This window comes from Lyngbya aestuarii BL J (genome assembly GCF_000478195.2).
Taxonomy (GTDB): Bacteria; Cyanobacteriota; Cyanobacteriia; order Cyanobacteriales; family Microcoleaceae; genus Capilliphycus; species Capilliphycus aestuarii.
Genome location: NZ_AUZM01000005.1, coordinates 115,344 through 158,492, shown reverse-complemented (window position 1 = coordinate 158,492; position 43,149 = coordinate 115,344). Strand labels below are relative to the sequence as shown.

The 43,149-nt window shown below is 42.7% G+C and carries 45 protein-coding genes, 3 pseudogenes and 1 riboswitch (1 of these 49 cut by a window edge); of the genes and pseudogenes, 29 read left to right on the top strand and 19 right to left on the bottom strand.

Annotated features, from left to right (window positions below):
- The first annotated feature begins 811 nt into the window (after positions 1-811).
- Entirely contained in the window at positions 812-1,987 is a 1,176-nt protein-coding gene (locus tag M595_RS04055) for a pentapeptide repeat-containing protein (protein WP_023064726.1), read from the top strand.
- A gap of 74 nt (positions 1,988-2,061) precedes the next feature.
- Positions 2,062-2,805 carry a pentapeptide repeat-containing protein gene (locus M595_RS04050; RefSeq protein ID WP_023064653.1) on the top strand — a complete coding sequence of 248 codons (744 nt, stop codon included), beginning with the start codon at positions 2,062-2,064 and terminating at the stop codon, positions 2,803-2,805.
- Between the two features lie 33 nt (positions 2,806-2,838).
- On the opposite strand, the gene M595_RS04045 is transcribed toward M595_RS04050, so the two are convergent.
- The 3 genes from M595_RS04045 to M595_RS04035 form a co-directional block, all read right to left on the bottom strand.
- Positions 2,839-3,405 (bottom strand): Uma2 family endonuclease, encoded by a 567-nt coding sequence (locus tag M595_RS04045; RefSeq protein ID WP_023064674.1) that lies wholly within the window; start codon positions 3,403-3,405, stop codon positions 2,839-2,841.
- A gap of 279 nt (positions 3,406-3,684) precedes the next feature.
- Positions 3,685-8,646, bottom strand: a complete 4,962-nt coding sequence (locus tag M595_RS04040; protein WP_023064636.1) for a calcium-binding protein — start codon at positions 8,644-8,646, stop codon at positions 3,685-3,687.
- A 104-nt stretch (positions 8,647-8,750) separates the two neighbouring features.
- Positions 8,751-9,026 carry a hypothetical protein gene (locus tag M595_RS04035; RefSeq protein WP_023064619.1) on the bottom strand — a complete coding sequence of 92 codons (276 nt, stop codon included), beginning with the start codon at positions 9,024-9,026 and terminating at the stop codon, positions 8,751-8,753.
- A gap of 456 nt (positions 9,027-9,482) precedes the next feature.
- On the opposite strand from M595_RS04035, the gene M595_RS04030 reads away from it, so the two are divergent.
- From M595_RS04030 to M595_RS04000, 7 genes are all read left to right on the top strand, one after another.
- On the top strand, positions 9,483-10,541 hold the full coding sequence (locus M595_RS04030) for a hypothetical protein (protein WP_023064720.1): 1,059 nt from the start codon (positions 9,483-9,485) through the stop codon (positions 10,539-10,541).
- Between the two features lie 246 nt (positions 10,542-10,787).
- Positions 10,788-12,230, top strand: a complete 1,443-nt coding sequence (gene ffh, locus M595_RS04025) for a signal recognition particle protein (RefSeq protein ID WP_023064652.1) — start codon at positions 10,788-10,790, stop codon at positions 12,228-12,230.
- A 218-nt stretch (positions 12,231-12,448) separates the two neighbouring features.
- Positions 12,449-12,748 (top strand): 30S ribosomal protein S16, encoded by a 300-nt coding sequence (gene rpsP / locus M595_RS04020; RefSeq protein ID WP_023064621.1) that lies wholly within the window; start codon positions 12,449-12,451, stop codon positions 12,746-12,748.
- 19 nt (positions 12,749-12,767) lie between these two features.
- A complete protein-coding gene (locus tag M595_RS04015) occupies positions 12,768-13,112 on the top strand; it encodes a KH domain-containing protein (protein WP_009785365.1) in 345 nt (114 codons plus the stop codon).
- Positions 13,113-13,491: 379 nt separating this feature from the next.
- Positions 13,492-14,445, top strand: coding sequence for a PhoH family protein (locus M595_RS04010; RefSeq protein WP_023064683.1), 954 nt, complete (start codon positions 13,492-13,494; stop codon positions 14,443-14,445).
- 40 nt (positions 14,446-14,485) lie between these two features.
- Positions 14,486-14,893, top strand: coding sequence for a ChuX/HutX family heme-like substrate-binding protein (locus tag M595_RS04005; RefSeq protein ID WP_023064748.1), 408 nt, complete (start codon positions 14,486-14,488; stop codon positions 14,891-14,893).
- A 7-nt stretch (positions 14,894-14,900) separates the two neighbouring features.
- Positions 14,901-15,731: a DUF6816 family protein gene (locus M595_RS04000; protein WP_023064638.1), complete on the top strand. Its 831-nt coding sequence runs from the start codon at positions 14,901-14,903 to the stop codon at positions 15,729-15,731.
- A 32-nt stretch (positions 15,732-15,763) separates the two neighbouring features.
- Here M595_RS04000 and M595_RS03995 read toward each other — a convergent pair whose 3' ends face one another.
- Together M595_RS03995 and M595_RS31710 are read right to left on the bottom strand one after the other, a co-directional pair.
- Positions 15,764-17,125, bottom strand: a complete 1,362-nt coding sequence (locus M595_RS03995) for a serine/threonine-protein kinase (protein ID WP_023064615.1) — start codon at positions 17,123-17,125, stop codon at positions 15,764-15,766.
- 397 nt (positions 17,126-17,522) lie between these two features.
- A pseudogene (locus M595_RS31710) lies at positions 17,523-17,657 on the bottom strand (Uma2 family endonuclease); the annotation flags it as partial.
- A gap of 180 nt (positions 17,658-17,837) precedes the next feature.
- Here M595_RS31710 and M595_RS03990 point away from each other — a divergent pair.
- The 6 genes from M595_RS03990 to M595_RS03965 all read left to right on the top strand — a co-directional run bounded on the left by M595_RS03990 (position 17,838) and on the right by M595_RS03965 (position 22,415).
- The gene (locus M595_RS03990; protein ID WP_023064678.1) at positions 17,838-18,728 is read left to right on the top strand and encodes a (2Fe-2S) ferredoxin domain-containing protein; all 891 of its coding nucleotides are present in this window, start codon (positions 17,838-17,840) and stop codon (positions 18,726-18,728) included.
- Positions 18,729-18,898: 170 nt separating this feature from the next.
- A complete protein-coding gene (locus tag M595_RS03985; protein ID WP_023064684.1) occupies positions 18,899-19,480 on the top strand; it encodes a hypothetical protein in 582 nt (193 codons plus the stop codon).
- 57 nt (positions 19,481-19,537) lie between these two features.
- A riboswitch (cobalamin riboswitch) is annotated at positions 19,538-19,702 on the top strand.
- 21 nt (positions 19,703-19,723) lie between these two features.
- The gene (locus M595_RS03980; protein ID WP_023064632.1) at positions 19,724-20,476 is read left to right on the top strand and encodes an energy-coupling factor ABC transporter permease; all 753 of its coding nucleotides are present in this window, start codon (positions 19,724-19,726) and stop codon (positions 20,474-20,476) included.
- Between the two features lie 9 nt (positions 20,477-20,485).
- Positions 20,486-20,770: an energy-coupling factor ABC transporter substrate-binding protein gene (locus M595_RS30010; RefSeq protein WP_023064627.1), complete on the top strand. Its 285-nt coding sequence runs from the start codon at positions 20,486-20,488 to the stop codon at positions 20,768-20,770.
- Between the two features lie 9 nt (positions 20,771-20,779).
- Positions 20,780-21,583: a cobalt ECF transporter T component CbiQ gene (cbiQ, locus tag M595_RS03970; protein ID WP_023064647.1), complete on the top strand. Its 804-nt coding sequence runs from the start codon at positions 20,780-20,782 to the stop codon at positions 21,581-21,583.
- Positions 21,567-22,415 carry an energy-coupling factor ABC transporter ATP-binding protein gene (locus M595_RS03965; RefSeq protein ID WP_023064725.1) on the top strand — a complete coding sequence of 283 codons (849 nt, stop codon included), beginning with the start codon at positions 21,567-21,569 and terminating at the stop codon, positions 22,413-22,415. Before cbiQ ends, M595_RS03965 begins: the two co-directional genes overlap by 17 nt.
- On the opposite strand, the gene M595_RS03960 is transcribed toward M595_RS03965, so the two are convergent.
- Positions 22,412-23,551 (bottom strand): hypothetical protein, encoded by a 1,140-nt coding sequence (locus M595_RS03960; RefSeq protein ID WP_023064651.1) that lies wholly within the window; start codon positions 23,549-23,551, stop codon positions 22,412-22,414. The genes M595_RS03965 and M595_RS03960 overlap by 4 nt on opposite strands.
- Before the next feature lie 246 nt (positions 23,552-23,797).
- Between M595_RS03960 and M595_RS03955 the strand changes: the two genes are divergently transcribed.
- Entirely contained in the window at positions 23,798-24,055 is a 258-nt protein-coding gene (locus M595_RS03955) for a type II toxin-antitoxin system Phd/YefM family antitoxin (RefSeq protein ID WP_023064639.1), read from the top strand.
- Positions 24,048-24,317: pseudogene (locus tag M595_RS03950) on the top strand (Txe/YoeB family addiction module toxin). Before M595_RS03955 ends, M595_RS03950 begins: the two are co-directional and overlap by 8 nt.
- Here M595_RS03950 and M595_RS31515 read toward each other — a convergent pair.
- From M595_RS31515 to M595_RS30980, 4 genes are all read right to left on the bottom strand, one after another.
- A complete protein-coding gene (locus M595_RS31515) occupies positions 24,225-24,455 on the bottom strand; it encodes a hypothetical protein (protein ID WP_023064680.1) in 231 nt (76 codons plus the stop codon). The pseudogene M595_RS03950 and the gene M595_RS31515 sit on opposite strands and share 93 nt — an antisense overlap.
- A gap of 193 nt (positions 24,456-24,648) precedes the next feature.
- On the bottom strand, positions 24,649-25,263 hold the full coding sequence (locus M595_RS03945) for a Uma2 family endonuclease (protein WP_023064703.1): 615 nt from the start codon (positions 25,261-25,263) through the stop codon (positions 24,649-24,651).
- A gap of 194 nt (positions 25,264-25,457) precedes the next feature.
- Positions 25,458-25,664, bottom strand: a complete 207-nt coding sequence (locus M595_RS03940; RefSeq protein ID WP_023064625.1) for a hypothetical protein — start codon at positions 25,662-25,664, stop codon at positions 25,458-25,460.
- Positions 25,661-25,816 carry a hypothetical protein gene (locus tag M595_RS30980; RefSeq protein ID WP_023064699.1) on the bottom strand — a complete coding sequence of 52 codons (156 nt, stop codon included), beginning with the start codon at positions 25,814-25,816 and terminating at the stop codon, positions 25,661-25,663. Before M595_RS30980 ends, M595_RS03940 begins: the two co-directional genes overlap by 4 nt.
- A 98-nt stretch (positions 25,817-25,914) precedes the next feature.
- Here M595_RS30980 and M595_RS03935 point away from each other — a divergent pair, with 98 nt between their 5' ends.
- The 3 genes from M595_RS03935 to M595_RS03925 all read left to right on the top strand — a co-directional run bounded on the left by M595_RS03935 (position 25,915) and on the right by M595_RS03925 (position 27,655).
- Positions 25,915-26,103, top strand: coding sequence for a hypothetical protein (locus tag M595_RS03935; RefSeq protein WP_040483534.1), 189 nt, complete (start codon positions 25,915-25,917; stop codon positions 26,101-26,103).
- A gap of 187 nt (positions 26,104-26,290) precedes the next feature.
- Complete coding sequence (locus M595_RS31510; RefSeq protein WP_023064706.1) at positions 26,291-27,223, top strand: hypothetical protein; 933 nt, start codon at positions 26,291-26,293, stop codon at positions 27,221-27,223.
- 81 nt (positions 27,224-27,304) lie between these two features.
- Positions 27,305-27,655, top strand: a complete 351-nt coding sequence (locus M595_RS03925) for a hypothetical protein (protein WP_023064718.1) — start codon at positions 27,305-27,307, stop codon at positions 27,653-27,655.
- A gap of 120 nt (positions 27,656-27,775) precedes the next feature.
- Here the strand turns inward: M595_RS03925 and ggt are convergent, their stop codons facing one another.
- A complete protein-coding gene (gene ggt, locus M595_RS03920; protein ID WP_023064629.1) occupies positions 27,776-29,551 on the bottom strand; it encodes a gamma-glutamyltransferase in 1,776 nt (591 codons plus the stop codon).
- 39 nt (positions 29,552-29,590) lie between these two features.
- Positions 29,591-29,818 carry a hypothetical protein gene (locus M595_RS03915; RefSeq protein ID WP_023064740.1) on the bottom strand — a complete coding sequence of 76 codons (228 nt, stop codon included), beginning with the start codon at positions 29,816-29,818 and terminating at the stop codon, positions 29,591-29,593.
- A 283-nt stretch (positions 29,819-30,101) separates the two neighbouring features.
- On the opposite strand from M595_RS03915, the gene M595_RS03910 reads away from it, so the two are divergent.
- From M595_RS03910 to M595_RS03885, 6 genes are all read left to right on the top strand, one after another.
- On the top strand, positions 30,102-30,701 hold the full coding sequence (locus M595_RS03910; protein WP_023064737.1) for a sulfite oxidase-like oxidoreductase: 600 nt from the start codon (positions 30,102-30,104) through the stop codon (positions 30,699-30,701).
- A 27-nt stretch (positions 30,702-30,728) separates the two neighbouring features.
- Entirely contained in the window at positions 30,729-31,427 is a 699-nt protein-coding gene (locus M595_RS03905) for a lysophospholipid acyltransferase family protein (protein WP_040483533.1), read from the top strand.
- Between the two features lie 181 nt (positions 31,428-31,608).
- Positions 31,609-31,821, top strand: a complete 213-nt coding sequence (locus M595_RS03900) for a hypothetical protein (protein ID WP_023064761.1) — start codon at positions 31,609-31,611, stop codon at positions 31,819-31,821.
- 125 nt (positions 31,822-31,946) lie between these two features.
- A complete protein-coding gene (locus tag M595_RS03895; RefSeq protein WP_023064694.1) occupies positions 31,947-33,146 on the top strand; it encodes an AAA family ATPase in 1,200 nt (399 codons plus the stop codon).
- 20 nt (positions 33,147-33,166) lie between these two features.
- Complete coding sequence (locus M595_RS03890) at positions 33,167-33,784, top strand: RloB family protein (RefSeq protein ID WP_023064656.1); 618 nt, start codon at positions 33,167-33,169, stop codon at positions 33,782-33,784.
- 341 nt (positions 33,785-34,125) lie between these two features.
- Positions 34,126-34,731: a hypothetical protein gene (locus M595_RS03885; RefSeq protein ID WP_040483532.1), complete on the top strand. Its 606-nt coding sequence runs from the start codon at positions 34,126-34,128 to the stop codon at positions 34,729-34,731.
- Between the two features lie 471 nt (positions 34,732-35,202).
- Here the strand turns inward: M595_RS03885 and M595_RS32100 are convergent.
- Positions 35,203-35,397: pseudogene (locus M595_RS32100) on the bottom strand (ISNCY-like element ISAtsp9 family transposase); the annotation flags it as partial.
- 127 nt (positions 35,398-35,524) lie between these two features.
- The gene (locus M595_RS03880; RefSeq protein ID WP_040483531.1) at positions 35,525-35,842 is read right to left on the bottom strand and encodes a P-II family nitrogen regulator; all 318 of its coding nucleotides are present in this window, start codon (positions 35,840-35,842) and stop codon (positions 35,525-35,527) included.
- 500 nt (positions 35,843-36,342) lie between these two features.
- On the opposite strand from M595_RS03880, the gene M595_RS03875 reads away from it, so the two are divergent.
- Entirely contained in the window at positions 36,343-37,479 is a 1,137-nt protein-coding gene (locus tag M595_RS03875) for a sodium-dependent bicarbonate transport family permease (RefSeq protein ID WP_023064733.1), read from the top strand.
- A gap of 722 nt (positions 37,480-38,201) precedes the next feature.
- Here M595_RS03875 and M595_RS03870 read toward each other — a convergent pair.
- Positions 38,202-38,822: a DedA family protein gene (locus M595_RS03870; RefSeq protein WP_023064734.1), complete on the bottom strand. Its 621-nt coding sequence runs from the start codon at positions 38,820-38,822 to the stop codon at positions 38,202-38,204.
- Positions 38,823-39,053: 231 nt separating this feature from the next.
- On the opposite strand from M595_RS03870, the gene M595_RS03865 reads away from it, so the two are divergent.
- On the top strand, positions 39,054-39,398 hold the full coding sequence (locus tag M595_RS03865) for an STAS domain-containing protein (RefSeq protein WP_023064612.1): 345 nt from the start codon (positions 39,054-39,056) through the stop codon (positions 39,396-39,398).
- Positions 39,399-39,626: 228 nt separating this feature from the next.
- Here M595_RS03865 and M595_RS03860 read toward each other — a convergent pair whose 3' ends face one another.
- From M595_RS03860 to M595_RS03845, 4 genes are all read right to left on the bottom strand, one after another.
- On the bottom strand, positions 39,627-40,190 hold the full coding sequence (locus M595_RS03860; RefSeq protein ID WP_023064644.1) for an Npun_F5560 family protein: 564 nt from the start codon (positions 40,188-40,190) through the stop codon (positions 39,627-39,629).
- A gap of 432 nt (positions 40,191-40,622) precedes the next feature.
- Entirely contained in the window at positions 40,623-40,982 is a 360-nt protein-coding gene (rpsF, locus tag M595_RS03855) for a 30S ribosomal protein S6 (protein WP_023064675.1), read from the bottom strand.
- Between the two features lie 117 nt (positions 40,983-41,099).
- A complete protein-coding gene (locus M595_RS03850) occupies positions 41,100-41,573 on the bottom strand; it encodes a Tic20 family protein (RefSeq protein WP_040483548.1) in 474 nt (157 codons plus the stop codon).
- Positions 41,574-41,683: 110 nt separating this feature from the next.
- Positions 41,684-41,881 carry a hypothetical protein gene (locus M595_RS03845; RefSeq protein WP_009787029.1) on the bottom strand — a complete coding sequence of 66 codons (198 nt, stop codon included), beginning with the start codon at positions 41,879-41,881 and terminating at the stop codon, positions 41,684-41,686.
- Positions 41,882-42,166: 285 nt separating this feature from the next.
- Here M595_RS03845 and glyA point away from each other — a divergent pair, with 285 nt between their 5' ends.
- Positions 42,167-43,149 carry the 5' portion of a serine hydroxymethyltransferase gene (gene glyA / locus M595_RS03840; RefSeq protein WP_023064758.1) on the top strand. Its footprint extends 301 nt past the window's final position, so the window shows 983 of its 1,284 coding nt (coding positions 1-983); the start codon lies at positions 42,167-42,169; its stop codon lies beyond the right edge, outside the window.

The window sequence follows — 43,149 nt, the reverse complement described above, 5'->3', positions numbered from 1 at the left end:
TAATAGATGTTGAGACATGATATTAATAGATGCACCCAGATGGTAGGGGGAGTTGCTAAAGTAACTCTCTCTCTTTATTTTTTAGAGAAATATTCATAAGCTTACCTAAAAAATCAAAACCAAAGCTTCATAATTAAACCTAATTTTTTACAGAATCTTTAAAGTAAAACCTTGACTTTATAATAGATGTTGAGACATGATATTAATAGATGCACCCAGATGGTAGGGGGAGTTGCTAAAGTAACTCTCTCTCTTTATTTTTTAGAGAAATATTCATAAGCTTACCTAAAAAATCAAAACCAAAGCTTCATAATTAAACCTAATTTTTTACAGAATCTTTAAAGTAAAACCTTGACTTTATAATAGATGTTGAGACATGATATTAATAGATGCACCCAGATGGTAGGGGGAGTTGCTAAAGTAACTCTCTCTCTTTATTTTTTAGAGAAATATTCATAAGCTTACCTAAAAAATCAAAACCAAAGCTTCATAATTAAACCTAATTTTTTACAGAATCTTTAAACTAAAACCTTGACTATATAACAGATGTTGAGACATGATATTAATAGATGCACCCAGATGGTAGGGGGAGTTGCTAAAGTAACTCTCTCTCTTTATTTTTTTAGAGCAATATCAACAAGATAAACCGAGATTAAATCCAACAAGAGTTCATCAATCTAAAAATTAGTTTTTCGCCACATTTGCCCAAACAGACAGAGAACTCATCCAGTAAATCCAAAGGTTTTGCTCAAACCCAGAACAAATTTCGGTATAACTAAAGCAGTAAAGACGCTGCTGAAACCAACCAGAGATGCAACAACAAGCTGATCAGATATTCAAGCAGGGAATTCTACAATACCAAAGCCAGCAATTTGAAGCCGCCCTGCAAACCTGGCAAAAAGCCCTCACCCTCTATCACGATCTCAATGATCGTAAACGAGAAGGAGCAACATGGGGCAATCTAGGTGTCGCCTATGAAGCATTGGGAAATCTCGATCAAGCTATCAAATCTTATCAGCAACACTTGGCGATCGCAATCGAAATACAAGATCTCAAAGGACAACTCAACGCCTTAGGAAACTTAGGAAATACTTACTACACCCAAGGAGATTATCACCAAGCCATCAGCTACCAACAACAACAGTTAGCGATCGCCCGTCAACTCCAAGATCCCCAAACGACAGCCCAAACCCTCTCCAATTTAGCGATCACCTACCATACCTCGGGCGAGATTCCCCAAGCCATAGAATACTATCAGCAACAGTTGGCGATCGCCAAACAAACAAACAACCGCCCCTCTCAAGGAAACGCCCTCAAAAATTTGAGACTCGCTTATCAAACCCTGGGGGAAGATACACACGCCCAAAACTGCTATCAACAACAGTGGGCAATGCTGCGTCAATGGTTCCTAGACGAAAAAAGCGATGAATTCGTGCGAATTGCTCAAATTGTCGGTTTAAACCTCTTTGAAGACCTCGTAGGGGCAGATATGAGCGGTTTTGACTTGTATTATGCCGACCTTCAAGGTGTTAATCTGGAAAATGCCAATCTCGCCCAAGCAAACTTAGCCCTGGCTGACTTAAGTGGTGCTAAACTCACAAAAGCTAACCTCACCCAAGCGATTCTGAGTAATGCCAACCTCCGAGATGCCGATCTCAGCCATGCAAATCTTTATCAAGCTGATTTACGAACGAAACTACCTCGTGCTAACCTAAGCTATGCAAATCTCAGAGAAGCTGATCTCAGTAGCGCTTATCTGTCGCAGGCCAACTTGAGTCATGCCGACTTGTCCTCAGCTAATCTAAAATATGCTGACTTGAGTGGGGTAGATTTGAGAAATGCCAATTTGCAGGACGCTGACTTGAGTCGGGCTGAGTTAAAAGATGCCATTGTTGAGAAGGTTTGCTTTTCAAAGGCGATCGGAATTTCTCGGCGCATTCAATCTGAATTAGTTGAACGAGGAGCTATTTTTGAGCAGAATGAGTAATGTCTGGGCAAATAAATTTAACGCTGAAAATTACACTCAAACCTAAGATTAGTAATAGATAGTTAAGAACTACAATGACTCGTGTAGAAGGATTATGGCCCCACAATATTAGTCCAAATCGCTTGGCTGTTTTAGAATGTAAGTTAGCCATTTGGTTGCGATCGCAGGGCTTGAAATCAGAAGTTAAAGTTGAAAATCTGCAAGTTCTCACCCAAAAAGCTGCCGCCGCAGGTGTTGATTTTTCTCAACTGCAAAACCAGATTAAAACGATTATAGAAGCGAAAACAGAAAACCTTTTAGAGTTGGCAGATTTTGTTGGTTTAAATCCCTTAGAAGATTTTGCAGGTGCGAGACTATTAGGCGTAAATCTAACAGGTTTAGATTTGAGTGGGGCTGAGTTGAAAGGGGCTTATCTCAGAGGTTCAGATTTAAGTGATGCTGACTTGAGTAATGCTGATTTACAAGAAGTTAATTTAAGCGGGGCTGACTTAAGTGGAGCGTTATTGAGTGATGCAAATTTAACTCAAGCAGATTTACATCGGGCGAGTTTGGCGTTAGCGAATTTAAGTGGAGCGAATTTAAGTGGAGCGAATTTAACTGAAGCCAATTTAAGTAATTGTAACTTGAGTAATTGTAATTTAAGTCATGCGATTCTTAAAAATACCAACCTTAATCAAGCGGGTTTTGCGTTAACCAACTTAACAGGTGCAGATTTTACCGGAGCGAACGTTAAACAGGCGAGAATGTGGCATGATGCGGGTTTATCGGAACAAGTTAAACAAGATTTAATTAAACGAGGAGCTATTTTTGAGGAGTAAAACTATCTTTTAAGTTTATGGGGTTTTTGGTAATTAAGGGTTTAAGATGTGTTCGGGGGTTAAGTTTAATTCTGGAAAACTCGGCGAATTAATTCGATTTTCTCCCCGGAATTCTGCGCTATCGTAAAACCCCGAAACTAACGTTAAAACAGAGACTTTGAGTTCTTGCGGATCGATAATCCAATATTCGGGAATTTCTAAAGCCGCATATTCAGAGCGTTTGTAACGGTAATCATCATCGGGGTTATTAACGCTCACAATTTCAACTGCTAATAGGGGAGGTTCTTCGAGAATTGCCGATGGTAATGTTTTGAGAACTTGACGTTGAGTTTCAGTAATTACGATTAAATCAGGAATGCGAGATTTTGTAATTCCCGTTCTCACTCCCACATTTCCAGGCATTACAACCCAATCTAATTGTATTCGTTGAATTTCAGCCGATAATGCTTGAAATAAAAACAGAAGAATCAAAGCGTGTAATCCACTAGCAGGAGGCATCGGAATTAATTCTCCGTTGAATAATTCATATTTTAAATCACTATTATCTTTCAAGTCAAGATAATCTTGAAAGCTGTAAGCTTTGGTTGCGGTTTCTAGCATAGGAGTTGCTCAACTGCAATTAGGGTGTAAGATTATTTTAGCAAACACTGACTGAATAACATCTAATCTCATCTGAGTGAAAATTAATTAAACTAAACCCTCAGTTGATTATATCAATCACTAATTTAAGTGATGCTATCGTCAAAAATACTAACTTAACTCAAGTAGGTTTTAAGAAAAGAAAACAGCCAGACTCAGAAAAATAGTCATCTGGCTGCTAGAATTTACCTCTTAAATCGGAGAAACCTCACCATTCAACTCAGCAGAATCATCAAGATTTTAGTCAGCCAGTTGTACACCTTTCAAAATGGCTAACAAGTCGTTGCTGGCTTCATCGTAGACTTTGGTATCACCTAAATCTTGTTCAAAGATCAGGGAGTCAAGGGTGAAACCGTCTGCAAGTTTAAACGAGTCTTGGGAGGGGAGGAAGTCGAGAATGAGTTGATATCCGTCTCCGAAAAACAGTTCAAACTCGTCTTCTCCCGAACCCCCCGTTAAGGTGTTGATGCCTTCTCCACCCGCCAGGATATCACTTCCATCCCCACCGATGAGGCGATCATTGTGTTCTCCCCCGTTGAGGGTATCATTGCCCTGGCCGCCGTCGAGGGTATCTTTTCCGGCATCTCCGGTTAACTCGTCGTCTCCTCCTTGGCCGTAGAGTTGGTCATTGTTTTCTCCCCCACTTAAGGTATCTTGACCCTCGCCTCCGTCTAACAGGTCGTTGTGGTTGCCGCCGGATAACTCGTCGTTGCCGTCGTCTCCCAACAAGATATCTCGGCCGTCTCCGCCGTCGAGGATGTCGTTGCCGGTTCCACCGTCGAGATAGTCTTTTCCGTCATCGCCTCGGAGGTGATCGCTGTCCTCGTGACCCCAGAGGGAATCTTTACCCTCGCCTCCGGTGAGGTCGTCTGCACCCTGGCGTCCGTAAAGGTTATCGTGACCGGTTCCGCCGTCTAGGATGTCGTTGTCCTCACCACCGTCGAGGAGGTCGTGACTGTTTCCACCGTAGAGGGTGTCTTCTCCAGTTTGACCCCAGAGTTCATCCCGGCCGTCGCCGCCGTCTAGGATGTCGCTGTCCTCGCCGCCGTCGAGGATGTCGTTGCCTTCATCGCCGTAGAGGGTGTCTTTGTCCTCGTTACCCCAGATAAAATCGTTTCCTTGACCCCCGTACAGGGTATCCTCTCCCTGGCGGCCGTAGAGGTCATCGTTGCCGTTTCCGCCGTCGAGGAAGTCGCGATCCTCCCCGCCGTCGAGGAAGTCGTTTTGATCTCCCCCAAACAGGCTATCTTCTCCGGTTCCGCCGTAGAGGATATCCTTACCCCCTTCTCCAAACAGAACATCCATACCGGCTTCGCCTTGGAGGGTGTCGCGACCGCTACCCCCGGAAAGGTAATCATCTCCCTCGCGTCCAAACAGTTCGTCGTGGCCTTGGCGACCGGAGAGGAAGTCATCGCCGGTTCCGCCATCGAGATAGTCGTGACCTTTTCCGCCATCGAGGTCGTCTCCGTCTGCTTGACCGTAGAGGGTGTCATCGCCGGCTTCCCCCAACAGTACATCTTCGCCTTTTCCGCCGTCGAGGAAGTCGTTTCCTTGTTGGCCGTCGAGGTCGTCGTTGCCGTCTTGACCCATAAGGCTGTCATCTCCCCGACCGCCAATGAGGTTATCATCTCCGGTTCCCCCGTCGAGGGTGTCGTCGCCGTCTCGTCCGTCGATGTAGTCCTTGCCGCCGAGTCCGCTGAATTTGTTGTCGTTGGCGTCTCCAATTAAGCGATCGCGAAATTCTGACCCTTCCAGGTTTTCAATGCCTTCATAGCGATCGCCCCGCGAGTCTCCACGACCACCGCCACCCCCGGTTGTCAGGTCAGCGATCACCCCGAAACTGGAGGTAAAGAAGGATGCGGTATCATCGCCCTCTCCGCCGTTGATGGAGTCGGCCCCCTCGCCGCCAACGATGAAATCATTTCCGTTATCGCCGTAAATGGTATCGTTGTCTTTGTCTCCGTAGAGGAGGTCATCGGCTTCGCCACCGGAGAGGGTGTCTTCTCCCTCGTTGCCATATAGTTCGTCTTCTCCATCATTCCCCGCCAACAGGTCGGCGCCGAAGCCCCCGTAGAGGCTATCTTTTCCGCCGTCTCCGTTGATTTGGTCGTTGCCGTCGTTGCCATAGAGTAGGTCTTGGCCAACGCCGCCGGAGATGTTGTCGTCGCCGTCGTTTCCTTCGATCTGGTCGTCTCCCTGGTTGCCTTCGATCTGGTCGTTACCAGACCCACCGGTGATCATGTCGTTGTCTTGGTTGCCTTTGAGGATGTCGTCGCCGTCGCCGCCTTCGATGTTGTCTTCTCCGAGTCCGCCTTCGATCTGGTCTTGGCCGCCGTTTCCTTCGATCTGGTCGTTTCCGTCATCGCCGGTGATTTGGTCGTCACCTTCGTTACCTGTAATTTGGTCATCATCTTCGTTTCCGGCGATCGCATCGTTGCCCTCTCCGCCGGAGATGTTATCACTGCCTTGGTTTCCTTCGATGTTGTCATCTCCGCCATCGCCGGTGATTTGGTCGTCGCCTTCGTTACCTTGGATAGTATCGTTATCATTACCACCTGAAACTGTATCATCCCCAAGCCGACCAAATAATAAGTCATTATCCTCACCGCCCAAAAGAGAATCATTTCCAGAACCACCATCAACAAAGTCCTGGCCATTTTCTCCTCTTACACTATCATTGCCATCGTCTCCACTAAGATTATCGCTGCCAATTCCACCCCGTATATCATCATCTCCACTATCACCATAGGCAATATCATTACCTGTACCGACATCGATAATATCGTTATCAGAACCACCAGAAACCCAATCATCACCATCACCACCAGCCAAAACATCGTTTCCAGCTTCACCCCTAATAAAATCTGTCCCAAAGCTGGTTTCAATGAAGTCGTTTCCTAGACCTCCTTGAATGTCGTCATTGCCATCGCCAGTTGTAACTTGTAGTGGAATCGATATTTCTACTGACTCAACGACAGTATCATCTTGACCCCCATCAATCAGAATTTGAGTGATTCCCGTATCATCGTAGGTTTGAGTTAAACCGAACGAAGTTACCTTGATAGAACCCTTTTCAACCTTGACATACTCAAAGTCGTCTTCAATGTTTACAATCTCCCGATTTTCGGCATTTTCCCCCAGGTTAATTTGTAAAGTACCACCTTGAATGGCAGTAGCCAACTTCGGAGAACGAGCCAGTGTCATATTACTCGTATCAAAGCCAGCTACCTTTACACGAGGGCTTTCCCACTCCCATCGCTTGCCGGCTCCCCAATCAGGCCAACCAACTTCAGCATAAGTTCTTACACCAGCAGTAATTTCTCCGGCAACTTGTAGAGGCCAAAGTTCTGAAAAACGTGCTTTTTGATCTCCATCTTCATCGACCACATCAAACCATAAATCTCCATAGATACCACCCTGGACTCCGCCACGGGCTACAATCGCTTCTGCTGCACCCCCAGCTTCGATGCCCACATCTAGGTTAAGGATTGGTGCATCATTCTCTGTTCCATTATCAGTGTCATCCACATAAAAACCATTTAAAACAGAAGCAAAATTCGCAGGATCAAATGGATCTTCACTTTCAATAAGCTGTTTAAAGCCGTATGTATCAAATCCCAAAGAAAGGGCACCTGCAAATCCTCCGCTACCAGCCAAAGTGATACCTAGCGGGCCTGTAAGGGGGATGTACTCATTCATGGAAAAGCTACCGCTAATACCCGGTGGAGTATATTTGATCAGGTCGAGGTCTTTTCCAAGAAAAAGATTAAAGAAATTCAGAGGATTCTTTAAAATGGGAATTTCAAATCCACCTCCGGGTAAAGTCTCAAGAGATGAAACAAAAGTACCATATCCAGAAAATGGATTCTCGGGAGGTAGGGGGTTTTCAGGATCTGGTGTTAGGTCTACAGCATCAGGTTCTCCCATTGATGTTAGTTGTTCTTGAAAGCTTTTAATCTCCTCTATCGGATTAATAGATGAAATCTGGCTAAGATCGAAGTTTGGATTGGTCAGATCGAAGTCTTGAAGTTCATAAGAACCAAGTTCGAGTTCAAAAGTCTCACCGTCTGGTACGCCTGGAAGTGCATTAATAATATTAACAAGCTGAGAGAGGTTATCAATCAAGCCCCAGTCGAGATTATCAGAGAAAGAATAAGCCAAATCAATAAGACTAAGTTTTCCATCGCCATTTGCATCAAAAATACTTCCCAACTCTGGGAAATCATTAAGAAGTATAATCTCTGCTTGTAGAGCTTCGGCAAAAGGCCCAATTGGTTGGGTTACGGACTGAACATTTCTCAAAACTGGATTGACAATATCAGAGAAAAAATGTCCGGCATCCAGGGTTATATTTTCAAATGCCACCTTCTCGGGCCGAGAGTTTACTCCGATGTATGATCCCTCACCACCTATTTGTGCTTCTGCAATATCCCAATCAACAGTAAAATCACTTGTTAAAGAGGGGAGGTCAATATCAGAATTAAGAATTTTTGTTTCCAATTCTAGGTTGATATTTAGCTTTCCTCCTAATTGTGCAGAAGTATCATCAATTGAAATTTCACCATTGCCATCGGAGTCTAAATCCATATTTAAACTGATATCAAATGAAGTACCTTCTTCATTTGTCTTATTTTTTGCATTGAGAGCCAAAAAACCTAAAGTGGCTTCAAATTCAGCAGAATCTCCAAGTTTAATTAATCCTTCTATTCCAATGTCATTTTCATTGTTAAATTTTAATTTAACACCCTCATTTTTAGACAGTTCAACATCAAAGTTTAGAGCGACGCTTAAGTTAGCTTGAACGTCATTATCTTCACCTTTTATTCGCATTCCAAGAGCTGGAAGCCCCGACTCCAGAGAGAAAGGAGAAGATACCCCAATTTGAGAGTTGATATTTACGGAAAAGGTTAAAGAATCTTCAGTTTGGTAAGTTGGATAAGTTACAGTTCCGAAGCTGCTGAGAGACGCTCTAAGGTTGTTAATAAAATCTGTTGCATTTGTAGGAGTTACTAACAAATTATTAAAAGCATTCTTGAGAGGGTTAATTAAATTATTATCTATGCTCTGCTGTAGGGCATTTTCCTCTAAAAGTGGAATGTCTGTTAAAAAAGCTGATTGACCTAAAATATCGCCCAAATTATTGGAAAAATTTGTCAATTCTGTTTTAACAAGCCCAAAGTTATCACCTTGATAAGTTGCCATTGAATTATCCTCTTTCAGTAAATAGCTTGGGTTAAGAGATGGTCTGGAAGTTTATGATTGAGATAAGTTTCTCGTTTAGCAAAATATTGTTTAGTATGATTAGATCAGTGTGAAAGTCGATTCTCGCCAGCATAAGCCGCATTCGCCCCACCCAACTCGGCATCCGATCGCACTTCAAACAGGGTTAAATCCTCAAAATTTCCCGACGCCCACTGTTGTCGCAACTCCTCCAACCGAACCGCATCAAAGCGATCGCCAAACACCTCTTGAATTTTGACCATAAAATCTTCGCTTAAAGCAAAGTCTTTCAAATAAATTTTGGCTGTCTCTAAAGCCGATTCTACTACTGTATAAAAGACCGTATAACTGGTAGTATACATCACCCGATCCTCCTAAAAAATACTTGATTAAGTCCGACAAAAAGTGTTAGACTTATGAACAATAAAAAGTATTCAACGATGTGACTCAGAGCCATCAACCGTTTTGAGTTGCGAAATATTTTAGATTCTTAATTTTGCATCAGAATCTAGCTTTTTCTGGGGGTTACTCGAACATTTCCTTAAGGGGTGGACTGAACAGATTCTTACCACCGGAAGGGTTTGCAATGGCGAGTGTTGTGAAGAATCTCGGAGATTCCTTGTTTCACTCAGAGCATCTAACGAACTATATAACTTGTTGGATAGTTCTAAATGTAAAGGATTTATTGATCCCAAGCAAACCCGTTTTAAAACGCTGGAAACCCTTGTCAGTTAAGGGAAAAACCTTATGTATCAAGAAAAACCTTGGTATTTTTGGGTTGTTCTTAAAGTTTTTTAATATTTTTTTAGATTTAAGCAATGAAAAGCGGAAGACGTTTGAGTTGGAAGTCGGGTAAGCAAAATGCCAAAATATTGGTTGCAGCCTTAAATGGTTTGGCGAATGGACAACTCGACGATACTAACCTCGATAAAGAAGTTCGGGTGGAGTGGGATGGAAATCATCTCCGGGTGAAAAAGACAACCCTCCAGGGGTTAAGCGAGTTAACCCAGGAGTGGGGTGAGGAAATTGATACCGAAAAAATTCGCAATGCGATTAAATGTTTAGACAAATTGGGATTTCTCGAAGATAAACGCAGTAAAAACAACTCAAAAACACAGACAGGTTCTAAAGAATGGCGGTTTATGCTGAAATTGGTGGATAGAGAACCCCAGAAAAACTTGGATTGGTTATTTGGAAAAGAAGGTGAATTAGGTGAATGGGATATTAAGTATGAACAAATGAAAGCCTCCGATTTATTATCTAAAAACAGTTATAACGGAAAACAATTGCCTCAAGAACAGATTATAGATGACTTAGAAGAAAAATTATTTCAGTGGAAAGTAAAGCAAGAAACTTTTTATAGTTCTCCTCCTGCGGCTTGTTTGACAGACGAACAGCCTATATTTTTTGATTCCTATGTTTTTGAAACCGAACCTTTCCGAATTTTTGTCCATATAGAAAGCGATTTAAAAACTTCAAGATTAACCCTTGATGAATATAAAATTTACAAAATTAGTAATAAAAGCAATAGTGATCAGGTTTTATCCATTGATGATTATAGAAAACCTGATTTAAGTCAATATCAAGAAACAATATTTAAGTTATTTTGCAATCAAATCTATCCTTACTTATTTAAAAAAACAGGATTTAAAATCACTGTGTTTAATAGTTTTAAAGCCAATATCGGTTTAAATTCTAGCGATGCCTTTTCTCTTTGTTTTGCTCAAGGCTTAGTTAAAAAATATTTAGATCTTGACAAGTATAAGCAAGCTTTGGGATTACAAGATGCAAGTCAACAAAAAGTTATTTTAGAATTAGCATCAGCACTCAACAATTGTTTTGATGAAAATCAAGTTGGGTATGACAAATCAGTTTGAGTTAGATCATTCTTGGGTTCACCTTGACTGACTACCCAATCAGCGGAGATCGCCCCCTTTGATCTGCGGCGTAATAATCAGTCTGGGTGCAACTGAAGCCGACGACTGCTGCTAAAATAGATCGACTTGGGGATCAGCCGAATCAAATTAGGGATTATCATAATAGATGTCGAGTCACAGATGACTCCGTTCCCAGCGGCCTCCTGTGACCCATAGCCCATTTGCTGCACGAAAAAATCACCAATTATGTTCGACGCCCTTGCTGAACGCTTAGACTCCGCCTGGAAAAAACTCCGGGGTCAAGACAAAATCACCGACTCCAATATTCAAGACGCCCTGAAAGATGTCCGTCGGGCTTTACTCGAAGCCGATGTTAATCTCCAGGTTGTCAAAGAATTCGTCGCCGAAGTCGGGGAGCAAGCACAAGGGTCGCAGGTATTGTCAGGCGTGCGACCAGGAGAACAGTTCGTCAAAATCGTGCATGATGAACTGGTAAAGGTCATGGGAGAAAGTAACGTTCCCCTGGCTGTAGCCGACTCAGCGCCAACGATTGTGTTAATGGCCGGTTTACAAGGGACGGGTAAAACCACCGCCACGGCTAAATTAGCCCTGCATCTTCGCAAAGAAAACCGCAGTGCGTTGATGGTGGCGACAGACGTCTATCGACCTGCGGCGATCGATCAGTTGAAAACCCTCGGCCAGCAGATCGAAGTTCCGGTGTTTGAACTCGGAAGTGATGCCGATCCGGTGGAAATTGCTCGTCAAGGCGTGGAATACGCCAAAACCCAGGGCGTTGATACCGTGATTATTGACACCGCAGGTCGTCTGCAAATCGATCAAGATATGATGGCGGAACTCGCCCGCATCAAAGCGGTTGTTCAACCCCATGACACGCTGTTGGTGGTCGATGCGATGACCGGACAAGAAGCCGCGACCTTGACCCAAACCTTTAACGAACAGATTGGCATTAGCGGCGCAATTCTGACAAAATTAGATGGGGATAGCCGAGGCGGTGCAGCCCTTTCAATTCGGCGAATATCCGGTGCGCCGATTAAATTTGTGGGGGTGGGTGAGAAAGTCGAAGCCCTGCAACCGTTTTACCCGGAACGGATGGCTTCTCGTATTTTAGGAATGGGTGATGTCCTGACGCTGGTTGAAAAAGCGCAGGAAGAATTCGACATCGCAGATGCCGAGAAAATGCAGCAGAAGATCATGGAAGCCAAATTTGACTTCACAGACTTCTTGAAGCAAACTCGGCTGATGAAAAATATGGGTTCTCTGGGGGGTTTGGCAAAGTTGATTCCGGGGATGAATAAAATCTCCCAAGAACAACTTGAACAAGGAGAACAACAGTTGAAGCGATCAGAAGCGATGATCAATTCAATGACGACAGAAGAACGTAAAAACCCCGAGGTATTGGCGAGTTCTCCCTCTCGGCGTCGGCGGATTGCCAAAGGGTCGGGTCACAGTGAAAAAGACGTGATGCGACTGGTGGGCGATTTCCAGAAAATGCGGGGCATGATGAAGCAAATGGGTCAAGGGAGTTTTCCCGGAATGGGAGGAATGCCCGGAATGGGAGGAATGCCCGGAATGGGAGGAATGCCCGGAATGGGAGGAATGCGCGGTGCAGGGGGTGGCAAAAAGAAAAAGAAAGCCAACAAGAAGAAAAAAGGGTTTGGACAACTGTAAAGCAGCGACAACAGAAACGTTAGACAATAGACCCATACACTATCGGCGAAGTCAATGTTTCCACGGTGATTATTTGAGAGATTACCTCAAAATAGCGATCGCGCTTTGTTGCTAGCTTGACCTCAAAGTTCATCAGTCTGACAACATCCCCAGTCCCTATCCCTATGCCCCAGTCCAAAAAAATAGCTTACAATCATAAAGGAGTGTTGTGAATTAACATGATCAAACTGCGATTGAAGAGATATGGTAAAAAGCGGGAAGCAAGCTACCGGATTGTTGCGATGAAAAGTTTATCTCGTCGCGAAGGTCGTCCCTTAGAGGAACTGGGCTTCTACAATCCCAGAACAGACGAAACTCGATTGGATGTCCCAGCGATTGTTCGCCGCCTTCAACAAGGGGCGCAACCTACTCGAACTGTGCGTAACATCCTGCAAAAAGCCAATGTATTTGAACAACTCAAGTCCAGATCAAACGCTGAACCCAATTCGTCAGAATCGGAACCCGAACCCGTCAGCTAGTCCAGACTATGCTCAGTTAGTGCGATTCTTGATCGAACCGTTTCTAGAAACTCCAGATTCCTTACGAGTCGATTGTGAGCGTTCTCTGGCTCAACAGAGAACATGGATTCGATTAGCTTTTGAAGCAGAAGATAAAGGCCGGGTTTACGGTCGTGGAGGACGCAATATTCAGGCGATTCGGACTGTGTTGTCTGCGATCGCAGAAGCTGCCGGAGAATCCGTTTATTTAGACATATACGATAACCAATCTAATGGTAGTAGTCGCCCGAGGGTTTCTCCTAGTCGTCCTTCTCCGAGACGTACAACCCGAACTCGGCATCGCCCATCGACTTCTAGCCAATTTGCCAGAAAGCCGGAGCGATAAAAGTTAGCAACTTCTCCCGTTAAACCCAGCGTATAACGGGAGTTAGCCCAAGATCAAAGTAAAAAAGTGTTGCCTCGTGAGTTTTTCAAAGTCATTTAACCCTCGAAAAACGGCGGCTCTAATTTGATTAATAGTTCAAACTCAGTTCAGACAATCAGCCAACCGTCTCATCGCCCGATGGGATTCGAGATCAACTGAGGAAGCGGTCGTTGTAAAGCCGCTTTTCCTCGTTGTTTAGTTTCCTCATTCAACGAATGTTTGTGAACAACTATGGTTCATTCAAGCTCCAGCAACAACAATAGTAGAAGTTCAACGCTTGATCGATACCAGCTATGTTAATTGAAATTGAAGCTGATGCAGTTGTCGTTAGTCAAAACGAATGACAGAGCGCTTAACCCTTGAATTCCCCAGTATTGAAAGTGCAATGGCCCTTTCAGGATACCAAGAAGATAACCTCAAAACCCTAGCCAAACAAACCGGCGCCCAGCTTGTGCTGCGGGGTCAAGAACTCCACATTAGCGGAACAGCGAGTCAAATTGAACTCTGTCAAAAATTGGTGCAGTCTCTCAAAGACTTTTGGAAGGTCGGTAAAACCGTGACAGGCGTTGATATTATCACGGCGCGTCATGCACTAAATACAAACCGACAAGAAGAACTCAGCGCTATTCATCAAGACGTTCTCGCTACCACTCGGCGAGGGATGGAAATTCGCGCGAAAACCTTTCGTCAACGCCAATATATTCAAGCCATCCGCACCCATGATTTGATCTTTTGTAGTGGGCCTGCTGGCACCGGAAAAACCTATCTCGCCGCTATTATTGCGGTTCAAGCCTTACTCTCTGACCAATACGAACGCCTAATTTTAACTCGTCCGGCAGTTGAAGCCGGAGAACGTTTAGGATTTTTACCCGGAGACTTACAACAAAAGGTTAATCCTTATCTGCGTCCGCTTTATGATGCCCTTTATGAACTGATTGACCCCGAAAAAACCGCTAACTTGATGGAACGCGGTATCATCGAAGTTGCACCTTTAGCGTATATGCGAGGACGCACGTTAAACAATGCTTTTGTCATCTTAGATGAAGCCCAAAATACGACTCCCGCCCAGATGAAAATGGTCTTAACTCGATTAGGATTTCGATCTCGGATGGTTGTCACCGGAGATACGACTCAAACGGATTTACCTTTAAATCAATCTTCGGGTTTAAGTGTGGCTTTGAAAATATTGAAGAATGTCGAAGGTATCGCTTTCTGTGAATTTTCTCAAGCGGATGTCGTGCGAAATCCTTTGGTTCAGCGAATTGTAGCCGCCTACGAACGGCATGATAAATAACCCCAAATCCTAACTGTATTCATTAATCAATCAATCAATTATGACCACCCTCAAAGACTTTTTAGAAGCTTGCGAATCCCTCGGAACATTACGTTTAATTGTCACCAGCAGTTCTGCTGTATTAGAAGCCAGAGGCAAAATTGAGAAGTTATTTTATGCCGAACTTCCCAAAGGAAAATACGCCAATATGCACAATGAAGGCTTTGAGTTTCATCTGAATATGGATAAAATTAAACAGGTTAAATTTGAAACGGGAGAAGCCAAACGGGGAAACTTTACCACCTACGCAATTCGTTTTATCGACGATCAAGAAGAAGTTGCCCTCAGTGCGTTTTTACAATGGGGAAAACCGGGAGAATATGAACCAGGACAGGTAGAAGCTTGGCAAGAACTTAAGTCAAAATATGGAGAAATTTGGCAACCTTCCCCTGTAGAAACGTTATCCTAAACAACAGATGAAATTCAGAAGATTAATCATTATCTGTCTATTTTTCGTCTTATTTCTGAGTGGAAATTCTGCGAACGCTGGACAACTAAGCGAACGAGTTTTAGAGTTTCCTGACTGGGACAGTAAACCCATTCTCAAAGAAGCAGAAGGGGATTTAATTTATCCTGAATGGATGGCGGGAGAATGGCAAGTAACCAGTACATTAGTAAAAATGGTTGCACCGAACCCAGAAGTGGTAACACCGGGTTTTGAACAGAATCGTCAATATCTTAACCAACCCCTAACCTTTAATGTTCGGTTTTATCCGCAAAAAAATCAGCTTATTAACGTTAATCTTCCGTTTCCGCAAACGTTAAATGTTCTGAATAATTCAGGGGAAAAAAATGATAAAATAGTCGGAGATCGGGCTTTTAATGGGTTAAATATTGCCCAAGCTATTTTAGGAGAAAAAGCCATTTTATCTGTGAAAGTTGATCCCCAAAATCCCAACAAACAAATTACCTTTTTTAATAATGATAATCAACTGCTTTCAACCGTAACCCGTCGAGGAAGCGAAACCCCAAGTCTTAATCAATTTGTTACAGCAGAAATCTTTCAGCAGATTTTTCAAGGAGAAACGTCTATTTATCTCAACGAAGTAGAAACCACAACCGCTTACACTGCTAAATTCAATCAACAAGATCCGGAAAAAGTTGATGAAGTTACCGCTAATCAGATCACAGCGATATATTTGTCTCCTCAAGATCCAGATTATTTTAAAGCCCAAAATCAACCCGTTTCTCTTTATCAGTATCAGTTAAAATTATTACCTATAAATTCTGAATCATCAACAGAGTGAAGGGTGTGTTTAAAATTCCCTTCACTGATTAACTACTTGGTTGCAAATCCACAATAAGCACTCGGATTAAATTCTCGGTATTTGGGTAAATTTTTCTCACAGGCTGATTTTGTTTCAAACCAATCTCCATAGACTTTATAAGACTTATATTGAGACCAATTAGAATAGTTTGGACTCCAAAATAAACCCGCATCAGAATAACCCTTTTCTTGTAAAGATTGACGTTTTTGTTCAGCATTTTCTGGGTCATTAAAAGCTGAATCTGCAATAAAATAAAAAGACATCGGCAGATTAGACAGTTGATCAACCGTTGAAGCTTGAGAAGACTTTTGTTGAAATAAAATCTTCAAAGGAATCGCAACACCCAATCCTAAAAAAGCACCCATGAGAATTCCGAATAACGTTGCTTTTTGCCAATCTTTTAACTGTTTAAACTGTTTAAAGAGTTTAAATTTAGAGTGAGAAGTTTTAGGAGACTGAAGGGGTTTTGGGAAAAATATTGTCGAAGGGGGTAAAGAAGGTTCAGTTTTGGGAATAGGACTCGGAATAGTTTTTAAAGCAGCAAACATTTCTTCAGACTTAGAAAAGCGATCACGGGGATAAAATTGAATCGCTTTATCTAAAATTTCAGCAAAACTTTGACTAATATCAGGAACATTTTCTCGCCATAAAATTTTACCTGTTTCTCGGTCAATATTCATCTCTTTAATCGTTTTTCCGGTTAATAAATAAATCGCTGTCATCCCCAAACTATACAGATCACTTGAATACAACGGATAACCCACCGCTTGTTCAGACGCCATAAAACCCGGTGTTCCAATTAAAATTGAAGCCGTCGGACTTCCCTGAGAATTTAACATCGTTCCCATTGTTTCCTTGACAGCCCCAAAATCAATCAAAACAGGTTTACCCATCGGATGACGTAAAATAATATTATCCGGCTTAATATCTCGATGAATTAAACCCTGCTTGTGAATGCGATGTAAAAGTGGTAATAATCCCAATAAAATCTCTTTAACTTCCGTCTCACTTAAGCGTCCTAAGCGTTGAATGCGGGTGGTTAAGGTTTCTCCCTCAATCCATTCTTGAACTAAATAAAACTGTTCTTCTTCTTCAAAATAGGCGTATAATCGAGGAATGCGATCACTTTTTTCACCCAGTTTTTCTAAAATTGCTGCTTCTCGGCGAAATTGTTCTTGAATTAACGGATAAAGTTCAGGACGATTAACACTCGGTTTTAATTGTTTAATCACACAACGACGACCCGACGGCATCTGAGTATCTTCTGCAAGAAACTTTTCACCAAAGCCGCCACTACCAATAGATTGTAAAATACGATAGCGATTATTGAGGAGTTTTTCAGGAGTTGGGGGAGTGTTAGTAACAATTTGCATGACGACCTCGATAAAGTTAAACCAGTAAGACTCTCTGCTTAACTTCACTGTATAAAAGCCTCAAAAAGTTATGTTCCCCTAACGTACAACTTTCTCAACCATCACATATATTTTTATCCCAATTTTTCGTTTAACTCCTAATTTCACTATCCGAACCGATATCCCCCCTAAATTCCACTGTGACAGCTTGAATGTTGTCACTCAAATGGAGTAATTTAATCTTTGCGATCATTGATCCAGGCGGTTTATCCGGCACGAAAGCGCAACTACAAGCTTAACTCAGTTCATAGTTTTCAGCCCGTTTATTCGGCACGAAAGCGCAACTACAAGCTTTTTTCAATACAAATGTAACAGAATCCGCAATATTTTTTGGGGTTGTATCTTAGGCAAATTCCGCAGCGGAAACTTGTTCGTGCGGCCCCGTCGGTTCCATCTCGATTAATTCACCATCTATCAGTTCGCAGCGATCGCGATCGCCGTATTTTATAATAAATTCATCGGCAGTCAGTAGGTTTGAGGCGAATTGAACCATTACCGTACTTCTCGATTATTTCTGCGATGACTTATATTTGATAATCTCGTGCTAAAATTATTCAAGCTAATCCCAATTCAAACCATCCAGTTTAACCAACGGCGAGAAAATCTCCTTCAGCGTTTTTTCTGAGATTGGAAAGTAACATAAGATTAAATGAAGTCTTAATTTGGCAAGGGAATGAGTGAATTTAATTGCCGGGTCACACCTCTAAACCGTCGAACCGTTGAAGCCACACCCGAAGGCGGAAAGATTGAGTATGAAGATTTTGGTTGTACGGTAGACATCACCGGGCCGTTGCTGTACACTCTGTTTCAAGAACGCTGGCAAGAGGTGCAGATTGGTCATGTCGTTGAGGGGGGAGTGTTAGAACTCGAATTTACTCAACCCCCGAAATTGTGCCTGATTTACGATGGTTATCTCACCGTAGCGACGGAAGCTTGGCATATTCATCTGTGTTTGGAAGATCATCTCGGCGGGCCGCATTGCAAGACCCCTGTGGAGTTGCGACAACGGCGACGAATTCATCGGGCTTCGCTGTATCGACGCTTGAACTCAACCGGAAGACCGACCAGTTGGGGAATTCAGTTTTGGAATGGGGAGCAAGAAAATATGATGACAATATTTTTGCCAAATCCCTGTTTAACAGACGATGAAGATTTACTTCCTTATAATAAAGCAGATTTGAGTAAATTGGCGCTTTACGAAGAACTGCGAGAAATCTATGTTTTGGGCAATCGTCCCATTCCTTTTAATTCTAATCCCCTCAAGCGGCCTTATTTATCAGTTTGTCGTTCATCCCGTTGTTATCCTTCTCGCCAATGGCAACCGATTTATCAGGCTTTGCAAACGGCCGTTAATCAAGCGGAACTGGAAGTTGATGTGATCACATCGGGTTGTTTGGAAGTGTGTAAACTGGGGCCGATTGTTTTTTATTCAGGAGATAGAACCTGGTATACTCGCGTAACTCCCGAGGTTGCCAATAAAATTGTAGCGCAACATTTGAGTCAAGGTCAACAACTCGCCGAACATTTATATCCTCCCGTTCAATCGAAGTCGATTCAAGAATGATTGCAGAAATATAGCGATGTTATTTGATTTATAAAAAATAAATCCATGTAAGCCCCCAGGGTTGGGGGTTTGGGGGCAATGCAGTTTACAAATCATTCGGCGATTGCTATATTCTCATTCATTATTTTGTTCGGAAAAGCAGTCTCAAAAACCAAGTTGAGGAACAAAAAATGAGTATAATTCACTCCTCCCAAACCCAAAATTATCTCTGGGAAAACCGTTGGATTGCCGTTGCTAAAAGTCGGTTTTGGCAAATTTTATTTCTGGCAATCGGTACGGGTAGCACAATCATTTATCCCCACGCCCCTTTAGTTGCTTTTGGTACAATAGCCGGAACAACCCTAAACCGCAAACGGGCAATTTTACTCGGATTAATCGTTTGGTTAGTAAACCAACTTTACGGCTTTCTCATTCGAGATTATCCCCGCAGTCCCGATGCGTTTGCTTGGGGATTAATTATGGGCGTTGGTGTCGTATTGGTGACGGGATTTGCGACTATTAGACCTCGGTTCAGTCGTCAACAGGGGTTCGGTCATATTTTGTGGATTATTCTGGCAGCAATCTTTGGATTTGTGTTGTATGAAAGTCTAATTTTACTCGCCTTTCCCGTGCTTACCGATGGTCACAGCATGGGATGGAATATTCTACAAAAACTGTTTGTTAAAAATATGATTTGGACGGCAGGATTGGGAATTTGTTACGGTTTAGTTTTGCGACTCACCACTCAATTTTCAGCCCAACAGTCTTCTTGATGAAGTTAGAAAAGCACAAATTTGAGAAGGGTGCTGGTAATTTTGCAGTTGTCGTGATAGAATACTTCATCTATCGGTTCTAGTGGGGGTCAGCTACTAGAGGTAACGGGGAAAGTTTGGTGAAAATCCAACGCTGTCCCGCAACTGTGATGAGATTTTAGTTGAGGTTTTATTTTCATCAAATCTCTGAGTCAGGATGCCCGCCGATGGAAATCTACAAACAACTCAATCTGCGAGGTACAGATGTCAAGAGTGAGTCGAATTTTCAGCCTTGTCGCGATGGCAGGGTTAAGCTTTTATCTCGTTGTGGGTGCGGCATCTCCAGCCCAAGCGATGCACATTATGGAAGGATTTCTTCCGGTGGGTTGGGCGATTTTTTGGTGGGTTTTGAGCTTACCTTTTTTCGTTTTGGGTGTGAAATCTTTGACCAAAATTACCCGTCAAAATCCCGAACTTAAGTTATTACTTGCCTTGGCGGGAGCGTTTAGTTTTGTGCTTTCTGCACTCAAAATTCCTTCTGTTACCGGAAGTTGTTCTCATCCAACCGGAACCGGACTGGGAGCGGTTTTATTCGGGCCTTCTGTGATGGCAGTATTGGGGAGTTTGGTATTAGTTTTTCAGGCCGTATTACTCGCCCACGGCGGCATCACAACCTTGGGAGCAAATGCTTTTTCTATGGCAATTGTCGGCCCCTGGACTGCCTATGGAATTTATCGTTTGTGTTTGAAACAAAGACAACAGAAAATCGGAATTTTTCTCGCCGCAACTCTGGGAAGTTTAGCAACCTATATTGTCACTTCGATTCAACTGGCTCTGGCTTTTCCGGCTGCAACCGGGGGCGTTTTGGCATCATTTATTAAGTTTGCCGGAATTTTTGCTTTAACTCAACTTCCCCTATCAATTAGCGAGGGTTTATTAACCGTATTGGTGTGGAACTGGTTACAATCTTACGCCTCAGAAGAACTTCAAACCTTAAAACTTTTGCGACAGAACTAGGAGAATATTATGCAGTCTGAAAAACAAGGAAATTGGTTTCTAGTTTTAGCCGTTATTGCCTTAGCAATCTTACCGTTAATATTTGTTCGGGGAGAATACGGGGGAGCCGATGGCGAAGCAGAGGAAATGATTACAGAAATTCAACCCAATTATCAACCCTGGTTTAATCCCGTAATTGAAGTACCCAGCGGAGAAGTAGAAAGCCTTTTATTTGTTTCTCAAGCGGCTATCGGAGCGGGACTTATTGGCTATGTAATTGGCTTGTACAAAGGTCGTCGGGAGGGAAGAAATTAAAAACCCCTAATGCACCATCAAATTGATTCTTTAGCCTATACGAACCGATTGCGTTATCTTCCTCCAGAACACAAACTTCTGTTTGGAATAACTCTATTTTGTTTGAGTTGGGCGGCTCCTTCGCCCCTTCAACTTTTAATAACAGTTTGGATTGCGATTTGGATTGTTATTTATGCTCGAATTCCGGCGTCGGTTTACTTGAAATTACAGGCGATTCCGTTAGGATTTTGGTTAACCAGCGTTCCGGCTTTGGTGTTGGCGGGAGTTGGGTTATCGGATATGGAGTCCGTTCAAACAGATGTTTTTTGGGGCATAAATTTCGGTCATTTTTTTCTGTATTTGAGTCAACAAGGACTTCAACAAATTACCATTTTGTTTACCCGTTCTCTGGTTCTCACGTCTTGTATGTACTTTATTTTGTTAACAGTTCCTTTTGTCGAAATTGTCAGAATTTTAAAAAAGATTGGCTGTCCGAGTTTAATCACCGAACTGCTAACTTTAATGTATCGGTTCATTTTTCTCCTCACAGAAACCGCCAGTGAATTGTTAACCGCCCAACAAGCCAGAATTGGTTATTGTAATTGGAAAACCGGAATTCGTAGTATTGGAATTGTCGTTAGTCAACTGTTACGACGCACCCTAGAAAACTACCGTCAAATTTCTCTGGGATTAACATCACGAGGGTTTACAGGAGAACTCAAAGTTTGGTATATTCGCCGCTATAAACCCGATTTTCGGTATATAATTGAAGCAATTTGCGGGTGTGTTTTATTGTTCGTTAATATTGGATGGCATTATGTCTCCAGAATTTGAACTTCTCAGTTTTAAAAATGTCGAGTATACTTATCCCTGTAGCCAACATCCTGCGGTTCAAAATTTAACGCTGAGAATTCCCAAACACCAACGCTGTGCGATTATTGGACGCAATGGTTGCGGAAAAACAACATTATTTCGACTCGCTAATGGATTGTATCGCCCCAAACGTGGTAGAATAGAATGGCAGGGAAAACCCTTAAACTACGACCGAAAATCCTTAAATCAATTGCGACAAAAAGTTGGTTTGGTTTTTCAAAATCCCGAACAGCAATTAGTCGCCACAACGGTCGAAGAAGATATTTCCTATGGACTGTGTAACTTGGGTTTACCCGAGTCGGAAATCGCCCAACGAGTTCAACAAACCTTATTAGATTTTGACTTACTTAATTTGGCAGATGCACCGATTAATTACCTCAGTTTGGGACAAAAAAAGCGGGTTTCTATTGCTGACGTGATGGTTCTTCAGCCCCAACTTTTATTACTCGATGAACCCACAGCTTATCTTGACCCCAAACAAGTTCAAAACTTTCGGACAACTTTAGAAAAAGTTCATAGCAGAGGTACAACAATTCTACTAGCAACTCACAATTTAGACTTTGTAGAAGCTTGGGCGGATTGGGTTTTTGTGATGGATAGCGGAGAAATTGTATTAGAAGGAACCCCAGAAACCGTATTTAACCAAAGTCAACAAATTCAAGAATTAGGTTTAGGAGTTCCCCTAATTGTTACGGCGTTAAATGCGATTCAAGATGAACTAACTCTCAATCAATTAACACCCTTATCTGCGGAACAATTACAAAAAATTCGCCAGCGTATTCGTCAACTTTAGGCGCCACCGCAGCCACCGCCACCACAACCACCGCCACCGCAACCGCCCCCACCGCAATCACCGCCACCGCCATTACTTCCGCCATTACTTCCGCCATCACTTCCGCCACCGCAATCACCGCCACCGCCAAACCAAAACCCACTCCCGCTACTGCTACTGTTATAGTTACTACTGCTATTGGTAGAATGGTAACGACTACTGCTGTTCTTGTTACCAGAACTTCTGTGAGAAACATTGCGACTTGATTGGCTAGACGGAAGAAAAGCAAGTGCAATCATAAGCGTAATAATGCAGAAAATTAATAGATATCCGACAGGTTTTCCCCGAGAAATACCCATGAAAATTTTAGCCACACCCAACGCTAAAACAGCAAATACAGGTAATGCGGGTAAATATTCAATGAACGAAGGTTTACGACTCCCTAACGAACTGCTTGTCGAAGGTTTTCCTAAGCTTTTTAAACCCAAACCTAAAACAATGGCAACAAGAACCAAAAGAAAGTAAAACCCTAAAAATTCCGAACCTGTAAAATTAAGAGGATTCAGAATATTTGTAAGAGAAACTTCACAGGCGGTTAAAGCTAGAGTTAGAAGAAATCCAATTCCTAAAATTGCGGGTTTAGGAAAGCGAAATTGAGGTAAATTCAGGTTACGAAACTTGGGAATAATCCAATAATCCTCTGTATTCACCCGTTGAACTTGAATATCGTGATTAAAGCGAATTTCCGCAGGGGGCCAAATCTCAACAGGGGGGAATTCTCCGAATAATTGGGTATAACTTTCTAAAGTTTTATTGTACCAATCATTGAATTTTTTCCCCTCTGAACTTCCGCCTTGAGTTGGGCTGTGATGTAACGGTTTTTGGAGAATATTCGGACAAAATTTATCCCAATAATAACGAGTATAAGCTAAGTGTAAATGCCAAACTTGATCAACTTGTTCAGAAGGCGTAACGGGATGTTCAGCAACAACCGCTAAAAAGGCAAACTTTTTATATTCTGCGATCGCTTGCTGAGTATATTCTACAGTCCAACCGTTCTCTCTGGCTAGACGTTTGCTAAAAGAATATTTGGCGTTAGGTTCATCCAGTGAAAACGTTTGTAAGCGTTGATAGAGTTCCTGTTGTTGAATGTTCATTGACTTCTCCTACAGCTTTCATGTAGATCTCTGTTATCACTTCAGGAGTTTCACTAGATTTTATGAAAACCTTGATTAATCAGGAGTTCGTATTGACTGAGATGGATGGATTAACAGATTTATGAATCTTGAACACTGTGAAATTTATTTTGTCAATCTAAATCCCGTAGAAGACAAAGAATAATCAACAAAACGACCTTTACTTAATTATATGTTATAGTTTTACAAGAAATCAGATGAGTCTAAATGATGAGAATTGTTACCTTTACCGAAGCGAAAAACAAGCTTAAAGCCATATTAGATCAAGTAATTAGTGATGCTGACTATACAATAATTACTCAGCCTGATGCTGATGATGCTGTGGTGATGTCCCTAGAATATTTTAATAGCTTGATGGAAACGGTTCATTTGTTGAAGTCTCCAGCGAATATAGCCCATTTAGAACGCTCTATTTCCCAATACAAACAGGGTCAGGTTACAGAACGGAACTTACTAGATGAGTAAGCGAAAGTTAGCGTGGACTGATGAGGCTTGGAAAGATTATCTCTATTGGCAAAGCCAAGATAAAAAGACTTTGAAAAAAATTAATAAACTCATTCAATAAACTCAGAATTCTCCTTTTAAAGGTATTGGTAAACCTGAACCATTGAAAGAAAATCTATCAGGATTTTGGTCACGTCGTATTGATGATGTCAATCGTCTTGTCTATGCAGTAGATGATGATTATTTGACAATCATTTCCTGTCGATATCATTATGAGCAGTAATGCGATCGCTTGCTGAGTATATTCTACAGTCCAACCGTTCTCTCTGGCTAGACGTTTGCTAAAAGAATATTTGGCGTTAGGTTCATCCAGTGAAAACGTTTGTAAGCGTTGATAGAGTTCCTGTTGTTGAACGTTCATTGACTTCTCCTACAGCTTTGATGTAGATCTCTGTTATCACTTCAGGGGTTTCACTAGATTTTATGAAAACCTTGATTTATTGTGACGTTCGTTGTTGCGTTTCAGCGCCATATATTTAATAGAAACGCAGACTTTCACAAAACGGTTAACTTAACAATCTGACACATTTTATCAACTCAGAAGAATATCAAATCTATATCAATTCAGCAGAAGCAAAGATTTGTTGTGCAGTGAGTTGTAAGTTCGGAAATATTGAAGAAACTAACCGATCATTCTTTTGAAATCGCTGTTTTTGATACTCGTCCTCTACCAATGTACAGATAGTCACGGTTGGCTGTTTAGGTTTACCAATATATTCTCGACCACCCATCCCCAAATAATCAACAATCCAATATTCAGGAACTCCAAATAAAGCATAATCTTCCGCTTTACGAGCATAGTCATTTTGCCAGTTTGTACTGACAACTTCAGCAATCAGTTTAACAGAGTTTCCCAATGTAATTACAGGTTCTTTTTGCCATAAAGGTTCATTAATCAGTTGAGATTTGTCTAATAGAATGACATCGGGACGAAAAGCCGTGTCCGTTCCTAAGAGTTTGATTAAGCATCGATGAGGAATAAAATAATTAAAATCCTGACGATCTATTTCTACATTTAGTTTTCGTCCAATAAAAGCTGAGACTTGCTCATGGGTTCCGGTGGGTTCTATCTCAATTAATTCACCATCTATAAGTTCATAGCGATCACAATCGCCGTACTGGATAATAAATTCATCAGCAGTCAGTAAGTTTGAAGCGAATTGAACCATTATCGTTTTTCCCGATTGTTTTTGCAATTACTTACATTTTAGATAATCATTAAATATTATACAATAAATAGAGGTTAAAAACTATTAAAATAAAGTTGTTAATTAAGCTTAAAATTAAGTTGGGTGTTGTATTGACTCGACCCAACTCTACAAACATCAACCAACATTAACAATTTGTCGAATATCCTCAAAAATTAGGGTCGATTTCTCAATTCGTTGACAATTTCTTGAGCCAAATTTTTTGACCATAACGAATCAAACGGACAGAGAATCTGGCGGTTTTCTGGAGAAAGCCAAAGGATCGCATTTTCCACATCCGAAATTTGATAGGATTCATTCAACAAAACAGAAGTTAGCAAGCGATGAACTGCATTAGCCTGTTCGTCTGTCAGTACAATCATTCTTCTAACCTCCGTTGACGAAGTTTAGTTTTAGCCGTTTCCCCTTTCGACAACATCACCAACGCCTGATCGATATCCCGAACCTTGATTTTTCGGACTGCGATCAGAATCGACTTGATCAACGCTACTTCATCATCCGAGAGTGTAACCATCGGTCAATCCTCAAAGAGTACATCTCAAAGTGGTGTATATACACCACTAATAATCCAATATACCGGAAAATAACTAAGAGTCAATACCATATCGAGACATGAACGCTAGGAAGGCAGATCAGAAGCAGTTGAAAATTACAGTGTCGGAAGATGTCTACAACTTGCTGAAACGCCTTGCAGGAGTAAAAGCCAGTTCCATGAATAAAGTTGTCGGTGAAGCAATTGACCGCTATTTAGAAGAAAGTGATATTCAAGAATTAATAGAGCGGTACAATCTGGAGGATTAGCATTGCACTCAAGAATTTTTGATACAACCCAATTTATCAAAATTCCGTACAATCACTAATTGTATGTTTGATTGGAATGATTGATAATAGTAACGACGGATAAAAAAGGGAATCTTAATCAAATTAAATTGTTTTTTTGAACAGGATTTTCGATGAATAATGGGTTAAGTTTTAGAGGTTAACAAACATGGTTATTCCAGGATGGACGGTTGTTCGAGCAATTCCCCCAGAAATTATGATGGGTATAATAACTGGAAAATACAAGCCTTATGGCGGTGTAATTCGTTGGGCTGCGGGAACAGAAAATGCAGGTCAAATTGTTCGACATTTAGTAGCATCTCCACTCAATCCTCTCAACGGTGCTGTTTCAGGGCTTAATTTAATTTCTGGAATTGCTGCTAATGCTCAACTATTTGGGTTATCGGGTCAGGTTAATTCACTTTCACAGATGACCCAACAAGTTCTTCAGATGACAACAGGTACAGCGTTTGTTTCAGGGCTTAATTTAATTTCTGGAATTGTTGGCAATGTTCAACTTGAACAAGTTAAAGGAGAAACTCGACAAATTAAAGAAATTGCCCAATCTAACACCGATCAATTATTTCAGTTGTCGGGTGAGGTTGATTCACTTTCACAGATGACTCAACAAATTCTTCAGATGGCAACAGGTACAACAATTTTATCGGGTTTGAATTTAACAGTCAGTTGTGTGGGTTTTGCTGTTATTAATAATCGGCTAAACGCCATCGATAATAAGCTGCAAGAAATCCAAAAAGACGTTAAGGAAATCAAATCTTTTCTAGAAACTACCGAACGCGCACAACTTTTTTATGCTCTCAAAGAACTGTTAAAAGCTGACGATAATATTCCGGTTGAACATCGCCATACAATTCTGCACGATTCCCGCAAAAAACTGGGTGAGATTAATATGCGCTATCAGGAGCTTTTATCTCACTCCAATACAATTGAGATAGCGATGGCTAATGAGGAATATTTTTCGCTAACAGCATTAGCCCATGCAAGATGTACAGCCGAATTAGGAATGCTTGAAATAGCTTTACAAGAAATTAAGGAGATGAACTTATTTTGGCAAACTCAAGCTCGTAGAGTCGCAAAATAACTTCTGATTGGAGAGTATCCCCAACGTTTTATAGCAAGCGATTTTGTTGATGAGGTTTTAGTCTTAGAGTTAACAAAATGGTTGGATTTTGCATATAAAGATGAGAAAGGACTGTTTTGGATTGATGAATTAAGACGCAATCATATTAACGAATTTTGGTATTCTAAAGGTCTTTTGAGAAAAGGTAAATCGGGCCTGAATCAAAATGTTGGCGTTGGTTTAGAAAAAGAGAAAACCCTGGTTATTCCAGCCCTGCGAAAATTAATGGCTCGGAGTGAAGTTTTTGAAGGTTATGTTTCTCAATATCAACTGTTAAAAAATTATCAAATGAAACCCTCTGAATTTGAAAAAGAAGTCGCAGCATTACCCGAATCCTCTGCTGTTGGCGGACATTTTATCCTTGAACCCACCTTTGAATTGACGGATTTCTGATCGGGCTTTTTTGGGTTTCGTTGCTCAACCCAACCTACAAATTTATACAAATTTCTCTACAAGGGAAGATACAATTGTCCCTCTCCTACAAGGAGAGGGTTAGGGAGAGGTTTTTAACCCCTAATTCTCAAGCCCGATCGCCGCCCCTTCTCGCCTCGGATCGGCGGCCCCTTCTAACACTCCGTTTCCCGTCAGTCGAATTAAATTGGCATTACCCCAACCGTCCCATTTCTCAATATCATGTCCGCGACGCCGCAACTCATCCAGCGTTTCCGGGTTCATTCTCCCCTTTTCAACAATTAACCGATCCGGTAGCCACTGATGATGTATTCGGGGTTCCGATACCGCCTCACCCGCATTCATCCCAAACTCGACAACATTCAACACCAGTTGCAGCGACGTGGTGATAATGGTACTCCCACCCGGCGAACCCCCCGCCATCACGAACTTTCCATCTCTGGTGACAATGGTTGGACTCATACTCGATAACGGCGTTTTCAACGGGGCGATCGCATTGGCTTCTCCCCCGACTAACCCGAACAAATTGGGAACACCGGGCGCCGCAGCAAAATCATCCATCTCATTATTTAACAAAATTCCCGTTCCCTCCGCAACCACAGCGGCGCCAAAACTCCCGTTAATAGTAAACGTCAAACTAACCACATTGCGTTCGTTATCAACAACCGTCAAATGACTCGTTTCCGGAGACTCCCAAAAATAACGCTTTAAAGTCGCCTCATCAACGGGTTTTACCTCCGTTGAAGGTCTGGCTTCGTTCATGTCGATCGCTTGACGCTGTTCGGCCGCGTAGGGTAAACTCGTTAAACCTTCTATCGGTACCGTCACAAAATCCGGATCGCCCAAATAAGTCGCCCGATCCGCGTAGGCAATTCGCATCGCTTCGGCCAACAAATGCAGCGTATTCGGGTCTTGTCTTCCCCAACGTTTTAAGTTAGTATCTCCGATCATATTTAAAATCTGAACCAAATGCACGCCCCCCGAAGAAGGCGGCGGCATCGAACACACTTGAGTTTCGCGAAATTCTCCACAAATCGGCTTTCGCCAAATCGGAGTATAAGCTTTTAAATCATTTAAAGTAATTAAACCGCCATTTTTTGCCATATCTGCGGCAATCGCCTCGGCAATTTCTCCGCGATAAAAACTGTTCGGATCTTCAGCAATTTTCTTTAACGTCGTTGCCAAATCCTTTTGAATTAATACCTCACCCGGCTGATAAAATTCCCCGTTACGAGTAAAAATTGCTTTCGCTGCGGGGTTGCTCAAAATAACCTCTTGACGCCGTTCAACCGATCTGAGAAAATAATCGCTAACGGGAAAACCGTTCTCGGCTAAAGCGATCGCCGGCTGAACCACCGTCGCCCAGGGCAACTTTCCATAATATTGATGAACGGTGTAAAGTCCCGCAACCGTTCCCGGCGTACCTGCGGCGAGATGTCCATCTAAACTCGATCTCGGTTTAACCTCTCCCGCTTCATCGAGGTACATATCCTGTGTTGCAGCTTTCGGCGCCCGTTCGCGAAAATCGAGCGCGGCAATGGTGTAATCTTCCCCCGCCTGTGGAGTCGCTGGCGGAAAACCCGCTAATAAAAAGCCGCCTCCGCCAATACCGGCGGAAAACGGTTCAACTACAGAGATGGCAAATGTTGTTGCGACGGCAGCATCAACGGCATTGCCTCCCCGTTTTAGCATCTCAATTCCGGCTTCACTCGCCAACGGATCGGCAGAAACCACCATACCCCGTTGACTGCGTTGAGACTCGGCAACCTTGAGTTCAGATTGACACCCAGTTGCCCAAATAAGAATAAATAAACAAATAAAACTCTGGAAAAGTTGCGGATACCAACGCCATCGAGCAATTCTAAGCTGAATTTGCACCGAATTAGAAAATCCCCTGCGATGTGTGCAGTGGAGATCTTAGCGCAAAACCGTCTTAGAGAAAAAATTGCTGGAAACCAGCAGCATCACCGTGAAACCCAGTTGCAGCACCCAGGGGGCGGCGACAAAAAACCAAAGTCCGCACACCACACCGACAAAAGACGCCAGCAGGCGGGTTAATTCTTTCGGGGTTCCCAACGGATCGCCCAAAGTCACCCAAACCGCCAGAAAGCAGATAACTAGAGGAATGATGAATTGTGCAGTCATAACTTTTCATTTCTTAATATTCTATCGATCACAGTATAGTAGATGGCTGAATAAATTGTCATATTGATATCTAGGGTTAGAAGTTTGAACTTAAGCAGTTGATGGGGAGTTGAGAAGTCGGAAGTTAGAAGGAAAGGAGTTCGGGAGTTGGGGAGTTCAGTTTTTACCGTTCACTGTTGGCCGATCATCGCTCAGCACTCGCTGAAAACACCGTTGCCTGTAAGTTTACCCATCTGCTGCGATATACTAAGCAGTGCGTGAATATTGCGACTGAGTCAAAGCAATGCTAGGCAAATTTTTTCAGAAGCCAGAATCCGAACAAAGCGATCGCGTTCCTCCGGGTCAGTACCTTGCTAAAGGGTTTCCCGTCCTCACCTACGGAGATACGCCCGAAATTCGCACAGAAGACTGGGAATTTAAAGTATGGGGTTTAGCCACACCCAAGACCTTTAGTTGGTCTGATATCATGGCAATGCCTCAAAGTGAATTTACGGCTGATTTTCACTGTGTTACTCGTTGGTCAAAGCTAGATGTCACCTGGCGAGGAATTAAAGTCACTGACTTTATGAAGCAGGTTGAAGTCGATCCTCAAGCGGTTCACATCATGGAACATTGCTATGGAGGCTACACCACAAATATCACCAAAGAAGACTTTCTGCGAGAAGAAAACTTTTTTGCCCATACCCTTTTTGATGAACCTTTAAGCGCTGATCATGGTGGCCCGTTACGCCTAGTCGTTCCTCATTTGTATGCGTGGAAAAGTGCAAAATGGATTAACGGTTTAGAGTTTCTCGACGAAGAAGCGCTAGGATTTTGGGAACGCAACGGTTATCACAAACGGGGCGAACCTTGGGCGGAAGAACGGTATAGCGGTTTATTTTAACAATCCTCGAATACCTTGGGGGAACTGATGTCAAACGCCTCCGAAACAGATGCAATGGGGATAGAGTCAGAGGTTTCACCTTGGCTGACTCCTCTGGCTTATTGGTTGTTTTATTATCTGGTGTTACCTCTATTTTTTGGCAGAATTGAGATTAACGGACAGGAACACTTACCCCGGGTCGGGGCGGTGATTTTAGCCCCGACTCACCGATCGCGTTGGGACCCGATTCTTTTGGGCTACGCCGCCGGTCGCAGGGCAACCGGGCGAGATCTTCGCTACATGGTATTGTTGAGTCAAACACAGGGGATACAGGGTTGGTTTGTGCGTCGTTTGGGCGGGTTTCCAATTGATCGAACTCGTCCGACAACTTCTAGTATTCGCTATAGTGTTGAATTATTACAACGTGAAAATGTTCTTGTTTTATTTCCAGAAGGACATATTATTTCCCATAAAGAAATGGGTGAAATTCAGCCCGGAGTCGCAAGAATTGCCTTACAAGCTGTCTCTCATCAATCCAATTTAACGGTTAATATTGTTCCGGTTAGTATTTATTATCAACATTCCGCCCCTCCGCCAATGGGTTGTAAAGTTTGGGTAAATATTGGTTCTCCTTTGAATGCGAGGGAATATCAAGAGGATTCGATTAAAAAAGCAACTCGACACTTAACAACTGATTTAAAAGAAGCACTTCAAGCCCTACATCAACCGCCGTCTGAACTTCTGTGACAGTTTATTAAAAGTCTACTATGGTTAGCTCTTTTATGCTAATGTATATTTACTTTAAATAGGAACAAAGGATGACAATTGATACCCGTATTGATCCTTAATTGTAACTCTTTATCTTGACTTTCTGTTGTGATGATTTAAGCTACAAAAAAACTCATCTTATCTTCTCGTATTCTATTCCATGAATACCAATGTTTCTTCTCAATCTCAATCCAATAATCAACCCCTTGTATTACCTTCTTTAACGCCAGAGATCGTTCAACGCGCCCGACAGGGTTTAGAAGCCGCCCAGTTGCTGAAGGCTGAAGCTATTGTTGAAAAATCCTTACATCAATTCGTTTTGGTCAACCCCTCACTTTTCCGCAAATTAATCGACCTAAACCCAAAGATATAAAAATTGCTTTAGAGACTCTGGAATCTGCTATTTTTGATTTATTACCTCAAAATTATCAAGAACCTGATGAACTTAAGTTATTTAGTGATTTTTTAAATCATATGTTGTGGTAAATGGAGTATTGAATGCTGATTGAGTTTAGTGTCGGAAATTATCTCTCGTTTCAAGATATTGTCACGTTAAGTTTAGTCACCGCTAAAATCCCACTTCCTCACAAAAAACTCCGCAACAATCGTGTTAAAATCGACGATCAACTGAGTTTACTCAAAACCGCTATAATTTATGGTGAGAATGGCAGTGGAAAAACGAATCTAATTAAAGCTTTAAACTTGATGACTCATTGGGTTTTGAACTCTGTTCAAGACACTGCTATCAACTCTATCTTTCCGGTTCAACCGTTTCGTCTCAACTCCAAAACCATCAACCAACCTTCTCTATTTGAAATTGTTATTTTAATTGATAAAATAATTTATCGCTACGGTTTTGAAATCTATTCCGAAGAAGTAATTGCAGAATGGTTATATTACGTTCCTGAACATCAAGAAGTACCCCTACTGAAACGAGAACTCAATCAGTTTGAATTTTTTCCCCCTTTCCCCACGATTCCTGAACTAACTCCCCAAATCAAACCCCATAATTTACTCCTCTCTTTTACCGAAAAATTTCAGATCGATATTATGCAAGAAATCTGGAAATGGTTTCATCACAATCTCAAAATTATTCCCAATTCTTTTCCAAACCCAATTAACGCTAAAACTATAAAATCCTGGAAAAATCCTCAGTATCAAGATCAAGTCATACAATTTTTAAAACCATTTAATCTAGGAATTAATGCTATTCAAATTGAACCTTTTTCAGACCCAAACCCCAATCAGCCCGTTGTGAAAATTATTCGTTCTAGTGATAATCAAATCACACCCGAAACTTCCTCCCAAACCTTTGATTTATATCAAGAGGAATCCCTTGGAACTCAAAAACTGATCCAACTCGCTATAATTTTAGTTGAAGCTTTAAACTCAGGTCAAGTCATCTGGATAGATTCACTCGATCTCAATTTACATCCGTTGATTACTAAAACAATTATTGAGTTATTTCATCAGCGAGAAACCAACCCCCAAAATGCACAACTGATTTTCACCGCCTATGATACCAGTTTACTCACTCCCAAACTCTTTAGACGCGATCAGATTTGGTTTACTGCCAAAGATATTAAAGATAAAATAGGGAAAACCGAGTTATATGCTTTAGCTGAATTCAAAATCAAAAATGATAGTTCTTATGATCAAGATTATCTTTTAGGGAAATATGGCGGAATTCCGTTGTAAATCGAACTTAAACAAGCCTGATGCAAAATAAAGAAGGAGGTTTCCCCAGCGGAAAACGAGGTTATTTAGAACGAAAAATAGCAGTTAGAGATTTAAAATTTGAACGATTTTTGATTGTCTGTGAAGGAGAAAAAACAGAACCCAATTATTTTAAAAGTTTTCCAATACCCGAAGAATGGTTAGATATTTACGGAATTGGAGACAATACATTAGGAATTGTTCGTAAAGCCCTTTTATTAAAAAAAGAAGGAAACTACGATCAAGTTTGGTGTGTATTTGATCGAGATTCCTTTCCCGCCCAAAAGTTTAATCGCGCAATTGAACTGGCTGGAAAAAATAATATTAACATTGCCTACTCCAACGAAGGCTTTGAAATTTGGTATTTGTTGCACTTCAATTTTTATGATACGGCTATTCCTCGCCGTGAATATAAACGGATGTTGAGTCAGTTACTCGATCATCGCTATCAGAAAAATAGTGAGACGATTTACGAAGAATTAAAAAACCGACAAGCCGATGCCATTCGTAATGCTAAAAAGCTACTCGCCCAGTATCCTTCGCCTCATCCCGTGCGAGATAACCCCTCAACAACCGTTCATTTATTGGTTGAACAATTAAATCGATTTATTACTCAATAAAATCTATTTAAGAACATCTAGAGCTGATCCCCTGGGCTTGATTCTCAATCCATCGAAATCAGCACCCAAGCGACAACTAAAATTAAAGCAATCACCACAAATTATACCAGCCCAGACCCCATTTTCTGTATTTTAAACCCCAAATTATAACAATAATAAATGTAAATTTTATGCCTGTTATTGCTTTCGACTCAAGCTCTCAAAAATTTATATCTAAAGAGTTAGATTAAAAGCTTATTTCATCACCTTAGGATAGATAATAAATATCTACTCAATCTTATAGAATTTCTACCAATGAACAAGACCCATCATAATTTTTACAAAAAAGTCGAGGAAAAACAATGGCTTACAGAACAGAAGATTCGGTGATACAACCTAGAACCACAGAAACAGTAGTCGATTACCACGATCGAGTACGTTGGGGTCCGATTTTTTCAGGTCTTGTGATTGCCATCGCTTCTCAACTGGTTTTAACCGCTTTAGGGAGTGCGATCGGTCTAACAGTAGGTTCAAATGGAGCAAATCCCGGCAGTATCGGGACTGGGGTCGGAATATGGTCAATTATTAGTTTACTAATTTCTTTATTGATCGGTGCATGGGTGATGGCTCGAATGTGCGGACCGATGAATAATAAAACAGCCCTTTTAAATGGTGCAATTTTATGGGCGACTACGTTAGCTCTGAGTACATGGCTTCTGACGAGAGGTGTCTCTGGAGTCTTTGGTATCCTGGCTTCTAACGCCGGAGAAGTGATTAACCAAGTTCAACAACCCGGTGGTGCTAATATTCCTAATCAAGCTCCTAATGTAACCGCTCAAGAGCTTCAAGCTATAGCCGCTAATAGTGCTAAAGCTGCTTGGTCATTCTTACTGGGTTCTTTATTTGGTTTAGCTGCTGCACTCGCAGGATCTTCAATTGGAGCAAGAAAGCCACGAGTTCGCGTGTAATAGAAATGACTTTTCAGAAATATTACAAATGATGGAGTGGGGGGAATAAGACGCCACAGGCTGCAAAAAATTTCTTTTCCCTCACCCCTGTTTTTTTGTTGTTAAATTTCAGCTAAAATCAATCAGAGATTATCTGCTAGGCGAGATTCCCACCAAATGGGAATAACCACCCAACCCACAACCAAAATTAAAGCAATCACCACAAATTATACCACCCCAGACCCCATTTTCTGTATTTTAAACCCCAAATTATAACAATAATAAATGTAAATTTATGCCTGTTATTGCTTTCGACTCAAGCTCTCAAAAATTTATATCTAAAGAGTTAGATTAAAAACTTAAATCAATATATTAGTATTATTTTTAGCTTTTCTGAAAAGCTAAATCGTATTTTTATGCGTTCAAATCGTCATACTAGACTGTACAGTATGAATATTGAGTCTAAACTCCAGTTGGAATCTGATGCACTCAAAATAAGCCGTGGGCATTGTTCTTCCCCTTACTGCCCGCCCACCATGCGTTGATCGGCCAGAAAGGACGGGGTTCGGGTGAAGAACACGCGCTTACGCGCTCAAAGCGGCATCCTCCATCGATCCCATAGCGGGTATTTTTGCCCGTGCGTTTGTCAGATAGCGACGACAAACGCTGGCGAAACGAACCGACGATGGTGTCAAACAAACCCCGTTCTTACAACCGCTCTAGCTCTCTTGGATCTCTGAGATATCATTACAATACTGAGATTCCCAGTGCTTGAACAGCTTCTTGCCCAAATGAGAATTGCTGGGGTTTTGAATCAGAACTGGTGCGCGTGCAGTACCTCCATCACGTCACAGAGATAGGCGATGCCCGAGTAATCGTCGAAAAACTGCGCTGCAACCTCATCCGAAATCTTCACGGCCATATCCCGATTGGGGGTTAGTATCTCGAACTTTACATTCGAGAAGGTGTCGCCAACGGTGGGTTGTCCCGACGAGCGCACGCCGCGACTGCCTTTACCGCCAGCGGCCACCACCGTATAACCGGTAGCCCCGGCTTCGTCGATGATCTTGGCGACCTTTTTCAGCAGCACCTTTTCCGTGACGATGACGAGCTTGCTGGCATTCTGGGTCATGTGGGTTACCTCTTAACGCGTTCTTTTAGGACAATTCAAGGCCAAACTCTATGGTTTTGCCTTGAACTATACCTTTAAGATTATGCCAAAGATCGGCGAATTCACTACCTTCTGTTGAGAAAGATTGACTCAGATTAGCGGAAGCATTTTATAAAAAACACTTATCCTTTCGGCGCTATGACCAGAGATGTACGGGTTTTCTGAAAAACAATAAGGAAAACTTATAATTTTAATTTGACATTACTTAGCAGATCCATGTAGAGCGATTGCAAATTTGTGCCGATTTTAAGATAAACTTAAGCACATAGACTTAAAGGTATAGAGATTTGAACTTGGATAGACTCGAGTCTATAGGAGACCATAGGGGCAACTTGTCTTCTCAACCCAGTTCGGAGAAATACCATCCCCGGATCGCTATCGTTCGGATCTCGCCCCAGGATTTGAGGCTGCGCTTGCCTGCCGTCCTGACCCCTAAAATCTGATTAAGGAGGAATTACAACATGGATTTTTTGTCCGATTTCTTGACGCTCTTTCTGGCGAAGTTGCAGTCCCCGACACTCGGCTTTCTGATTGGTGGTATGGTCGTTGCCGCCCTCAATAGCCAATTGCAAATTCCAGATGCGATCTATAAGTTCATCGTCTTCATGCTGCTCCTAAAAGTCGGCCTGAGCGGCGGCATTGCGATCCGCAACGCCAATCTGGCGGAGATGCTGTTGCCTGCGGTGTTCGCTGTGGCAACGGGGATCCTTATCGTGTTCATCGGGCGCTACACTTTGGGTAACCTGCCGAAAGTCAAAACTGTGGATGCCATTGCGACCGCGGGCTTGTTCGGTGCTGTGAGTGGCTCTACCCTCGCGGCCGGCATAACGGTACTGGAAACGGAAGACATCTTTTTCGAGCCCTGGGCCGCCGCACTCTATCCCTTCATGGACATCCCAGCCCTCGTGACTGCGATCGTCTTGGCCAGCATTTATACCAGCAAGCAAAAGTCTCTCAGCCAGCAGGAGCCTTTCGGCAAGCAGGAGTCTCTCAGCAAGCAGTCAGTTGCCGCAGGCGGATATCCCACCACCAGGCAGGAGTATCGCAGCCAGCAGCGCATTACCGCAGGCGGGTATCCCCGCAAGCAGAACGATCGGGTCAAAATATGGCCGATCGTGAAGGAAAGCCTTCAGGGATCTGCCCTATCGGCACTGCTGCTCGGCCTCGCTCTAGGCATCCTAACCCGTCCGGAAAGTGTCTATGAGAGCTTCTTCAATCCCCTTTTCCGCGGCCTGCTTTCGATCCTGATGCTGATAATGGGCATGGAGGCCACGGCAAGGATCGGCGAGCTGCGCAAGGTGGGCCAGTGGTACGCCCTATATGCCCTGGTGGGGCCGCTGCTGCATGGGTTTATCGCCTTCGGTTTCGGCATGATTGCCCACCACGCCACGGGATTCAGCCCAGGCGGCGTCGTGCTCCTGGCCGTCATCGCCGCCTCCAGTTCAGACATCTCAGGGCCGCCCACTTTACGAGCCGGTATCCCGTCGGCCAATCCCTCCGCCTACATCGGCTCGTCCACAGCCGTCGGCACCCCGGTTGCGCTTGCCTTGGGAATACCGCTCTTCATCGGCCTCGCCCAGGTGCTGATGGGCAGCTGATCCCAGACGGGTCGCGGCAAACCGCTATTAATGCTTTACAGCGTTGCTGGAGTTTAGACTAAAAACTCATACTGTACAGTCTAGCATGAGGGATGATTCACCAGAAATGTCTATTCCTTTGCCGAATTATCCCTCTCACCAGTATTCCGTCGAAAGTGGCCAAGTTTATACGGGGCGATCAATGATTGTCAGCCAAAAGTACACAAATTGATCAGACGTTATATCAGAGAAATCCCTACATCAACTGAATCACAGAGGATTATCGAAGCCGCGAGATCATACACCTTGGCCTAGAACAGAAGCGGTAACTTTAAAGGACAGAACTTATGAACATGGAGCCAAAGTTATTTCAGGCAAACCAATTACTTTGGGACATGGTTATAGTACATTGGCTTGGATTCCAGAAGACAAAGGAAGTTGGGCATTACCATTAAGACATGAGAGAATTGGCTCCCATGAAACCCCTATTACAAGAGCAATTTTACAACTCAAACAAGTGATTCGGTATCTTAAAGAAAGGCCGATTACATCGTTGCATCTATGCTGAACCGCCAAAATATCAAGGGAAAGGAAGACCGAGAAAACATGGTAATCAGTTCACCGCCTTTTCAAGGCGGTGCTTGCTTCGGACTCGATTCCCAAGTCAAAAAATGAAATGATCTGACCCGACAACTTGGGGAATTCCTGTTGAATCAGTAGAAATTAATTTCAGCTAAAATCAATCAGAGATTATCCGCTTGGCGAGATTCCCACCAAATGGGAATAACCACCCAACCGACAACCAAAATTAAAGCAATGATCGCAAATTTTGCCACCCCAGACACCAATTGTTCAAGCGGAACAACTTGACCCACAAAAAATGATAAACTTACCATCACAGAAGCCCAAGTTGCGGCTCCGGCGGCATTACACAGCAAGAACTTCCAGTAGGGCATTCTAGCAATTCCTGCCAATGGCCCGGCAAAAATTCGCAGTAACGCCACAAACCGACCTAAAAATACGGCTTTAGCAGCGTTGCGGCTAAACTGACTTTTGACTTCTGTAAGTTTGGCTTCTTGAACTCGAAACAGTTTACCAATAGCGAGTAAAAACGGCCAACCTCTCCAGCGACCAACCCAATATCCGCAATTGTCTCCCAGTATCGCCCCGGCGATCGCCCAACCGAGGACAAACCAATAGTCGAGTTCACCACTCCCGGCGAGGAAACCTCCAACCAAAGTGATCGTCTCTCCAGGAAGGGGTATTCCGGCATTTTCTAAAGTAATTCCCAGGAAAACAGCCCAGTAGCCATACTGATGAGCAATTTCCTGAATTGTTTCCAATGATACAATCTCAAAAGACATTCAATGCTGCCTTCATATTTTTTTGCAAAGCTTTATACTTCTATATTATCTTGATGGCGGAAATCTGTCCTCCCGAGTAGAATGGAGGGATCATCCCAAGTCGTCGGGAAAAGTCCGTTTTCAAGGTGTTGAAACTTTTATCAGAATTGCCTGGTCAAAAACAGGATAAGGTGAATTGGAAACAAGTCAGCTAAGATGTTTTACATAATAATCCTTGGGGAGTGATAAGTTATGAAATTAGCAGAATGTCCGCAGCATATTGTACTTCAGTCTCAGCCTCGCTTGGACTTGCAAGGGGGTAATGCTCTCAAAGATCAAGTCTTGGCGCTCTCAGCAGAACATTTTCGACTGTGGGTAATTGATTTGGCGGCAGTGGAGTTTATCGATAGTTCGGGGTTAGGTGCATTGGTAACAGCCCTTAAGTCGGCTCGCAGACAAGGATCTCGTTTAGTGCTTTGTCATCCTTCTGCAACGGTTAAACTGATTTTGGAGATCACCCAACTCGATCGAGTCTTTGAAGTCTTTGATGAGTTAGAAGCAGTATTCTTAACTGACTCTCAATTGCTTTCAGCATAGGGTTTACTCTCACCTCTAGATACTTTGTCAACGGTGTGAATGGGTGAGAGTTCTCCTCAGATAAAATTTGCCTATCATTGCCCAATCAAAAAGAAAAGAAGTTAAAAAACTCCTGCACTATCAACATTGACAGCAGGAGTTAGATTTTTGTAGATGAATTTGTAAATCCTCTATCCCCAAAAACTTAAAGGGTTGAATTTGGGATAGAATTAACAGAATGAACCGATTTCAAGCATTCTTAAAGCTCGGAAAATCAACACCAGAGCCACCAGATTGTCCACCCTGAAAACTGGGAAGATCCAAACCACTCGGACGACGACTCTTTTGAGCCAGACGGTAGCTCACACTTTGGAGTTCTGCATGAAGTTGGCGGTTTTCTCGTTGGAGTGCTTCGACTTTCTCCATCACCTCTTGGAGACGCTCTGAAAACTTCTGACGATAGACACCAGGGAGTTCTTGAACCACTTGTTCGAGCATCCGAGAGCGATCAGTTAATTCTTGAACCGACTGACGGAGTTGATAAACTTCCCCATCTCGCTCAGAAATTTGGTCTTGATAAAACTTCACCTGCTGTTCAACATCTTGCAGTTGTTCTCGCAATGATCGCATTTGAACCTGTTGGTGTTCAGAGAGTTCGGGAGTCGGCATCAAGCCAGTATTTCCCTTAACCAACCGAAACAGTTCTTGAGACAGTTGTTGGACGAGCTGATCACGCATTTTCAGCTCCTCGTTGAGACGAGTAATTTCAGCTTGTAAATCTTGTTGAGTAGGTTTGTTCGACTGACTTACCATGGCGGACTGCTCCTCAAATATAAACTTTATGCCATACCTATCTTAAATATCTTCACAAGCCCCAGGACAAAAACAGACTCAAACTTGACAGGGTAAGTCAAAAGTCTACCTTTGATCAAAGGTCACAGCACGCCGCGTTATTTCAGGACAAAATAACCTGTGACTTGACCCTGACCTCAGTTTGGGCTTGTGTAATCATGGGTTTGCAATGACTTCTATAGAATATTTCATCCAAAAGAAATCACTTCCTTATAACAGACTAAAATACCAGATTTTTGCTGAGGTGCAAGTTTATCCCAAACTCTGAGTGATCTTTGCCGAGTCACCGAGTCTACAAAATGCGATCGTTCAGCGATCGCATCGAGAGAAACGCTGATCCCGTTTGCAGAGAGCCTGCTTGTACTCCCACATCGCAAGCTCCCTCTTCTATTGCTATTGCGAGGGTTGAGAGACTTCCTCGGGTTCAGGTTCAGCAGCTTCTGTTGTTGCCTCGACTGGTAAAGCAGGCTGCTTTGTCGTCAAATAACGAATAACATCGTCACTGATCCGCATTGCCCTCTCCATGACTGCAATTTGATGACCGGGGCCATCATAGTTCATGAGAACGTAAACCCCTTCTCGGTGATTGTCAATCTCATAAGCCAGACGACGCTTCCCTAAATTTTGAATCTGAATATTCTGTCCACCCTGTTCTTGTAACAAGTCTTGATATTTAGCGATCGAAACATCAACCTGTTCATCGATCAAGTCTGGACGCAGAATATACATCGTTTCGTAAACAAATTCTTTCATTGAGAAAATCTCCTCATGGGCTATTAGGCTTCTCAGAATTAGAAGCAAGGAACTTTTCAATTCTACAATACCGAAAGACGAATCACCTGAGCGGATCTCCGTGCTAATATTTCTCCGTTAAGGCACCTGCATATAAACCGCATCCGAGATCGTGGGGATCTCTGCATAATGTCCACGAAGCGACTGCACGACTGAATAAATCACCGCCGCTAAAATGCCCAAAAACAGCATATTGTAGATCGTCTCTAGGATAAAGCCTTGCAGTCCACCGCCCAAAATACCCAGGATGATGCTACACAAAACAATAATAATGTCAAGCAAAATCGCCTGCATTGTGTTAAAGCGAATAAAGTGAGGAATATTTTGATTTCGCACCACCAGCAAAAACAAAGCAAAGAAAATCACCAAACCGATAAAGGGAACTGTTTGGTAGATTGATATTAAAGGTGCTAAAGGAATCAGAATAATAGTGAGTATGGGAAATTGGGCAAATAAAAAACGACTAAACTCTAACCCATACATTAAAGGAAGTAAATAAGGTAAAGCCGAAAAAATCCGATCCCGAATGGTTGTTTCGCCACGCCACGTCATACTTTGTTCTCCTGAGTATTGTTCATCAATCATTAAATTGCCTCTAAACTCAGGATAGCGCAGAGTTTCAAGAATATTTATCCTCAGTATTTAAAGTATTGCTTAAACTTCTATTCAATATTCGCAATTCTAAAACCCATCTGACACTCATATTGACTGGGAAGGTTTTCTGTCGTTTTACCAACCGGATGACCACAACTGAGTTGTCCTCCTCTCCAGCGAGGCTGACCACTACGATCTGAAAGTGGACAACCTTGACAAACTCGCTGCGGTTCGAGAAGTTGGTTCTCCATCAAAATCACTAACATCTTATCCCTCCAACAGATTCCGTCTTTGCCCTTCCAATTGTATGCCAAGACTCGAGAGAGACTCAGAAATTTGATCACAACTTAACATTTCTGTCAAGAACTTTACGCCTAGAACAATTAGACAAACAAGGTTATGATCTTTAAGTTCACAGAGTCACGAATCAAACAAAGAGAACTCCCAAATCCGTAAAAGCAATTCAAAAGATTTACCCCTTGGGAAACCCCTCAAGTCTTGATCGCCGACTCTCCCTGAAATTTCTGATCTGCAATCTGAGGAAAGCGACTGTGAGCGATACTAACTTAGACATCCTAGCCCAAAGCGATCCGATCGTCGCCGAAGGGATTCAACACGAACTACAACGTCAGCGAGATCACCTAGAATTAATTGCCAGTGAAAACTTTACATCAGCCGCAGTCATGGCTGCTCAGGGATCAGTTCTGACCAATAAATACGCAGAAGGATTACCCAGAAAACGCTACTATGGCGGTTGCGAGTTTATAGACACGCTCGAACAATTGGCAATTGATCGAGCCAAAGAACTCTTTGGTGCTGCTCATGCCAACGTTCAGCCTCATTCCGGCGCTCAAGCCAACTTTGCCGTCTTCTTAGCCTTGCTAGAACCCGGTGACACGATCATGGGAATGGACTTATCTCATGGCGGACACCTCACCCACGGTTCCCCCGTCAACGTCTCCGGGAAATGGTTCAAAGCTTGCCATTATGGAGTCAGTCAAGACAGCGAACGCCTCGACTATGACCAAATTCTTGAACTCGCCAAACAGCATCAACCCAAATTGATCGTCTGTGGCTATTCTGCCTATTCTCGGATCATCGAGTTTGATAAATTTAGAGCGATCGCCGACGAAGTTGGCGCCTATTTACTCGCCGATATTGCTCATATTGCCGGGTTAGTCGCAAGCGGACATCATCCCAGTCCGATCTCATACTGTGATGTCGTCACAACCACAACCCACAAAACCCTACGAGGCCCTCGGGGTGGTTTAATTCTCACTCGCGATCCCGATCTTGGCAAAAAATTCGATAAAGCCGTTTTCCCCGGTAGTCAAGGTGGCCCCCTCGAACACGTAATAGCTGGCAAAGCCGTTGCTTTTGGAGAAGCGCTCAAACCCGAGTTTAAAGCGTATTCTCGACAAGTGATTGAAAATGCTCAAGCCCTAGCCACTCAGTTACAAAAACGGGGCTTGAAAATCGTCTCGGGCGGCACCGATAATCACGTCATGTTAGTTGACTTGCGTTCTGTGGGCAT

Coding starts and splice junctions, on each gene's coding strand:
- M595_RS03990 (WP_023064678.1), top strand. CDS start 17,838: ATGAGTGAATTTAATTGCCGGGTCACACCTCTAAACCGTCGAACCGTT.
- M595_RS03915 (WP_023064740.1), bottom strand. CDS start 29,818: ATGACTGCACAATTCATCATTCCTCTAGTTATCTGCTTTCTGGCGGTT.
- M595_RS03960 (WP_023064651.1), bottom strand. CDS start 23,551: ATGAACATTCAACAACAGGAACTCTATCAACGCTTACAAACGTTTTCA.
- M595_RS04010 (WP_023064683.1), top strand. CDS start 13,492: ATGACAGAGCGCTTAACCCTTGAATTCCCCAGTATTGAAAGTGCAATG.
- M595_RS03900 (WP_023064761.1), top strand. CDS start 31,609: ATGAATACCAATGTTTCTTCTCAATCTCAATCCAATAATCAACCCCTT.
- M595_RS03905 (WP_040483533.1), top strand. CDS start 30,729: ATGTCAAACGCCTCCGAAACAGATGCAATGGGGATAGAGTCAGAGGTT.
- M595_RS04000 (WP_023064638.1), top strand. CDS start 14,901: ATGAAATTCAGAAGATTAATCATTATCTGTCTATTTTTCGTCTTATTT.
- M595_RS03910 (WP_023064737.1), top strand. CDS start 30,102: ATGCTAGGCAAATTTTTTCAGAAGCCAGAATCCGAACAAAGCGATCGC.
- M595_RS03870 (WP_023064734.1), bottom strand. CDS start 38,822: ATGTCTTTTGAGATTGTATCATTGGAAACAATTCAGGAAATTGCTCAT.
- M595_RS03860 (WP_023064644.1), bottom strand. CDS start 40,190: ATGGTAAGTCAGTCGAACAAACCTACTCAACAAGATTTACAAGCTGAA.
- M595_RS30010 (WP_023064627.1), top strand. CDS start 20,486: ATGCAGTCTGAAAAACAAGGAAATTGGTTTCTAGTTTTAGCCGTTATT.
- M595_RS03945 (WP_023064703.1), bottom strand. CDS start 25,263: ATGGTTCAATTCGCTTCAAACTTACTGACTGCTGATGAATTTATTATC.
- M595_RS03865 (WP_023064612.1), top strand. CDS start 39,054: ATGAAATTAGCAGAATGTCCGCAGCATATTGTACTTCAGTCTCAGCCT.
- M595_RS03895 (WP_023064694.1), top strand. CDS start 31,947: ATGCTGATTGAGTTTAGTGTCGGAAATTATCTCTCGTTTCAAGATATT.
- M595_RS03985 (WP_023064684.1), top strand. CDS start 18,899: ATGAGTATAATTCACTCCTCCCAAACCCAAAATTATCTCTGGGAAAAC.
- M595_RS04030 (WP_023064720.1), top strand. CDS start 9,483: ATGAAAAGCGGAAGACGTTTGAGTTGGAAGTCGGGTAAGCAAAATGCC.
- M595_RS03885 (WP_040483532.1), top strand. CDS start 34,126: ATGGCTTACAGAACAGAAGATTCGGTGATACAACCTAGAACCACAGAA.
- M595_RS04045 (WP_023064674.1), bottom strand. CDS start 3,405: ATGCTAGAAACCGCAACCAAAGCTTACAGCTTTCAAGATTATCTTGAC.
- M595_RS03965 (WP_023064725.1), top strand. CDS start 21,567: ATGTCTCCAGAATTTGAACTTCTCAGTTTTAAAAATGTCGAGTATACT.
- M595_RS03845 (WP_009787029.1), bottom strand. CDS start 41,881: ATGTTAGTGATTTTGATGGAGAACCAACTTCTCGAACCGCAGCGAGTT.
- M595_RS03955 (WP_023064639.1), top strand. CDS start 23,798: ATGATGAGAATTGTTACCTTTACCGAAGCGAAAAACAAGCTTAAAGCC.
- M595_RS30980 (WP_023064699.1), bottom strand. CDS start 25,816: ATGGTTACACTCTCGGATGATGAAGTAGCGTTGATCAAGTCGATTCTG.
- M595_RS04040 (WP_023064636.1), bottom strand. CDS start 8,646: ATGGCAACTTATCAAGGTGATAACTTTGGGCTTGTTAAAACAGAATTG.
- M595_RS04050 (WP_023064653.1), top strand. CDS start 2,062: ATGACTCGTGTAGAAGGATTATGGCCCCACAATATTAGTCCAAATCGC.
- ffh (WP_023064652.1), top strand. CDS start 10,788: ATGTTCGACGCCCTTGCTGAACGCTTAGACTCCGCCTGGAAAAAACTC.
- M595_RS03850 (WP_040483548.1), bottom strand. CDS start 41,573: ATGACGTGGCGTGGCGAAACAACCATTCGGGATCGGATTTTTTCGGCT.
- M595_RS04005 (WP_023064748.1), top strand. CDS start 14,486: ATGACCACCCTCAAAGACTTTTTAGAAGCTTGCGAATCCCTCGGAACA.
- M595_RS04055 (WP_023064726.1), top strand. CDS start 812: ATGCAACAACAAGCTGATCAGATATTCAAGCAGGGAATTCTACAATAC.
- M595_RS03940 (WP_023064625.1), bottom strand. CDS start 25,664: ATGATTGTACTGACAGACGAACAGGCTAATGCAGTTCATCGCTTGCTA.
- M595_RS03935 (WP_040483534.1), top strand. CDS start 25,915: ATGAACGCTAGGAAGGCAGATCAGAAGCAGTTGAAAATTACAGTGTCG.
- rpsF (WP_023064675.1), bottom strand. CDS start 40,982: ATGAAAGAATTTGTTTACGAAACGATGTATATTCTGCGTCCAGACTTG.
- M595_RS03995 (WP_023064615.1), bottom strand. CDS start 17,125: ATGCAAATTGTTACTAACACTCCCCCAACTCCTGAAAAACTCCTCAAT.
- M595_RS03880 (WP_040483531.1), bottom strand. CDS start 35,842: ATGACCCAGAATGCCAGCAAGCTCGTCATCGTCACGGAAAAGGTGCTG.
- M595_RS31510 (WP_023064706.1), top strand. CDS start 26,291: ATGGTTATTCCAGGATGGACGGTTGTTCGAGCAATTCCCCCAGAAATT.
- M595_RS03890 (WP_023064656.1), top strand. CDS start 33,167: ATGCAAAATAAAGAAGGAGGTTTCCCCAGCGGAAAACGAGGTTATTTA.
- M595_RS04035 (WP_023064619.1), bottom strand. CDS start 9,026: ATGTATACTACCAGTTATACGGTCTTTTATACAGTAGTAGAATCGGCT.
- M595_RS03875 (WP_023064733.1), top strand. CDS start 36,343: ATGGATTTTTTGTCCGATTTCTTGACGCTCTTTCTGGCGAAGTTGCAG.
- rpsP (WP_023064621.1), top strand. CDS start 12,449: ATGATCAAACTGCGATTGAAGAGATATGGTAAAAAGCGGGAAGCAAGC.
- cbiQ (WP_023064647.1), top strand. CDS start 20,780: ATGCACCATCAAATTGATTCTTTAGCCTATACGAACCGATTGCGTTAT.
- M595_RS31515 (WP_023064680.1), bottom strand. CDS start 24,455: ATGAACGTTCAACAACAGGAACTCTATCAACGCTTACAAACGTTTTCA.
- M595_RS03980 (WP_023064632.1), top strand. CDS start 19,724: ATGTCAAGAGTGAGTCGAATTTTCAGCCTTGTCGCGATGGCAGGGTTA.